Origin of the sequence: Devosia geojensis, assembly GCF_000969415.1 — a bacterium.
Lineage (GTDB): Bacteria > Pseudomonadota > Alphaproteobacteria > Rhizobiales > Devosiaceae > Devosia > Devosia geojensis.
Genome location: NZ_JZEX01000057.1, coordinates 1 through 56,406 on the forward strand (window position 1 = coordinate 1; position 56,406 = coordinate 56,406).

51 protein-coding genes (1 of these 51 only partly in view) are annotated in these 56,406 nt (G+C 66.7%); 21 read left to right on the forward strand and 30 right to left on the reverse strand.

Annotation, left to right across the window (positions count from 1 at the left end):
- Window positions 1-392 precede the first annotated feature (392 nt).
- The 9 genes from VE25_RS05050 (at window position 393) to VE25_RS05090 (ending at window position 15,792) form a co-directional block, all read left to right on the forward strand.
- Window positions 393-1,640 (forward strand): AI-2E family transporter, encoded by a 1,248-nt coding sequence (locus tag VE25_RS05050; protein ID WP_152664511.1) that lies wholly within the window; start codon window positions 393-395, stop codon window positions 1,638-1,640.
- Window positions 1,641-1,814: 174 nt separating this feature from the next.
- Complete coding sequence (locus VE25_RS05055; RefSeq protein ID WP_046107552.1) at window positions 1,815-3,605, forward strand: monovalent cation:proton antiporter-2 (CPA2) family protein; 1,791 nt, start codon at window positions 1,815-1,817, stop codon at window positions 3,603-3,605.
- Window positions 3,606-3,701: 96 nt separating this feature from the next.
- Window positions 3,702-6,179, forward strand: a complete 2,478-nt coding sequence (locus VE25_RS05060; protein ID WP_046107512.1) for a glycogen/starch/alpha-glucan phosphorylase — start codon at window positions 3,702-3,704, stop codon at window positions 6,177-6,179.
- Window positions 6,152-8,473: a 1,4-alpha-glucan branching protein GlgB gene (gene glgB / locus VE25_RS05065; RefSeq protein ID WP_083988727.1), complete on the forward strand. Its 2,322-nt coding sequence runs from the start codon at window positions 6,152-6,154 to the stop codon at window positions 8,471-8,473. The genes VE25_RS05060 and glgB overlap by 28 nt, the downstream gene beginning before the upstream one ends.
- Window positions 8,474-8,721: 248 nt before the next feature.
- Window positions 8,722-9,993: a glucose-1-phosphate adenylyltransferase gene (gene glgC, locus VE25_RS05070; RefSeq protein ID WP_046107514.1), complete on the forward strand. Its 1,272-nt coding sequence runs from the start codon at window positions 8,722-8,724 to the stop codon at window positions 9,991-9,993.
- Complete coding sequence (gene glgA / locus VE25_RS05075) at window positions 9,993-11,447, forward strand: glycogen synthase GlgA (protein ID WP_046107553.1); 1,455 nt, start codon at window positions 9,993-9,995, stop codon at window positions 11,445-11,447. The genes glgC and glgA overlap by 1 nt, the downstream gene beginning before the upstream one ends.
- A complete protein-coding gene (locus VE25_RS05080; RefSeq protein ID WP_046107515.1) occupies window positions 11,431-13,059 on the forward strand; it encodes an alpha-D-glucose phosphate-specific phosphoglucomutase in 1,629 nt (542 codons plus the stop codon). The genes glgA and VE25_RS05080 overlap by 17 nt, the downstream gene beginning before the upstream one ends.
- A complete protein-coding gene (gene glgX, locus VE25_RS05085) occupies window positions 13,037-15,076 on the forward strand; it encodes a glycogen debranching protein GlgX (protein ID WP_244466866.1) in 2,040 nt (679 codons plus the stop codon). Before VE25_RS05080 ends, glgX begins: the two co-directional genes overlap by 23 nt.
- Window positions 15,076-15,792 carry a metallophosphoesterase gene (locus tag VE25_RS05090; RefSeq protein WP_046107517.1) on the forward strand — a complete coding sequence of 239 codons (717 nt, stop codon included), beginning with the start codon at window positions 15,076-15,078 and terminating at the stop codon, window positions 15,790-15,792. The genes glgX and VE25_RS05090 overlap by 1 nt, the downstream gene beginning before the upstream one ends.
- Before the next feature lie 303 nt (window positions 15,793-16,095).
- On the opposite strand, the gene ureG is transcribed toward VE25_RS05090, so the two are convergent.
- The 10 genes from ureG to ureC form a co-directional block, all read right to left on the reverse strand.
- A complete protein-coding gene (gene ureG / locus VE25_RS05095) occupies window positions 16,096-16,728 on the reverse strand; it encodes an urease accessory protein UreG (RefSeq protein WP_046107518.1) in 633 nt (210 codons plus the stop codon).
- 212 nt (window positions 16,729-16,940) lie between these two features.
- Window positions 16,941-17,372 (reverse strand): DUF3995 domain-containing protein, encoded by a 432-nt coding sequence (locus tag VE25_RS05100; RefSeq protein ID WP_046107519.1) that lies wholly within the window; start codon window positions 17,370-17,372, stop codon window positions 16,941-16,943.
- Window positions 17,369-18,031 (reverse strand): urease accessory protein UreF, encoded by a 663-nt coding sequence (locus tag VE25_RS05105; protein WP_046107520.1) that lies wholly within the window; start codon window positions 18,029-18,031, stop codon window positions 17,369-17,371. Before VE25_RS05105 ends, VE25_RS05100 begins: the two co-directional genes overlap by 4 nt.
- Window positions 18,028-18,507: an urease accessory protein UreE gene (locus VE25_RS05110; protein WP_046107521.1), complete on the reverse strand. Its 480-nt coding sequence runs from the start codon at window positions 18,505-18,507 to the stop codon at window positions 18,028-18,030. Before VE25_RS05110 ends, VE25_RS05105 begins: the two co-directional genes overlap by 4 nt.
- Window positions 18,508-18,730: 223 nt before the next feature.
- Window positions 18,731-19,321: a hypothetical protein gene (locus VE25_RS05115; RefSeq protein ID WP_046107522.1), complete on the reverse strand. Its 591-nt coding sequence runs from the start codon at window positions 19,319-19,321 to the stop codon at window positions 18,731-18,733.
- Between the two features lie 144 nt (window positions 19,322-19,465).
- On the reverse strand, window positions 19,466-19,873 hold the full coding sequence (locus VE25_RS05120) for an MliC family protein (RefSeq protein ID WP_052731734.1): 408 nt from the start codon (window positions 19,871-19,873) through the stop codon (window positions 19,466-19,468).
- Between the two features lie 80 nt (window positions 19,874-19,953).
- Window positions 19,954-20,250 carry a putative quinol monooxygenase gene (locus tag VE25_RS05125; RefSeq protein WP_052731735.1) on the reverse strand — a complete coding sequence of 99 codons (297 nt, stop codon included), beginning with the start codon at window positions 20,248-20,250 and terminating at the stop codon, window positions 19,954-19,956.
- Window positions 20,251-20,313: 63 nt separating this feature from the next.
- A complete protein-coding gene (locus VE25_RS05130) occupies window positions 20,314-20,775 on the reverse strand; it encodes a membrane protein (protein WP_046107523.1) in 462 nt (153 codons plus the stop codon).
- A 78-nt stretch (window positions 20,776-20,853) separates the two neighbouring features.
- Window positions 20,854-22,023: an MFS transporter gene (locus VE25_RS05135; protein ID WP_046107524.1), complete on the reverse strand. Its 1,170-nt coding sequence runs from the start codon at window positions 22,021-22,023 to the stop codon at window positions 20,854-20,856.
- A gap of 343 nt (window positions 22,024-22,366) precedes the next feature.
- Entirely contained in the window at window positions 22,367-24,076 is a 1,710-nt protein-coding gene (gene ureC, locus VE25_RS05140) for an urease subunit alpha (protein WP_046107525.1), read from the reverse strand.
- Between the two features lie 136 nt (window positions 24,077-24,212).
- Between ureC and VE25_RS05145 the strand changes: the two genes are divergently transcribed.
- Window positions 24,213-24,836, forward strand: coding sequence for a hypothetical protein (locus VE25_RS05145; RefSeq protein ID WP_046107526.1), 624 nt, complete (start codon window positions 24,213-24,215; stop codon window positions 24,834-24,836).
- Window positions 24,837-24,967: 131 nt separating this feature from the next.
- Here the strand turns inward: VE25_RS05145 and VE25_RS05150 are convergent, their stop codons facing one another.
- The 5 genes from VE25_RS05150 to VE25_RS05170 are packed head-to-tail and all read right to left on the reverse strand — an operon-like array spanning window position 24,968 to window position 27,428.
- Window positions 24,968-25,363 carry a hypothetical protein gene (locus VE25_RS05150; protein WP_046107527.1) on the reverse strand — a complete coding sequence of 132 codons (396 nt, stop codon included), beginning with the start codon at window positions 25,361-25,363 and terminating at the stop codon, window positions 24,968-24,970.
- Window positions 25,363-25,668 carry an urease subunit beta gene (locus tag VE25_RS05155; protein ID WP_046107528.1) on the reverse strand — a complete coding sequence of 102 codons (306 nt, stop codon included), beginning with the start codon at window positions 25,666-25,668 and terminating at the stop codon, window positions 25,363-25,365. Before VE25_RS05155 ends, VE25_RS05150 begins: the two co-directional genes overlap by 1 nt.
- Window position 25,669: 1 nt before the next feature.
- The gene (locus VE25_RS05160; protein ID WP_046107529.1) at window positions 25,670-26,257 is read right to left on the reverse strand and encodes a HupE/UreJ family protein; all 588 of its coding nucleotides are present in this window, start codon (window positions 26,255-26,257) and stop codon (window positions 25,670-25,672) included.
- Between the two features lie 11 nt (window positions 26,258-26,268).
- Window positions 26,269-26,571, reverse strand: a complete 303-nt coding sequence (locus VE25_RS05165; RefSeq protein WP_046107530.1) for an urease subunit gamma — start codon at window positions 26,569-26,571, stop codon at window positions 26,269-26,271.
- A gap of 17 nt (window positions 26,572-26,588) precedes the next feature.
- Window positions 26,589-27,428 (reverse strand): urease accessory protein UreD, encoded by an 840-nt coding sequence (locus tag VE25_RS05170; RefSeq protein ID WP_046107531.1) that lies wholly within the window; start codon window positions 27,426-27,428, stop codon window positions 26,589-26,591.
- A gap of 128 nt (window positions 27,429-27,556) precedes the next feature.
- Between VE25_RS05170 and VE25_RS05175 the strand changes: the two genes are divergently transcribed.
- Window positions 27,557-27,895: a hypothetical protein gene (locus tag VE25_RS05175; protein ID WP_046107532.1), complete on the forward strand. Its 339-nt coding sequence runs from the start codon at window positions 27,557-27,559 to the stop codon at window positions 27,893-27,895.
- Window positions 27,896-27,952: 57 nt separating this feature from the next.
- On the opposite strand, the gene urtE is transcribed toward VE25_RS05175, so the two are convergent.
- The 5 genes from urtE to urtA form a co-directional block, all read right to left on the reverse strand.
- Window positions 27,953-28,657, reverse strand: coding sequence for an urea ABC transporter ATP-binding subunit UrtE (gene urtE, locus VE25_RS05180; protein WP_046107533.1), 705 nt, complete (start codon window positions 28,655-28,657; stop codon window positions 27,953-27,955).
- Between the two features lie 2 nt (window positions 28,658-28,659).
- The gene (gene urtD, locus VE25_RS05185; RefSeq protein ID WP_046107534.1) at window positions 28,660-29,409 is read right to left on the reverse strand and encodes an urea ABC transporter ATP-binding protein UrtD; all 750 of its coding nucleotides are present in this window, start codon (window positions 29,407-29,409) and stop codon (window positions 28,660-28,662) included.
- 3 nt (window positions 29,410-29,412) lie between these two features.
- Window positions 29,413-30,618, reverse strand: coding sequence for an urea ABC transporter permease subunit UrtC (gene urtC, locus VE25_RS05190; protein ID WP_046107535.1), 1,206 nt, complete (start codon window positions 30,616-30,618; stop codon window positions 29,413-29,415).
- A gap of 169 nt (window positions 30,619-30,787) precedes the next feature.
- Complete coding sequence (urtB, locus tag VE25_RS05195; RefSeq protein ID WP_046107536.1) at window positions 30,788-32,398, reverse strand: urea ABC transporter permease subunit UrtB; 1,611 nt, start codon at window positions 32,396-32,398, stop codon at window positions 30,788-30,790.
- A 66-nt stretch (window positions 32,399-32,464) separates the two neighbouring features.
- Window positions 32,465-33,757, reverse strand: a complete 1,293-nt coding sequence (gene urtA / locus VE25_RS05200) for an urea ABC transporter substrate-binding protein (RefSeq protein ID WP_046107556.1) — start codon at window positions 33,755-33,757, stop codon at window positions 32,465-32,467.
- Between the two features lie 351 nt (window positions 33,758-34,108).
- Between urtA and VE25_RS22635 the strand changes: the two genes are divergently transcribed.
- The 3 genes from VE25_RS22635 (at window position 34,109) to VE25_RS05210 (ending at window position 38,719) form a co-directional block, all read left to right on the forward strand.
- Window positions 34,109-34,303: a FitA-like ribbon-helix-helix domain-containing protein gene (locus VE25_RS22635; protein WP_152664514.1), complete on the forward strand. Its 195-nt coding sequence runs from the start codon at window positions 34,109-34,111 to the stop codon at window positions 34,301-34,303.
- Window positions 34,304-34,419: 116 nt separating this feature from the next.
- Window positions 34,420-37,800, forward strand: a complete 3,381-nt coding sequence (locus tag VE25_RS05205) for a hybrid sensor histidine kinase/response regulator (RefSeq protein ID WP_046107537.1) — start codon at window positions 34,420-34,422, stop codon at window positions 37,798-37,800.
- On the forward strand, window positions 37,793-38,719 hold the full coding sequence (locus VE25_RS05210) for a response regulator transcription factor (protein ID WP_046107538.1): 927 nt from the start codon (window positions 37,793-37,795) through the stop codon (window positions 38,717-38,719). The genes VE25_RS05205 and VE25_RS05210 overlap by 8 nt, the downstream gene beginning before the upstream one ends.
- 348 nt (window positions 38,720-39,067) lie before the next feature.
- On the opposite strand, the gene VE25_RS05215 is transcribed toward VE25_RS05210, so the two are convergent.
- The 3 genes from VE25_RS05215 to ald form a co-directional block, all read right to left on the reverse strand.
- The gene (locus tag VE25_RS05215; RefSeq protein WP_046107539.1) at window positions 39,068-39,871 is read right to left on the reverse strand and encodes a YbaY family lipoprotein; all 804 of its coding nucleotides are present in this window, start codon (window positions 39,869-39,871) and stop codon (window positions 39,068-39,070) included.
- 103 nt (window positions 39,872-39,974) lie between these two features.
- On the reverse strand, window positions 39,975-40,652 hold the full coding sequence (locus VE25_RS05220) for a helix-turn-helix domain-containing protein (RefSeq protein ID WP_046107540.1): 678 nt from the start codon (window positions 40,650-40,652) through the stop codon (window positions 39,975-39,977).
- A 285-nt stretch (window positions 40,653-40,937) separates the two neighbouring features.
- Window positions 40,938-42,056, reverse strand: coding sequence for an alanine dehydrogenase (gene ald / locus VE25_RS05225; protein WP_046107541.1), 1,119 nt, complete (start codon window positions 42,054-42,056; stop codon window positions 40,938-40,940).
- A 127-nt stretch (window positions 42,057-42,183) separates the two neighbouring features.
- Between ald and VE25_RS05230 the strand changes: the two genes are divergently transcribed.
- Window positions 42,184-42,642: an Lrp/AsnC family transcriptional regulator gene (locus tag VE25_RS05230; RefSeq protein ID WP_046107542.1), complete on the forward strand. Its 459-nt coding sequence runs from the start codon at window positions 42,184-42,186 to the stop codon at window positions 42,640-42,642.
- 201 nt (window positions 42,643-42,843) lie between these two features.
- On the opposite strand, the gene ettA is transcribed toward VE25_RS05230, so the two are convergent.
- Together ettA and VE25_RS23520 are read right to left on the reverse strand one after the other, a co-directional pair.
- Window positions 42,844-44,499, reverse strand: a complete 1,656-nt coding sequence (ettA, locus tag VE25_RS05235) for an energy-dependent translational throttle protein EttA (RefSeq protein WP_046107543.1) — start codon at window positions 44,497-44,499, stop codon at window positions 42,844-42,846.
- Between the two features lie 84 nt (window positions 44,500-44,583).
- The gene (locus VE25_RS23520) at window positions 44,584-44,712 is read right to left on the reverse strand and encodes a hypothetical protein (RefSeq protein WP_280136832.1); all 129 of its coding nucleotides are present in this window, start codon (window positions 44,710-44,712) and stop codon (window positions 44,584-44,586) included.
- Between the two features lie 140 nt (window positions 44,713-44,852).
- On the opposite strand from VE25_RS23520, the gene VE25_RS05240 reads away from it, so the two are divergent.
- On the forward strand, window positions 44,853-45,674 hold the full coding sequence (locus VE25_RS05240; protein WP_046107544.1) for a sugar phosphate isomerase/epimerase family protein: 822 nt from the start codon (window positions 44,853-44,855) through the stop codon (window positions 45,672-45,674).
- An 81-nt stretch (window positions 45,675-45,755) separates the two neighbouring features.
- Window positions 45,756-47,387 (forward strand): alpha-amylase family protein, encoded by a 1,632-nt coding sequence (locus tag VE25_RS05245; protein WP_046107557.1) that lies wholly within the window; start codon window positions 45,756-45,758, stop codon window positions 47,385-47,387.
- Window positions 47,388-47,582: 195 nt separating this feature from the next.
- On the opposite strand, the gene VE25_RS05250 is transcribed toward VE25_RS05245, so the two are convergent.
- Window positions 47,583-48,626 carry a methyl-accepting chemotaxis protein gene (locus VE25_RS05250; protein ID WP_280136833.1) on the reverse strand — a complete coding sequence of 348 codons (1,044 nt, stop codon included), beginning with the start codon at window positions 48,624-48,626 and terminating at the stop codon, window positions 47,583-47,585.
- 171 nt (window positions 48,627-48,797) lie between these two features.
- Complete coding sequence (locus tag VE25_RS21695) at window positions 48,798-49,481, reverse strand: DUF2461 domain-containing protein (protein ID WP_052731736.1); 684 nt, start codon at window positions 49,479-49,481, stop codon at window positions 48,798-48,800.
- Window positions 49,482-49,646: 165 nt separating this feature from the next.
- On the opposite strand from VE25_RS21695, the gene VE25_RS05260 reads away from it, so the two are divergent.
- A complete protein-coding gene (locus VE25_RS05260) occupies window positions 49,647-50,474 on the forward strand; it encodes an alpha/beta fold hydrolase (protein ID WP_046107546.1) in 828 nt (275 codons plus the stop codon).
- A 150-nt stretch (window positions 50,475-50,624) separates the two neighbouring features.
- Here the strand turns inward: VE25_RS05260 and VE25_RS05265 are convergent, their stop codons facing one another.
- Window positions 50,625-51,275, reverse strand: a complete 651-nt coding sequence (locus VE25_RS05265; RefSeq protein ID WP_046107547.1) for a cation efflux transmembrane domain-containing protein — start codon at window positions 51,273-51,275, stop codon at window positions 50,625-50,627.
- A gap of 67 nt (window positions 51,276-51,342) precedes the next feature.
- Here VE25_RS05265 and VE25_RS05270 point away from each other — a divergent pair, with 67 nt between their 5' ends.
- A complete protein-coding gene (locus VE25_RS05270; RefSeq protein WP_046107548.1) occupies window positions 51,343-51,747 on the forward strand; it encodes a MerR family transcriptional regulator in 405 nt (134 codons plus the stop codon).
- A 185-nt stretch (window positions 51,748-51,932) separates the two neighbouring features.
- Here VE25_RS05270 and VE25_RS05275 read toward each other — a convergent pair whose 3' ends face one another.
- Window positions 51,933-52,382, reverse strand: coding sequence for a host attachment protein (locus VE25_RS05275; RefSeq protein WP_046107549.1), 450 nt, complete (start codon window positions 52,380-52,382; stop codon window positions 51,933-51,935).
- Between the two features lie 276 nt (window positions 52,383-52,658).
- On the opposite strand from VE25_RS05275, the gene rarD reads away from it, so the two are divergent.
- Window positions 52,659-53,609 (forward strand): EamA family transporter RarD, encoded by a 951-nt coding sequence (gene rarD, locus VE25_RS05280; protein WP_083988732.1) that lies wholly within the window; start codon window positions 52,659-52,661, stop codon window positions 53,607-53,609.
- A gap of 162 nt (window positions 53,610-53,771) precedes the next feature.
- Here rarD and VE25_RS05285 read toward each other — a convergent pair whose 3' ends face one another.
- A complete protein-coding gene (locus VE25_RS05285; RefSeq protein ID WP_083988733.1) occupies window positions 53,772-54,668 on the reverse strand; it encodes a hydrogen peroxide-inducible genes activator in 897 nt (298 codons plus the stop codon).
- A gap of 94 nt (window positions 54,669-54,762) precedes the next feature.
- On the opposite strand from VE25_RS05285, the gene katG reads away from it, so the two are divergent.
- Window positions 54,763-56,406, forward strand: the 5' portion of a protein-coding gene (gene katG, locus VE25_RS05290; protein WP_046107550.1) for a catalase/peroxidase HPI. The gene runs 552 nt beyond the window's last position; the window shows 1,644 of its 2,196 coding nt (coding positions 1-1,644); the start codon lies at window positions 54,763-54,765; its stop codon lies beyond the right edge, outside the window.

Sequence of the window (56,406 nt, forward strand, 5' to 3'; positions counted from 1 at the left end):
CCCCTATCCCCTCCCCTCAAGGGGGAGGGGCACGCATTGTGTTTGTGGCACCTTCCTGCCAACCCACCGGCTGTCATCCCGGCGCAGGCCGGGACCCAGCCCTGAACACCACCACGAGCACGGGAAGACCGGCTGCATTCCTGCCCGGTTCACACACCTTGCGGTTGGCGAGGCATCTCAGGATGGGCCCCGGCCTGCGCCGGGGTGACGATCGCGGTGGTGGAAGTGCTGTGCACGAGCCGGCAGACGCCGGGCTGCTGGGTCGCCCGAATGAAGGACGACCCGAGGGGTTGGCGAGAGGCGCTAGCTGGGGAGGGGAGGCCGCGCGGGGCGGAACGTTCATCTTGCCTCTGCGTTGATCGGGACCTTTCCCGAAGGACGAGGCAAACACCATGGCGCGGCGCATGGGGGGCGTGGCCAAACCGATGTCGGATACACAGTTCGAGCGCGTTCTGGCCAATGCGGCCCGGCTTGCGGTCGTCGCCATAGGCCTCGTGGTCGCACTGGTCGCGCTGCAGGCGGGCCAGGTGTTCCTGGCGCCGGTGTTCCTTGCCATCGTCACCGGACTGATGTTCGGGCCGCTGGCCGACCGGCTGGAGGCGTGGGGCGTGGTGCCGGCGCTTTCGGCGGGCATCGTCGTCTTGACGCTGATCGGCCTCGGGCTGGTCGCCGGGGCGCTGTTCTCGGTTCCGCTCGCCGAATGGATCGGACGGGCTCCCGCCATCTGGGAGAAGCTGCAGCGCGAGCTTGCCAGCTGGCAGGGGGTGCTGCAGTCCTTCGGCGCCTTCCAGGAGGAGCTGAGCGGCATTTTCGGGGAAAGCACCCGCATGGAAGTGCGGGTGGAGGACGGGAACGCGGTGACGAGCGTGGCGCTGCTGGCGCCCTCGATCTTGGCGCAGTTCGCCATCTTCCTCGCCAGCCTCTACTTCTTCGTGGCCACCCGCGACCATATCCGCATCTCGATGCTTACCCTTTGCGTGAGCCGGCGCATGCGCTGGCGCACCGCCCATATGTTCCGCGACATCGAGCAGAAGGTGTCGCGCTACCTGATCTCGATCACCATCATCAATGTCGGGGTCGGCATCGTCGTCTCGATCATCATGTGGGCGATCGGCATGCCTTCGCCGCTGCTGTGGGGGGCGCTGGCGGCGGTGCTCAACTACATTCCCTATGTGGGCATGGCGGTGATGTGGGTGATCCTCCTCGCCGTCGGGCTCGGGACGCGCACGGGGATCGAGCAGATCCTGCTGCCGGTCGGGTGCTACATGGTCGTCAACTTCCTCGAAGGCCAGCTCATCACGCCGCATTTCATCGGACGGGCGATGACGCTCAACCCGTTCGTCATCTTCCTTTCCATCACCTTCTGGCTGTGGGCGTGGGGGCCGATCGGCGGCGTCATCGCGGTGCCCGCGCTGCTCATCGCCCAGTCGGTGCTGGGGCATGTGGTGCCGAGCCAGCCGGTCAGGCCCCGCCGGCCGGTGCGGCGCACGCGCGACATGAGCCGGCGCGAGGAGCTGCTCGCCAACGCCGCGCAGGCGATCCGGGAACAGAACGACGACGAAGACGAGGAGCGTAAGCGTGAGCGCATGCGGCCGCCGGGCGGCACGGCGCCCAGCGGCGTTGAGCCGGCGCATAGCTGATAGCGGACGGGCCGGCTTGACTGCGCGGGGGCGAGCCGCCAACACTTCGGCAGGAGCCGCCGACCGGCGGTTTGAAAGAGCCCCCGGAGCCTGCCAGTGGATACCGAAACCGTCTCGCACGCGGCCGATGCCGCAGCCCATGCCGCCGACGCCGCGCACGGCGCCGTAGACCTCGTGCCCATCGTCGTGCTGCTGGCGGCGGCCGTCTTTGCCGTGCCGCTCTTCAAGCGGCTGGGGCTCGGCACGGTGCTCGGGTACCTCGCGGCCGGCCTGCTGCTGGGCCCATCGGGCATCGGGCTCATCGCCGATCCGCAGAGCGTGCTGCATGCCGCCGAGCTCGGCGTCGTCATGTTCCTCTTCATCATCGGGCTGGAGATGGAGCCGGCCCGGCTCTGGTCGCTGCGCAAGCAGATCTTCGGGCTCGGCGCGGTGCAGGTGGGGGTGTGCGGCCTGCTGCTGACCGGGGTCGGTATCCTCCTCGGGTTCGCACCGGCGGTTTCGTTCGTCTTCGGCATGGGGTTCGTTTTGACCTCGACGGCCATCGTCATGCAGATCCTGGGCGAAGCCAACCAGCTCTCGACGGACGGCGGGCAGAAGATGGTCTCCATCCTGCTGCTCGAGGACCTCGCCATCGTGCCGCTACTGGCGATCGTTGCCATCCTCGCCCCGTCGACGGGCGAGGTCAGCATGGTCACGCGCCTGACCGGCATCGGCCTGGCGCTCGGGGCCGTCGTGGTGCTGATCTTCCTCGGACGGCGGATCATGAACCCGGTGTTCTCGCTGCTCGCCAACGCCAAGATCCGCGAGGTGATGACGGCGGCCGCGCTGCTGGTGGTGCTGGGCGCCGCGCTCCTCATGCAGTCGGTGGGGCTGTCGATGGCGATGGGCGCGTTCCTCGCCGGCGTCCTGCTCTCGACCTCGACGTTCCGCAACCAGCTCGAGGCCGACGTCGAGCCGTTCCGCGGCATCCTCCTCGGGCTCTTCTTCCTGGCGGTCGGGATGTCGCTCGACCTCTCGGTGGTCGCGGCCAGCTGGCAGATCATCGCGGTGGCGGTCGTCAGCTACATGATCGTCAAGGCGCTGGCCATCTATGTCATCGCCCGCCTCCTGCGCTCCAGCCACAAGGAGGCGCTGAAGCGCGCGGTGCTGATGAGCCAGGGCGGCGAGTTCGCGTTCGTGCTCTATACGACCGCCGCATCGAGCGGCCTCATCGACGGGCCGACCAACGCCATCTTCACGGCCACCGTCATCATCTCGATGGTGCTGACGCCCTTCGCCCTCGTCGGGCTGCGCTACGTGATGCCCAAGCCCGTGCAGTCGCTCGACGGCGTCGTCGTGCCGGAGGACCTCAGCGAGCGTGTCCTGCTCATCGGGTTCGGCCGCTTCGGGCAGATCGCGAGCCAGGCGCTGCTGGGGCAGGGGCACTCGATCTCGATCATCGACAACGACGTCGAGATGATCGAGGCCGCCGCGACCTTCGGGTTCAAGGTCTACTATGGCGACGGAACGCGCCTCGATATCCTGCGGGCTGCGGGCGCGCCCAATGCCGACCTGGTGCTGGTGTGCACCGACAACAAGGAGGCAACGACCCGGATCGTCGAGCTGATGCGCAGCGAATATCCGCTGGTCAAGGTCATCGCCCGCTCGTTCGACCGCCAGCACGCGATCGAATTGCGCAAGCTCGGGGTCGAATACGAGCTGCGCGAGACGTTCGAATCGGCGCTGAGCTTCGGGGCGCAGGCCATCCGCGAGCTCGGCGCGACCGAGGACGAGATCATCGAGGTGGTGGCGGGCGTGCGCACGCGCGACAAGCTGCGCTTCGAGGCGCAGCTGCTCGGCGGGATCGATGCGGGCCGGGACCTGCTGATCTCCAACGCTATCGAGCAGGCGCGCGAGGGCGGGGTGGAGCGGCCGGCCGAGCAGCCGGTGGTGCCGGAAGCGGCCGAGCCGGTGCGCCCGACGTGACCGGCCCGGCGCGCAAAGGGGCTTCCGCCTGCACAAATTAAGTGCAAGAGTGGCGCCATTAGAGGGGAACATCGTCATGATACCGGAATTGCGACAATGCCGCAAAAACCTATCGTATACGACGCTCCCACGCCCGAGCCGCGCGCCATCACGGTCGAGGCTCTGCAGGCGGAAATTCTAGAAAAGCTCACCTATTCCATCGGCAAGGACCCGATCGTCGCCCGCCGCCACGACTGGCTGGCGGCGACGATCTATGCGGTGCGCGACCGCATCATGGACCGGTGGATGGAGAGTTCGCGCGAGACCTGGCGCACCTCCAACAAGCGCGTCTACTACTTGAGCCTCGAGTTCCTCATCGGGCGCCTGATGCGCGATGCGATGAGCAATGTCGGGCTGATGGAGCCGGTGCGCGAGGCTTTGAAGAACCTCAAGGTCGACCTCGACGACCTGCTCGACCTCGAGCCCGACGCCGCGCTCGGCAATGGCGGCCTCGGGCGGCTGGCGGCGTGCTTCATGGAATCGATGTCGACGCTGCAGATCCCGGCCTATGGCTACGGCATCCGCTACGCCCACGGGCTCTTCCGGCAGGAGATGAGCGAGGGCTGGCAGGTGGAGCTGCCCGAGGAGTGGCTGGCCCACGGCAATCCCTGGGAGTTCGAGCGGCGCGAGAGCGCCTATGAGATCGGGTTCGGCGGGCATGTCGAGCCGGTGACGGACCCGGACGGCACGGCGCGCCAGGAATGGCGGCCCAACGACCACCTGATGGCGGTGGCGTTCGATACGCCGATCGTCGGCTGGCGCGGGGCGCGGGTCAATACGCTGCGGCTCTGGAGCGCGCAGCCGATCGATCCGATCCTCCTCGACAAGTTCAACTCGGGCGACCATATCGGGGCGCTCGAGGAGAGCGCCAGGGCCGAGGCGATCACGCGGGTGCTCTATCCGGCGGACTCGACGGCGGCGGGGCAGGAATTGCGGCTGCGCCAGGAGTTCTTCTTTTCCTCGGCGTCCCTCCAGGACATCGTGCGCCGGCACCTGCAGCAATATGGCGACCTCGGCTCATTGCCCGAAAAGGTCGCGGTGCAGCTCAACGACACGCATCCGGCGATCTCCATCGCCGAGCTGATGCGCATCCTCGTCGACCTCAACGGCATGCGGTGGGCGGATGCGTGGAAGATCACCAAGGGCGTCTTCAGCTACACCAACCACACGCTGCTGCCGGAGGCGCTGGAGAGCTGGCCGGTGGCGCTGCTGGAACGGCTGCTGCCGCGGCATATGCAGATCATCTACGCCATCAACGCGGACGTGCTGACGGAAGCGCGCCAGCGCGCCAAGTTCGGCGACGACCAGATCGCGCGGGTCTCGCTCATCGACGAGCACGGCGGGCGGCGGGTGCGCATGGGGCAGCTCGCGTTCGTCGGCTCCCACGCGATCAACGGCGTCTCGGCGCTGCATACGGAGCTGATGAAGCAGACGGTCTTTTCGGACCTGCACAAGCTCTATCCCGACCGCATCCAGAACAAGACCAACGGCATCACGCCGCGCCGCTGGCTGATGCAGTGCAATCCAGGCCTCACGCGCCTGATAACCGAGCGGATCGGGCCGGGCTTCCTCGACGACATCGACAAGCTCAGGGGGCTCGAGGCGCATGCGGACGATCCGGTGTTCCAGGAGCAGTTCGCCAACGTGAAGACCGCCAACAAGGCGCGGCTGGCGCGGCTCATCAAGGACCGGCTGGGTGTGACGGTCTCGCAGGACGCGCTCTTCGACGTGCAGATCAAGCGCATCCACGAGTACAAGCGGCAGCTCCTCAACATCATCCAGGCCGTCGCCGCCTACGATGAGATCCGCGCCCATCCGGAGCGGGACTGGGTGCCGCGCGTCAAGGTCTTCGCCGGCAAGGCGGCGCCCAGCTACTGGAACGCCAAGCTCATCATCAAGCTCATCAACGACGTGGCGCGGGTCATCAACAACGATCCGGCGGTGCGCGGGCTCCTGAAGGTGGTGTTCCTGCCCAACTACAACGTCTCGGCTGCCGAGATCATCGTGCCGGCCGCCGACCTTTCCGAGCAGATCTCGACGGCGGGCATGGAAGCCTCGGGCACCGGCAACATGAAGTTCATGGCCAACGGCGCCGTCACCATCGGCACGATGGACGGCGCCAATGTCGAGATGCACAAGGAAGTCGGGGGCGAGAACATCGTCATCTTCGGGCTGACGACCGAGCAGGTGGCCGAAAAGCGCGCCAAGAGCGAGGTGCCGTCGGGCGCGATCGACAAATCGCCGCGCCTCAAGGAAGCGCTCGATTCCATCTCGTCGGGCGTGTTCTCGCCCGACGACCGCAACCGCTACCGCGACCTCATCGGCGGCCTCTACGACCATGACTGGTTCATGGTGGCGCGCGACTTCGACGCCTATGCCGCCGCGCAGGCCAAGGTCGACAAGCTCTGGCTCGACAAGCCCAGGTGGAACCGGATGGCCATCCTCAATACCGCCCGGGTCGGCTTCTTCTCGTCCGACCGGACCATCCGGCAGTACGCCGAGGACATATGGGAGGTGCCCCTCGCAACGCACTAGCCGATTTCGACGTTCGGGTTCCGCCATGCGCGGAACGAGGGCACCGCCCGCTGCCCAATGAAGCGGACGAGAAGAAAGACGACCGGGGGGATGTGTACGTGAGCAATGAGAACTGGCAGGCCGATCCGCGCGAGATCGAAGCGATCGTCAACGGCCGGCATGGCAACGCCTTTGCATTCCTGGGCCTGCACCAGGTGGGCGGCACCTCGGTGCTGCGGGCGTTCGTGCCGCATGCGCAGACGCTCCATGCCCATACGCTCGAGGGAACCGAGCTCGGCCCGATGATCCAGCGCCACCCGGCCGGATTCTTCGAGGGCAAGGTGACGATCGACCGGCCTCAGCCGATCCGCTATCGCGCGGCCAATGAGGGCGGCGAGTGGGACGTCTACGATCCCTATAGCTTCGGGCCGGTGCTCGGGCCCATGGACGACTACTATATCGGCGAGGGCAGCCACCTCAGGCTTTTCGACAAGCTCGGCGCCCACGAGATGGAGTTCGAGGGCATCCACGGCACGCATTTCGCCGTCTGGGCCCCCAATGCGCAGCGCGTGTCGGTCGTCGGGCTCTTCAACGAATGGGACGGCCGGCGCCACCCCATGCGCAAGCGCATGGACACCGGCATCTGGGAGGTGTTCATCCCGATCCTCGGCACCGGCACGGTCTACAAGTACGAGATCGTTGGAGCGGACGGTAAGCTCCTGCCGCTGAAGGCCGACCCCTTCGCGCGCCAGTCGGAGCTGCGCCCGCGCAACGCCTCGATCGTGCCCGATCCCACCCCCTTCACCTGGACGGACGGCGCTTATCTCGAAGCGCGCGCCCGCAAAGACTGGCGGCGCAGCCCCATGTCGATCTACGAGGTGCACCTCGGCTCGTGGCGAAGGCGGCCGGACGGGCATTTCCTCGACTATGACCAGTTCGCCGATCAGCTCGTGCCCTATGTCGCCGACATGGGCTACACCCATATCGAGTTGCTGCCGATCTCCGAACATCCGTTCGATCCGAGCTGGGGCTACCAGCCGACCGGCCTCTATTCGCCGACCGCGCGGTTCGGCGATCCCGCCGGGTTCGCCCGCTTCGTCGATGCCGCGCATAACGCCGGGCTCGGCGTCATCCTCGACTGGGTGCCGGCGCATTTCCCGACGGACGAATGGGGTCTTTCCCACTTCGACGGCACGGCGCTCTACGAGCACGCCGACCCGCGCCAGGGCTACCATCCGGACTGGAACACGGCGGTCTACAATTTCGGGCGAAAGGAGGTCGTTTCCTACCTCGTCAACAACGCCCTCTACTGGCTCGAGACCTTCCATATCGACGGGCTGCGCGTCGATGCGGTGGCTTCGATGCTCTACCTCGACTATTCGCGCCAGCACGGGCAGTGGGTGCCCAACAAGTTCGGCGGCAACGAGAACATCGAGGCGGTGGAGTTCTTGAAGCGCGTCAACTCGGAAACCTACCGGCTGCATCCCGGCACGTTCATGATCGCCGAAGAGTCGACCGCCTGGTCCGGCGTTTCCGCGCCCGTCCACAGCGGCGGGCTCGGCTTCGGTTTCAAGTGGAACATGGGCTTCATGAACGACACGCTGCGCTACATGAGCCGCGAGCCCGTCCATCGCAAGTTCCACCACAACGACATGACCTTCGGCATGATCTATGCCTTCTCGGAGAACTTCGTGCTGCCGATCAGCCACGACGAGGTGGTGCATGGCAAGGGCTCGATGCTCTCCAAGATGCCCGGCGACGACTGGCAGCAGTTCGCCAACCTGCGCGCCTACTACGGCTATATGTGGGGGCATCCGGGCAAGAAGCTCTTGTTCATGGGCCAGGAGTTCGCCCAGCGCGAAGAATGGAACGACGGCAAGGCGCTCGACTGGTTCCTGCTGGATGCGGGCATGCACGAGGGGGTGCGCCGGCTGATCGCCGACCTCAACGCGGCCTATCGCGAGTTGCCGGCGCTCCACGCGCGCGACTGCGAGCCGGACGGCTTCGAGTGGATCATCGGCAACGACCAGCACAACTCGGTCTTCGCCTGGGTGCGGCGCGCGCCGGACGCCGATCCGGTGGTGGTCGTCTCCAACTTCACGCCGGTGCCGCGCGACAACTACGTCGTGCCGATGCCGATCGCCGGCCGGTGGATCGAGCGGATCAACACGGACGCGGGCTGGTATGGCGGCTCCAACGGCGGCAACCAGGGCGCGGTGACGGCGGCTGCGGTGACGGGGCGGCACATGCCGGCGGAAGCGAAACTCTACCTGCCGCCGCTTTCGACGCTGGTGCTGAAGTTTGAGGGCGGTTGATGGCGGCAAGGGGCGGGGGGCGTCGCGATTTTCGAGCGAGAGCGGGGTTCACCCCCCTCCCATCCTCCCCCGCAAGGGGGGAGGTGCCGCATCGTGCTTGTGGCACTATTTCGCCCCACACACAGAACCACACCTCCCCCCTTGCGGGGGAGGATGGGAGGGGGGTGTTGCAGCCCCGCGCCGAGGGCAGCGTCTTCCAATCAACGCATACGACCCGGACCAATCCGGGCTCCTGAGGAGGGTACTAAATGGCAGACTACAGAACACCGTCGCCACTGGCCCGTGAGGCGATGGCCTATGTCCTGGCGGGAGGCCGGGGCACGCGGCTGATGGAGTTGACCGACCGGCGCGCCAAGCCCGCGGTCTATTTCGGGGGCAAGTCGCGCATCATCGATTTCGCGCTCTCCAATGCCATCAATTCGGGCATCAGGCGCATATCGGTCGCGACCCAGTACCAGGCGCACAGCCTCATCCGCCACCTGCAGCGCGGCTGGAACTTCCTGCGGCCCGAGCGTAACGAGAGCTTCGACATCCTGCCGGCGAGCCAGCGGGTCAAGGAAGACATGTGGTATGCGGGCACGGCCGACGCCGTCTACCAGAATATGGACATCATCGAGGACTATGGCGCGCGCTACATCGTGATCCTGGCGGGCGACCATATCTACAAGATGGACTACGAAATCATGCTGCGCCAGCACGTCGACACGGGCGCCGACGTGACCATCGGGTGCCTGGAGGTGCCGCGCATGGAAGCGACGGGCTTCGGTGTGATGCATGTCGACGGGCGCGACCGGGTGGTCGATTTCGTCGAGAAACCCAAGGACCCGCCGGGCATTCCCGACAAGCCGGACTTCGCGCTCGCCTCCATGGGCATCTACGTCTTCGAGACGCGGTTCCTGATGGAGCAGCTGCGGCGCGACGCGGCGCTCGAGGGCTCGAGCCGCGATTTCGGCAAGGACATCATCCCCTATATCGTCAAGAACGGCACGGCCTGGGCGCACCGCTTCCCGCGCTCGTGCGTGCGCTCGTCCAACGAGGAGGTCTCCTACTGGCGCGACGTCGGCACGGTCGACGCCTACTGGAAGGCCAATATCGACCTGACCGACATCACTCCGCAGCTCGACCTCTACGACCGCGACTGGCCGATCTGGACCTATGCCGAGATCACGCCGCCGGCCAAGTTCGTCCACGACTATGACGGGCGGCGCGGCTCGGCGGTCAACTCGCTGGTCTCGGGCGACTGCATCGTCTCGGGCGGCGCGCTGCAGAAGACGCTTCTCTCGACGGGCTCGCGCGTCCACTCCTATTCCGAGCTCAACGAGGCGGTGGTGCTGCCCTATTGCGACATCGGGCGCGGGGCGCGGCTGACGCGCGTCGTCGTCGACCGCGGCGTCGGCATCCCCGAGGGGCTGGTCGTCGGCGAGGATCCAGAGTTCGACGCCAAGTGGTTCCGGCGCACCGAAACCGGCATCACCCTCGTCACCCAGCCCATGATCGACAAGTACCTGGCCAATCGATGATCGAAGTCCTCTCGGTCACCTCCGAGGTCTACCCGCTGGTCAAGACCGGGGGGCTCGCGGACGTCACCGGCGCATTGCCGGCGGCCCTCGCCGAGCGCGGCATCTCCATGCGCACGCTCGTGCCGGGCTATCCGGCGGTCAGGGCGAAGATTGCCGGGGGGCGGGTCGTCGCCGAGTTCGCCGACCTCTTCGGGGGCAGCGCCAGGCTCATCGCCGCGCGTGCCGAGGGGCTGGACCTCATCGTCATCGACGCCCCCCAACTCTACGACCGGCCGGGAAACCCTTATCTCGGGCCGGACGGGCGCGACTGGCCGGACAACTGGCGCCGGTTCGCGGCGCTCTCATGGGTCGCCCACGAGCTGGCGCAGGGACTGGTCGAGGGCTACCGGCCGCAGGTGCTGCATGCCCATGACTGGCAGGCGGGCCTGGTGCCGGCCTACGTCAAATACGGGCCGTCGGATCGCATTAGGACGGTGATGACCGTGCACAACATCGCGTTCCAGGGTCGGTTCGGGCCGGAGATCTTCGGCTACCTGGGCCTGCCGCCGCATGCCTACTCGATCACCGGCGTCGAGTACTTCGCGGGCGTCGGCTATCTCAAGGCAGGGCTCGAATGCGCCGACGTGGTGACGACGGTCAGCCCGACCTATGCGGCCGAAATCCGCACGGCGGCCTTCGGTATGGGGTTCGAGGGACTGCTCGATGCGCGCTCGGCGACCGTCTCGGGCATCCTCAACGGCATCGACACCGCAGCCTGGGATCCGGCTACCGATCCGGCGCTGGCGGCGACCTATACGGCGAGCACCATCCACAAGCGCGCGGTCAACAAGGCCGTGCTGCAGGAGGCGTTCGGGCTGGAGAAGGGCGATGGCCCGCTCTTCGGCATCGTCAGACGCCTCGCCTGGCAGAAAGGCATCGACCTCATCATTTCCTGCCTCGACATGCTGGTGGCCGAGGGCGGACAGCTGGCGGTGCTGGGCTCGGGCGATGCAGAGCTGGAGACGGCGCTGCGCGCGGCGGTGCTGCGCCATCCCGGCAAGGTCGGGTTCATCGCCGGCTATGACGAAAAGCTCAGCCACCTGGTGCAGGGCGGGGCCGACGTGATGATGGTGCCCTCGCGGTTCGAGCCGTGCGGGCTGACGCAACTCTACGCGCTACGCTACGGGTGCATCCCGCTCGTTGCTCGCGTCGGGGGCTTGAACGACACGGTGATCGACGCGAACGTCGCCGCGCTCAACGCGGGGGTGGCGACGGGCGTGCAGTTCGCCCCGCCCGATGCGCATGCGCTGGCCGACGCCATACGGCGCACGCTCGACCTCTACCGGCAGCCCGAGACGTGGAAGAAGATGCAGCGCCGGGGCATGAAATCGGAGGTCTCGTGGGAGGCGAGCGCCGGCCGGTACGCCGAAATCTATGCCAACCTGTTGGGACTGAAGCATGATCAAGACGATTGAGACGACGCCATACGCCGACCAGAAGCCCGGCACGTCGGGGCTGAGGAAGCGCGTGACGGTCTACCAGCAGCCCAACTACGTCGAGAACTACATCCAGGCGATCTTCGACAGCCTCGAGGGCTTTGAAGGGCAGACTCTGGTGATCGGCGGGGACGGGCGGTACTACAACGACGTCGCCATCCAGAAGGCCATAAAAATCGCGGCAGCCAACGGGTTCGGGCGGGTGCTGGTGGGGCAGGGAGGGCTGCTCTCGACGCCGGCGGCGAGCCATGTGATCCGGCATCACAAGGCCTTCGGCGGGCTGGTGCTCTCTGCCAGCCACAACCCCGGCGGGCCGGACGGCGACTTCGGCATCAAGTACAACGTCTCGAACGGCGGGCCGGCGCCGGAGAAGATCACCGACGCGGTTTATGAGCGCACGAAAGTCATCACCAGCTACAAGATCGTCGAGGCGGGCGATGTCGACCTGTCGAGGCTCGGCACCCAGCAGGTCGGGGGGATGACGGTCGAGGTCATCGATCCGGTGGCCGACTACGCGGGGCTGATGGAGACGCTCTTCGATTTCGAGGCGATCCGCGCGCTCTTTGCTTCGGGCTTCCGCATGAAGTTCGATGCGCTGCATGCGATCACCGGGCCGTACGCCACGGAGATCCTTGAGGGCAGGCTCGGGGCACCGAAGGGGACGGTGGTCAACGGCGTGCCCTCGCCCGATTTCGGCGGAGGCCATCCGGACCCCAATCTCGTCTACTGCAAGGACCTCTACGACGAACTGATGAGCGCCGACGGGCCGGATTTCGGCGCGGCGTCCGACGGGGACGGGGACCGCAACCTGATCATCGGGAAGGGCCGGTTCGTGACGCCCTCGGACTCGCTGGCGCTGCTGGCCGCCAACGCGCACCTGGCGCCGGGCTACAAGGCGGGAATAATGGGCATCGCCCGCTCGATGCCGACGAGCGCGGCGGCGGATCGCGTCGCCGAGAAGCTCGGCATCGAGATGCACGAGACGCCGACGGGCTGGAAGTTCTTCGGCAACCTGCTCGACGCCGGCCGCGTTACCATCTGCGGCGAAGAGAGCGCGGGAACGGGATCCAACCACGTGCGCGAGAAGGATGGGCTCTGGGCGGTGCTGCTCTGGCTCAACATCCTTGCGGTGAGGAAGCAGAGCATCAACGATATCGTCACTGAGCACTGGGCGACCTATGGGCGCAACTACTATACGCGCCATGACTATGAGGAGGTCGACGCGGGAATCGCCGGCCAGCTCATGGAGGACCTCCGCGCGAGCCTGCCCTCCCTGCCGGGAAAAAGCTTCGACGAGGTCAGGATCGTCTACGCCGACGATTTCACCTACACCGATCCGGTCGACGGGTCGGTCAGCGGCAAGCAGGGCGTGCGCATCGGCTTCGAGGATGGCTCGCGCATAGTCGTGCGGCTTTCGGGCACGGGCACGGTGGGCGCGACGCTGCGGCTCTATCTCGAAAGCTACGAGGCGGTTGGGGGCCGCCATGACCTCGAAACCCAAACGGCGCTCGGCTCTCTCATCGAGACCGCCGAGACGCTGACGCACATCAAGAAGAGAACCGGACGCAGTGAGCCAAGCGTTATCACCTGATACCCCCGCCACCTCGAAACCCCAGATCGTGCCGGGCGGCGGCGATACCGCCGTGCTCGGCGCCAGCGTGGTGGAAGACGGGATCAACTTCGCTGTCTATTCGGAGACCGCCTCGGCGCTCTGGGTGTCGATCTACGACGAGCTCGACCGGGAAACCGACCGGTTCGAGATGGACGTGCACGAGGACAACATCCATGCCGTGCGCATCGCCGGGCTCGGGCCCGGCACGCGCTACGGCTTTCGCGCGGACGGCGAGTACAATCCGGCGCAGGGCTATTTCTTCGATCCCAACAAGCTCTTAGTCGACCCTTACGCGCGCCGGCTGGACCGGGTGTTCGTGCGCTCGCCGCGCCTGCGGCTGCCGCGCGAGGACGGGGTCGATACCGCGCCGCTGATCCCCAAGGCCATCGTGGTGGGCGAGCGCAATCCGCCAGCGAGTGCGCGCCGCAAGGCACCGAACCTTTTCTATGAGCTCAACGTGCGCGGCTTCACCATGCAGCACCCGAGCGTGCAGGGACCGTTGCGCGGCACGATCGCGGGGCTGACGACACGGCGGGTGATCGAGCACTTCAAGTACCTGGGCGTCGACGTCGTCGAGCTGATGCCGACGGCAGCCTGGATCGACGACGGGCACCTGCCCTCGCTCGGGCTGACCAACGCCTGGGGCTACAACCCGGTCAGCTATTTCGCCATCGACCCGCGCCTGGCGCCGCGTGGACCGCAGGAATTGCGGGTGATGACGGACCTTTATCGCAAGAACGGCATCTCGGTGATCCTCGACGTGGTCTACAACCACACCGGCGAGGGGGATGCCGAAGGGCCGATCCTCAGCCTCAAGGGGCTGGATGCGCGCACCTATTACCGGCACGTCGAGGTCGACGGGGAGCAGCGACTCGTCAACGATTCCGGCACGGGCAACACGTTGCGGGGCGACCATCCGGCGGTGCAGCGGCTCGTCATCGAGAGTCTGCGGTACTGGGTCGAGGAGATGGGCGTCTCGGGCTTCCGCTTCGACCTCGCCACCATCCTCGCGCGCGAGCCGGGGTTCAACCCGCATGCGGCGATGCTCGAAAAGATCAAGGCCGATCCGGTTCTCTCCAAGTCCATCCTCGTCGCCGAGCCGTGGGACCCGGGCCCGGGCGGGTACCAGCTCGGGCAGTTCGGACCGGAGTTCCGCGAGTGGAACGACACCTACCGCGACGAGGTCAGAAGCTTCTGGCGCGGGGACGACGGCAAGATCGGGGCGCTCGCGGGCAAGGTCGCCGGCTCCTCGGAGATCTTCGACTTCAACGGGCGCAAGCCCAGCCACGGCGTCAACCTGCTGGCCGTCCACGACGGGTTTACGCTGCGCGATCTCGTCAGCTACCACGACAAGCACAACGAGGCGAACGGCGAGGACAACCGCGACGGGCACAACCACAATTCCTCGTGGAACTGCGGGTTCGAGGGGGAAACGGACGACGAGGCGATCATAGCGGCCCGCAAGCGCGACGTGCGTGCGCTGCTTGCGACGCTCTTCTTCTCGCGCGGCACGCCGCTGATCCAGCAGGGCGACGAGATGTGGCGCACCCAGCGCGGCAACAACAACGCCTACGCGCAGGACAACGACATCACCTGGGTCGATTGGGAAGCGGCGGACGGCACCCTGGTCGACTACGTTGCGGCGCTCCACGCCTTCCGCAAGGCGCATCCGGCGCTGACCAACGACCAGTTCCTCACGGGCCAGGCCCGACAGGGCGTTCGCGACGTCGTATGGCTGCATCCGGACGGACGCGAGATGACCGAGGGCGACTGGTCCGAGCACGGCGCTTCGGTGCTCGGCATGCATCTCAGCGTCAAGAAGGACGTGGTGCTGGTCTGGTTCAACCGACGCTCGGAGGCGGTCGTGGCGCGGCTGCCGGAGGGCAACTGGTCGGTCGGGTTCCAGTCGGACGCGGCCGAGGTGACGTTCGCCGGCGGCGCGGCGACACTGCCGCCGCGCTCGGTGGTGGTGCTGGTTGCGGGGGGACAAGACTAATGATCATCGCCCAGCTGAGCGACATCCATATCGACGAGGACGCCTCGTGGGCGCGTCTGGAGCGGGTGCTGGCGTGGCTCGGCACCATCAGCCCGGATGCGATCGCCGTCAGCGGGGACCTTGCCAACCATTCGCACCGGACCGCGTACGAGGCGCTGAAGGAGCGGCTCTCCGCCTTCGGCGTACCGCTGCTGGTGGTGCCGGGCAATGTCGACAACCGCAATGCGATGCGGGCGGTGTTCGGTGGACCGGCGGAGGGGCCGCTCAACAATGTGGTGCCGGTCGGCGATACGCTGCGGCTCATCGGGCTCGACGTGACGGTCGATGGAGCGGTGCACGGCGATGCGGCCCCGGTGCTCGATTGGCTCGAGGCCGAGCTCGGTACGGGCGGGCCGCCGGCGCTGATCTTCCTCCACCAGCATCCGTTCAACTGCGGCATGGACGAATACGAGACCATCGATTGCCGCAATCAGGAAGCGCTGTCGCTGGTCGTCGGAAAAGCGCGCGACACGGTGCTCGGCATCTCCTGCGGACACCTCCACCGGCCGATGTTCACGCGCTTTGCGGGCGTGCCGGCGTCCCTTGCACCAGCGGTCGGCAAGCCGGGCACGCTGGTGGTCGACGGCAAGAAGGCGTCCTCGGGGGACCCGCCGGGGTTACTCGTTCATCACGTGAAGGATGGCATCCTCGTCAGCCATGTGGTGAGCCTGGGGTAAGGGCAGCTGCGGCGGTCGAGCGGCGTTCCTTTCGATTCAGCATAGCTGGCCAGCACCATCGCGCCCACCCACCGGCTGTCATCCCGGCGAAAGCCGGGACCCAGCCCTGACGTTATCCACTGGCACGGTGGGAGCGCTCGTCACCTTCTGTCGTTTCCACACACCTTGCGGCTGGTGAGGCATCTCAGGATGGGCCCCGACTTTCGTCGGGGTGACATCGGGGATGGGGATGAAGTGGTGCTCACCCACAGTAGCGCCGCGGGTAAGGATGTGGCGATGCGTGAGCCGCTGCCGGACTTGTGGCTACTCCGCCGCGTTAGCCGTGCGCAGGCCGCCGGCCTTCTCGATATAGGCGATGATCTCGTCGAGGCCCTCGCGCCGCAGCAGGTCGGTGAAGACATAGGGGCGGCCTTCGCGGACCTTTTGCGTGTCGGATTCCATTACTTCGAGGCTGGCGCCGACATAGGGGGCGAGGTCGGTGTGGGTGACGATCAGCAGGTCCGAGCGGGAGATGGCAGGGCCGCCCTTGCGCGGCACCTTTTCGCCCTGCGCGACGGAGATGACGTAGAGGGTCATGTCGGCGAGATCGGGCGAGAAGGTCGCGGCGAGGTTGTCGCCGCCGGATTCGATGAGAACGATATCGAGGTCCGGAAACTTGCGGTTCAACTCGTCGATGGCGGCGAGGTTGAGGGAGGCGTCCTCGCGGATTGCCGTGTGCGGGCAGCCGCCCGTTTCGACGCCGACGATCCGGTCCTCGGAGATCGCCTGGGCGCGGGCGAGGATCAGGGCGTCTTCCTGCGTATAGATGTCGTTGGTGACGACGGCCATGGAATAGCGCTCGCGCAGCGCTTTCAGGAGCATCTCGCAGAGCGTCGTCTTGCCGGAGCCGACGGGGCCGCCGATGCCGATGCGCAGGGGGCCGTTGAGGGATTTCATCTGTTCTTTCCTTCGAGGTGTTTGCACCTAGTCCGTTGGAATTGAGGCGGGTCCGAAAGTATCCGCCTCCACCGGGTCATTCCCGCGAAAGCGGGAACCTCAGTTTACCAGTTGATGGAAGGAAACGGAGGTCCCTGCTTTCGCGGGGATGACCCCGGTGAATGGGATCGATCTCGTGCCAAACTGAGCATCTGAGCAGGATCCCCCGATATTCATACTAGCCGCAGGCCGACGAGTGTCAGAAAACCGAGGCCCAGGGCGATGCAGAGCGGGGAATAGACGCGCGCGTCGTTGAGGCGGAAGTTGGGCTCGGGTGTCAGGGCAGCCCACCAGGGCGTGTAGCCGACGATGCCGCGTGCGAGGAAGACGGCCGCGGGGACGAGACCGAGCAGCGTCAGGCCGAGGCCGCCGGCGTCATGGTCGGCGAGGGCCAGCGCGAGGATGCCGGCGGCGAGGATCGCGACGGCGAGCGCGAACGAGGCGAGGCGCGGAGGCATGCGCTCGACGTCCTTGAAGCCGACCACGGTTTGGGCCAGCAGCTTCTCGTCGCGGATGGGCCATGTGCGGCCGAGCGACCAGAGGAAGTGCGCGACGCTGACCGCCAGGAGCGCGATGAACAGGAGCGAGGAAACGAGCATGCTCATGACCGGAAGATCCTCGTAGGCAGCGTTTCGTGGCGCATCTGCGCGACATCACTGGCGTAGGCGATCCCCCCGATATCCGCAAGTGCGGCATGTTGCGCGGCCTCGGCTTCCGCCGCGATCACCGGCTCGAGGGCAGCCTGGATGGCGAGGCCCTCGCTCTGGCCGATGGGCACGAGCCGCACGGCGACGGAGACCTGCGCCTGGACGGCAGCGGTGAGGAAGGCGAGGAGGGTGTCCTGCGCTTCGATGCCGTGGGCGGCGGCGACGGCGGCGACGGCGACGGGGTAGGGGCAGGGCGAGGGCAGGGCCGCGTAATGCGGCGAGGGCCAGGCGCGGGCGGCCGCGACGAACGCCTCGCCCATGGCGAGCACTTCCTGGCGCCGCTCCCGAGCAGGTGTCAGGGCGAGGCAGAGATCGGCGAGGTCGCGCAGGGTTTGCGGCTCGACGAGGCCGCGATGGGCGTGGGCGAGAAGGATGGCGTCGGTGTGGATGGAGCCGTGACGCAGGTTCCCCTCGATCCATGCGCGGGTTGCCGCGGCGTCCCTGACCGGGCCTTCGACGATGGCTGTCTCCAACCCGGCCGACCAGGCGAATCCTCCGACCGGAAAGGCGGGGGAGAGCCAGGTCAGCAGCCGCTGCAGCGCGGCGGGGTCGGTCATTTGCGGTAGAGGAGGGCGTGGCCGGCGTCGGCGTGGCCGTGGCTGTGCGAATGATAGGCGCCGTGCTCGGGAGAGAACGGCTCGGTCACGTCGCTTACGGCTGCGCCGAGGCCTTCGAGCATGTTCTTCAGCACATGGTCGCGCTGGATGAGGATACGGCCGCTCTCGAGCTGGGCCGGTGTGTGGCGGTTGCCGATGTGCCAGGCGAGGCGCATCAGGTGCTCGTGGTCGCGCCCGCGCACCTCGTGCAGTCGTTCCTCGGCGGCGACGACCTCGACGAGGCGGCCGTCTTCGAGCACGAGCGCGCCGCGATGGTCGAGAGTGACGGTCTCGCGGAAATCGACCAGCACCTCGTCGCCTTGGGCGAGCGTGAGGAGCTTGCGGCGCAGGCGCCGCTCGTCATGGGCGAGGACGACGAGATCGAAGGGGGTGCCGCGGCCGTGGCCGGCGGGCAGGTGGGCGGTGGCACGGAGCATAGCTTTCCTTATTCCGATTGGGTGGGGTTCTACCGGCACTACTGTCATCCCGGCGAAAGCCGGGATCCAGTACTCACCGGTCCCTTCGGCTCGTGCATCGATGATGCTACCGACGACACGCGGCAAGAACCGCTCCCGCGCCGTTTACTGGGTCCCGGCTTTCGCCGGGATGACAGCGGGTGAGCGGGATGGTTTCTGCTAACTCATGCAAGACCATAGCGGTTCAGTTGAAGGTGTAGAAGAGCCTCAGGATCCACGACGCCTGGTAGACGAGGTGGACGATGACGAGCGCGAGGTGGAAGCGCGGGCTGCCGTTCCACATGGCAAAGAGGCTGAGCGCGACGCAGATGGGCGTCTGCACGTAGTATTCGTAGCCGAAGCGGGCGAAGTGCGCCTCGCCCTTGACCATGGAATCGATGAGATCGAAGACGAAGGTGAGACCGAAAAGGGCGAAGAACCATTTGCGGCGCTTCAGGAAGAAATCCTCGTAACCCTTGTATTCGGCAAGGCTATCCGGAAAGAGGAGCGCGGCCATGAGGAAGAGCACGACGGCATAGCCGACGACGAAGAGAAAAAGGGCGAAATTCCACTCGTGAACGGCAAAGAGCGCGAATTGCCACCACCAGTAGAAGACGAGCTCGATGAGGATCGAGACCGCCCAGAGGATATGGATGAGCGATACCTTCGCCCGGTTGGGGTGCTGAACGAGGCCGGCGATGCCCATCAGAATGCGCGTGATGCCGAGGCCGATCACCATCCCCATGACGATGCGGATATGAGGAAAGAGCTGGTCGGTGAGCGGCAGGGACTCCATAGGTGCGTCGACCTTCAGGTGATGCCGGGCTGCAAATGACCGTTCGCTGCGGTTCCGGTGCTCACATACTCAACGTACGCCGCGCTCCGGTTCTCGAAAACAGTCATTTTCGCCTCAGCCTGACCTGAATCCCGACACACCAATTCAAGGCGTCTCGGTGAACTCGAGGCAGGTGGCGACGGGCTCGGCGTCGGGACCCTGGGTCAGGTCGCGCAGGCTCGCTTCGGGGCCCGAGGTCCACCACTCCCAGCTGCCCGAGGCATAGCGGGCGCCCGAGGCGGAGAGCACTGCGGAGAAGATCAGCGTCTCGCCCTCGACCGGAACCAGCGCCAGGAAATTGGGCCGGGCGTTGATGTATTCGACCGCGAACGGCTCCAGCCCCTCGCACTCGTAGCGGATGACGCGCTTTTCGGCGTCGCCGTCGGTGCCGAGGGTGAGGACGACCGTCGACTGCACGGCGATGGCCGGCTGGGCGTGGGCCGAAGCGCCGAGCAGCACGACGGCGGCGAGGGCGGGCAGGGCGGACTTGGCGGAACGGGGGATCGTCGGCATGGCGTATCCTTTGCAATCAATGGCGGGCGCGATTCGAAGGCTCGTCAAGAACTGTGACGCGCGTGTGTTGCCCACACAGCCTAGAGGACCTCGACACGATCCGGATGGACGATTTCGACCGTGGCGTCGGTGACCAGCGGCTTGATCGCCTCGCGGAATGCGGCGGTGTGCGGAGCATCGAAATGGGCGTAGAACGCCTCGCGGGTCTCCCACTGCTGGATGAAGATCAGCACCTGCGGGTCGGTGAGGCTGGCGCCGAGGTCGAAGCGGATGCAGCCGGGTTCGCCGCGCGCGGCGGCGACCGCCGGGTGGGCGATGCCGGCATAGGCTTCAAGCGCGTCCGGGCGGATGCGGACGGTGGCTATGACGTAGATCAAGCTTTTGTTCTCCTTGCGCCGAACCTAGCGCAGGGTTGCCGCCCAGACCAGCGGGATCGATGCTCAGACGACCCACATGACGATGAGGATGGCCGCGACGATGGCGACGACATCCTCGATGAGGGCGGCCGGCAGGTCGCGCCCGAAGGCGGCCGCGAGGCGGGAGCGCACCGCAGCGCCGCCCAGCGTGCCGATCACCGCGCCCACGGCGCCGGCTACGAGCCCGCCGATCCATTCACCGCCGACAAGCCCGAGCACCGCGCCGCTGAAGGCGCCCATGAGGATGCGGGCGCCGAACTGCATCGGCACCTTGCGGCTCGGAGTATTGGGCAGCTTGTCGCCGACGAGTTCGGCGAGGGCGGCGAGGGTCAGGATCCAGGGCGTAATGGTGGCGCCCATGAAGGCGGCCCACGTGCCCGAAAGGTCGATCCAGCCGATGGCGGCGGCCCAGCTTACCGCCGCAGGCGCCGTGAAGGCGCGAAGACCGGCAACGACGCCGATGAGAAGCGCGAACAGGTAGATCATTTCCGATTGCCCCAAGACGGCGGGATCGCCGCAATAACAGCAGCTTAGATCAGGAAATCACGCCGCGCCATGGGCTCCTCACGCCGGCCGGCGGCGCAGGGACAGGCAGGCGAGGGCGCCGAAACCGACGAGCGACATGGCGAAGGCGATCGTGAGAGCGGCCTCGGCGCCGAGGCTCGCGAGGATGGCGGCGAAGGCCGGAGGCGCGGCGGCGAAGGCGAGGTTCAGGGGGCCGGCCAGCTGGGCGGAGGCGCGGGCATAGGCGCCCGGCGGAAAGAAGTGCAGCGGAATGGTCGCGCGGGCGACGGCCAGCATGCCGCCGGCGAGCCCGTAGACCACGACGAAAGCGAGCGCCGCCGGCAGGCCTTGGCCGAAGATGAGGATGCAGAAGCTCAGCGGCAGGGCGGCCGAGGCGGCAAGGCCGATCTGCAGGCTGCTCCAGCGCCGGCCGCCGGCGAAATCGATGAACCGGGCGATGATCTGCATGAGGCCGATGATCGCGGCGGTCGATACGGCAACGTCGATTGCAAGGCCGCGGCCGGTCAGGAGGATGATGATGGTCAGCGAGAAGCCCCAGGTGACGAAGCCGTTGGCGGCGATGGCGACGGCCATCAGCGCGAAGTCGGTCCTGTCGACGGCGGGGACCGGCTTGCCGTCGCCCGCGGTTCCGGCCGCGGCCGGTGCCGGACGGCGCAGCACGCGCCAGTGGAGGGGGACGCACACGAGGAGAAGGGCGAGCGCGAAGACGAGGCATACGCCGCGCCAGCCGATGGCGCCGGAAAGCGCGTTGGCGACGGGCCAGGAAACGGTGGTGGCGAGGCCGCCGAACAGCATCAGGCCGCCGATCGCCTGGCGCGCCTTGTCGCCGGCAAGCTGGGCGAGCGCGATCTGCGCGGCCGTCGTCAGCATGGCGGTGCCGGCAAAGCCGAGGATCAGCCAGGCCGCATAGTAGACGAAGACGTTGGGCGAAACGGCGAGGAGAGCAAGACCGGCGGCGCCGATGGCGGAGCCGGCCGCCATCACCGCGTGCGGACCGTGGCGCTCGTTGAGCGGGGCGAGCGCCCAGGACGTCGCGGCCATGGTGACGAGCATGACGGTCGGCCCGGCCATGATCGCGGGCAGCGACACGGCAAGATCGGTCGCCATCGCCGGACCCAGCACCGCAGGCAGGTTGAAGGTCGTGCCCCAGCCGATGATCTGGGTGAGCCCGAGGGCCACAACGGCCAGGACGATCCGCCGGTCCTGCATGACGACTGCTTTCGTGAGGTGGCTGTGACGTATCGGGTTAGTGTGCGGGCCGGCTTGTGCCTGCGGGGATGGGTATTGGTGCTTGTGGCAGCATGGTGCCCCACCCACCGGCTGTCATTCCGGCGCAAGCCGGGATCCAGTACCTGTTGGCGTCAGGATTTTGTGCGCGAGAGGTGCGCTCATGCTGCTTCACGGCAAGAGCATCAGCGGCGTCGTTTACTGGGTCCCGGCTTGCGCCGGGATGACAGTTTGTGTGAGTGGCGGCGGCGCCTGACCCCATTCTCACCCTCCGTTCACACGCCTTGCGGCTGGCGCTGCATCTCAGGATGGACATCGGTGTGGGTTAGAACAGGAAATAGCGCTGCGCCATGGGGAGGACCGTGGCGGGTTCGCAGGTGAGGAGCACGCCGTCGGCGCGCACTTCGTAGGTTTCGGGGTCGACCTCGATGTGGGGGGTCGCCGAATTGTGGATCATGGCCGCTTTGCCGATGCCGCCGCGGGTGTTTTCCACAGGCAGCAGCTGCTTTTCGACGCCGAGGCGGTTACGCAGGCCCGCTTCGTGGGCGGCCCTGGAGACGAAGGTGACCGAGGAGCTGGTGCGCAGCTTTCCGTGGGCGGCGAACATCGGGCGGTAATGCATGGGCTGGGGCGTCGGGATCGATGCGTTGGGGTCGCCCATGGGCGCTGCGGCGATGGAGCCGCCCAGCAGCACCATTTCCGGCTTCACGCCGAAGAAGGCGGGGTTCCAGAGGACGAGGTCGGCGCGCTTGCCGACTTCGATGGAGCCGATGTGCTGGCTGACGCCGTGGGCGATGGCCGGGTTGATCGTGTACTTGGCGATGTAGCGCTTGACGCGGAAGTTGTCGTTGTCGCCGGTCTCCTCGGGCAGGCTCCCGCGCTGCTTCTTCATCTTGTCGGCCGTCTGCCAGGTGCGGATCAGCACCTCGCCGACCCGGCCCATGGCCTGGCTGTCGGACGAGATGATGGAGAAGGCGCCGATGTCGTGGAGGATGTCCTCGGCGGCGATGGTTTCCTTCCTGATGCGGCTTTCGGCGAAGGCGACGTCCTCGGGGATCGAGGGCGAGAGGTGGTGGCAGACCATGAGCATATCGAGGTGCTCGGCGATGGTGTTGCCGGTATAGGGGCGCGTCGGGTTGGTCGAGGACGGGATGACGTTGGGCAGGCCCGCGACCTTGATGATGTCTGGCGCATGGCCGCCGCCGGCCCCTTCCGTGTGGAAGGCGTGGATAGTGCGGCCCTTGAAGGCGGCGACGGTGTCCTCGACGAACCCGCTCTCGTTCAAGGTGTCGGTGTGGATCATCACCTGCACGTCGAAGGCGTCGGCGACGGAAAGGCAGTTGTCGATGGCGGCGGGGGTCGTGCCCCAGTCCTCGTGAAGCTTCAGGGCGCAGGCGCCGGCAAGGATCATTTCCTCGATCGGGGCGGGCACGGAGGCATTGCCCTTGCCGGCGAGCGCCAGGTTCATCGGGAAGGCATCGAAGCTCTCGATCATGCGCTCGATGTGCCAGGCGCCGGTGCAGGTGGTGGCGAGGGTGCCATGGGCCGGGCCTGAGCCGCCGCCGAGCATGGTGGTGACCCCGCTCATCAGCGCTTCCTCGATCTGCTGCGGGCAGATGTAGTGGATGTGGGCGTCCATGCCGCCCGCTGTCAGGATCCTGCCCTCGCCGGCAATGGCTTCGGTCGAGGGGCCGATGATGATGTCGACGCCGGGCTGGGTGTCCGGGTTGCCGGCCTTGCCGATGCCGGCGATGCGGCCTTCCTTCAGGCCGATATCGGCCTTGTAGATGCCGGTATGGTCGACCACGAGGGCGTTGGTGATGACGGTATCGACCGCGCCCTCGGCTCGGGTGCGCTGGGACTGGCCCATGCCGTCGCGGATCACCTTGCCGCCGCCGAACTTCACCTCCTCGCCATAGGTGGTGAAATCCTTCTCGACCTCGATGATGAGGTCGGTATCGGCCAGCCGCAGCCGGTCGCCGGTGGTGGGGCCGTACATGTCGGCGTAGGTCGCGCGGGAGATGCGGGCGGGCATGGCGGGCTCCGGTTCAGGTGAGGCGGGTGGGCGACAGACGGTCGCGGGTCGAGGGGCTTAATGCGAGGCAACCATGCGGCGGCGCGTGCATTGGATGGGGCAGGCGGGGGGCACCCGGACTACGAAAGGACAGACCATGCGTAGCAAGACGATTGCCCTCTCCCTTGCCTCCATTCTGCTGGCATCGACCGCGATCGCGCCGATGGCGCAAGACGCGGGTGTCGGTGTCGATGCCGGTGTCGGCGTCGAGGCAGGCGCCGGGGAATCCGGCGCCGATGCCCATGCGGGAATGGGCGAGCACAAGACGATCGACGATCTTTCCGCCGCGCTCAACGCCACCGTTTCCGGCGAGACGGACCTGAGCCCGGTGACCGATGAATCCAAGGTGACGATCGTGAAGCTGTCCGAGCTCATGGCCAGCGGCGGCGTTGGCGGTGCCGCCACGACGGATACGACGACCACGACCGAGACCGAAACCAGCACCGATACGACCACCGAGACCGATGCGCAGGCGAGCGGTGCGGCCGGCGCGACGATGGAAAGCGGCTCGGCCGCCGCGGTGGATGTCGACGCCGACGCCGAGATCGATGCGCTGCTCGCGGCCAACGAGGCGGGAGCCCCCGACCTGCAGTCGCAGGTCGAGGCCAACACGACCCTTACCGCCAAGCTCGAGGCCGAGGGGTTCTCGGCGGTCGACGTAGTGGCGATCCAGATCGAGACGGACGGCTCGGCGACCCTCTACGTCGACGATCGCGCCTGATCCGGACGCGAACGAAAACGTGGGGCGGGGCGCTGCGGCGCTCCGTCCCTTTTCCTGCGGCCCGACGGTCCAACAATCCGCACCGATCGTCGAGAGCCTCATCATTCGCGCGGCACCGGCTCCGTTCGGGTTCAGGCGCTCTTTTTCCGGGTACGCCGGTAGAGCGCGAGGGCTCTGTCGATGACCTCGTCGAGCAGCTGCTCGCCCTGCCTCACCTCCGGCGACGACCGCGTGGCGGCGACCAGCGACGTCCCCAGCGCCTGCACGGCATAGGCCTGCACGAGACGGCCCTCGCGGTGGTGCCTGGTGCCGGCCTCGGCGAATTCGCGCCGCAGGAGGTCATGGTCGGCGGGGGTCATGCGCCGCTTGGCCTCGCTCCAGCTGCGCGCCTTGATCTGCCCGCAAAGGTTGGAGGCGATGCCTCCAACGTGGAGCATGGCCTCGGCATCCTTGGTGCCGGCCTTGTGGAGGTCGTCGATCAAGGTGGCCAGAACCACCTTGAAGTCTTCTTCTTGCCTGGTCGTCATCAAAGCCGTCCCATGATCTTCTGCTGGAAACCGTAGACGATGCGCGCGCCCGAGAGGGGAACGAGCGTCACTTCGCGCGTCTGTCCGGGTTCGAAGCGCACCGCGGTGCCGGCGGCGATGTCGAGGCGCATGCCGCGCGCCTTCTCCCGGTCGAAGGCGAGGCCCGCATTGGTCTCGTAGAAATGGTAGTGCGAGCCGACCTGGATCGGCCGGTCGCCGGTGTTGGCGACCTCGAGCGTCACCGTCGGCGCGCCGGCGTTGAGCTCGATGTCGCCGGCCCTGGGCAGGACTTCTCCGGGGATCATCTCAGCCTCCGAACGCGAGCCAGACGCCGGCAAGGCCGGTCGCCGCGCCGAGCGCGCGCACGATGCCGCCCGAGAGACGTCCGCGCAGGCGGCCGATCAGCAGCCCGAGGCCGATGCCGGCGACGTGGAGCAGCGCGGTCGCCGCGGCAAAGCCGGCGCCGTATTCGAAGGCCGTTGCCGCACCCATCTCGCCGCCATGGGCATAGCCGTGGAAGAGGCCGAAAGCCGCGACGATCGCCATGCCGGCGGGCAGGGGCAGCCGGACCGCCAGGGCGACGAGGAAACCGAGGGCGACGACGGAGGCGAGGATCGCCGGTTCGACGAAGGGCAGCTCGGCGCCGTTGAGCGCGAGCACGAAGCCCAAGACCATGCTGGCGACGAATGCGGCCGGCACGCCGATCATGGCGCGCCCACCCACGGTCGCCGCCCAGAGACCCACCGCGACCATGGCCAGCACATGGTCGAGCCCGAAGATCGGATGGGTGAAGCCGGCCGCGAACGAGCCGTGCTCGCCTGGATCGAGATGGGCGAAGGCCGGCAGGGTGGCGGCCAGGGTGATGGCGGTGGCGAGAAGGCTGCGTTTGAGCATGGCGGTTTCCTCTAGCGGATCGGCTGGTGGACGGTGACGAGCTTGGTGCCGTCGGGAAAGGTGGCTTCCACCTGCACGTCGTGGATCATCTCGGGGATGCCTTCCATCACCTGGTCGCGGGTGATGACATGGGCGCCCGCCTCCATCAACTCGGCGACGGGGCGGCCGTCGCGGGCGCCTTCGACGACGAAATCGGTGATGAGGGCGATGGCTTCCGGGTGGTTGAGCCGGACGCCGCGCTCGAGGCGCCGGCGCGCCACGTTGGCGGCCATGGCGATGAGAAGCTTGTCTTTTTCCCGAGGCGTGAGGTTCATGGGTGCTTTCTCTAGGGTCAGCTGTGCCAGAGGCGCGGGAGGCTCCCGGCGCCGGAAAGGTCGGCAACAATTGGAACGATCATCCGGCGCAAGGCAAGCCCGCTTTGCGCCATGGCACGTATGACGAGACGTTCGCCCTCGGCGCTGGCGGCGATGCGCGGATCGCCGGCAAGGCGGGCGCGGATGGCCGGCAGGCGGCGCTCGGCATCCGGGGCGATGTGGACGAGGCTGGCGAAGGCCCGCATGCCGGCAAGGAGCGATGGCGCGTCGCGCTCGAATGCGGGATGCCCAGCAAGGCGGGTCGCTTCGGCGTGAACGAGGCGGCCTTTGCGACGGATGCGCCAGCTGTCGGAGAGCCGCGCATGGCACGCCTCCTCGCCCATAGCGTCGCGCCCGAGCAGGATCGCCTCGATGGCGGTGAGGCTCGCCCGTTCGTCGAGGTCGATCTCGATGCGGCGGTCGAGCGCGGAGTTCTCGAAGAGGATGGTCTCCTGCGGCAGCCAGTCGACATGGGCGCCGGCGCCGACGGACAGGCGCGTCTCGACGCGGGCGGTGGGACCGGTGGTGCGATAGACGCGCTCGCAGGCCTGCGTCGTCAGCGCCAGGCGCGCGCCGGGGGCGGCCTCGACGGTCCAGGAAAGATCGTCGCCGCCGGTGAGGCCGCCGGCGGTGTTGATGAGCACGGCCTCGAGCGCGGGTGAATGGGTGTTGGGCAGACGGATCTTGGCGCATCCCTCCTGGTAGAGGGTCGAGAGCACGGTGCGGCCGTCACGGGTGCCGACGGCGATGCGGCCGGCCCCGCTTGCGCGTTGCAGGCGCGGAGACGGCTCAGGCGGCTGGCTGAGGGCGGCGTGCATCGTGTTCCAGGAAAAGGTCAAAATAATCGTGATCGTCCGCCGCCCGCGGCACGCAACAATTGCCGGGGACGGGCGTTGAACGGGTGGGCAGGCACCCGCGAAGAACTATAAATGGAGAGGAAGTAAAGATGCAATTCAAGGTATTGGCGTCCACAGCCGCTCTAGCCGCCGCAATGATGTTTGCAGGGCCCGCCGCTGCACAGACTTCGATCAACGGCACGGTCATACCGGAAGCCGAGCTTCCGCTTGTCCAGGAGCACTGCAACGACCTGCAGGCTGCCGGAGAGTCGGTGTCTGAGTCCGCTAACGAATCGCCCGGCGATGGCGTCGTGGAGAACCCCGGCGACAATGAGGCCAGCGACGACGCCGCCCCGGCCGACGGCATGGCCCAGGCTGAAACGCCCACGATCGATCTCACCACGATCGACCTGCAGGCCTGCGTCGATGCGGGTCTGGTGACCGAATAAGAATAGCGTCCTCCCCTGGATGCTGACGCCCGACCTCCCCGAGGCCGGGCGTTTTTTTCAGACCATCAGATGCCGGCGCACGTCGGGCTGGTCGAGATCGCTTGCAGGCCCCGAGTGGCGGATCTCGCCGCGGTCCATGACGTAGATGTCGTCGGCGATCTGCCGGCAGAAATCGAGATATTGCTCGACGAGGAGGATGGTCATCCCCTTCTCGTCGCGCAGGAACTGCAGGGCGCGCCCGATATCCTTGATGATCGAGGGTTGGATGCCTTCGGTGGGCTCGTCGAGCACCAGCACCTTGGGTCGGGTGACCAGCGCGCGCCCGATGGCAAGCTGCTGCTGCTGGCCGCCCGAGAGGTCGCCGCCGCGGCGCGACAGCATGGTTTTCAGCACGGGGAAGAGTTCGAAGATGTAATCGGGGATGTTCCGCTCGGCGCGGGGCAGGCCGGCATAGCCGGTCTCGAGGTTCTCCCTGACCGTCAGCAGCGGGAAGATCTCACGGCCCTGCGGCACGTAGCCGAGGCCCATACGGGCCCGCCTGTAGGGCGGGAGCTTCTTGAGCGTCGCCTCGCCGAAGACGATGGCGCCGGCCGAGATCTGGTTGATGCCGGTGATGGCGCGCAGCGTCGAGGACTTGCCGACGCCATTACGGCCGAGGACCGCGGTGATGCGGCCGGGAGGGCACTCGATGGTGACGCCCTTCAGCGCCTGGGCGGCGCCGTAGTGGAGGTCGATGGCGTCGATGGAAAGGGCTGTGGTCATGATCAGCGTCCCAGGTATCGCTCGATGACGATGGGGTTGGCGCTCACCTGATCGAGGGTGCCTTCGGCCAGCACCGAGCCTTCGGCGAGGCAGACGACGCGGGTGGCGAGGTCGCGCACGAAGCTCATGTCGTGCTCGACCACGACGACGGAGCGGGTCTCGGCGATTTCCTTCAGGAGCCGGGCGGTCTCGACGGTTTCGGCGTCGGTCATGCCGGCGACGGGCTCGTCGACGAGGAGGAGCTTGGGGTCCTGTGCCAGCAGCATGCCGATCTCGAGCCACTGCTTCTGGCCGTGGGAGAGGTCGGCGGCGAGATCGTCCCTGCGGTCGGCGAGGCGGACGGTATCGAGGATGTCCTCGATGCGGGCGATGTCCTCGCCGCTGGCGGAGTAGAACAGGGTTCTGAAGATGCCGCGCGGCTTCTTCAGCGCCATCTCGAGGTTGTCCCACACGGTTTGGCTCTCGAAGACGGTGGGCTTCTGGAACTTGCGGCCGATGCCGAGATTGGCGATTGCCGCCTCGTCGAGGCGGGTGAGGTCGGTGCGGCCGTCGAAATAGACGTCGCCGGCGTCGGGCCGGGTCTTGCCGGTGATGATGTCCATCATCGTCGTCTTGCCGGCCCCGTTCGGACCGATGATGGCTAGCATCTCGGCGGGGCGCACGATGATCGAAAGGTTGTTCAACGCCTTGAACCCGTCGAAGGCGACCGAGACGCCGTCGAGGTAGAGCATGGTGTCCTGGGCCTTGTTCATCACCTACTCCGCCGGCTTGGGCTGGACGTCGCCGAGGGTCGCCGGATCCTCGCCGCGCTCGGCGGCGACGGCGGCTTGCGCGGGCGGCGGAGGGGCGGCGGGAGCCTGCTCGCGCCGGGCGGTCATGTCGCGCCACTGGCCGAGGAGGCCGACGATGCCCTTGGGAAGGAAGAGCGTCACGAAGATGAAGAGAGCGCCCAGCGCGAAGAGCCAGAGCTCGGGCAGGGCGCCGGTGAAGTACGACTTGCCCATGTTGACGAGCACCGCCCCGATGATCGGCCCGACGATGGTGCCGCGACCGCCGACGGCGGTCCAGATGACGACTTCGATCGAGTTGGCCGGCTCGAACTCGCCCGGATTGATGATGCCGACCTGCGGCACGTAGAGGGCGCCGGCGATGCCGGCCATGATCGCCGAGACAGTGAAGGCGAAGAGCTTCACGTATTCGACGCGGTAGCCGAGGAAGCGTGTGCGGCTCTCGGCATCGCGCACGGCGACCATCACCTTGCCGAGCTTGCTGTTGACGATCATCGAGCAGACGAGGACGGAGAGGGCGAGGGCGATGGCCGAGGCGGCAAAGAGCGCGCCGCGGGTGGTCGCTGCCTGCACCGGCTGGCCGAGGATGTCCTTGAAGTCGGTGAGGCCGTTGTTGCCGCCAAAGCCCATGTCGTTGCGGAAGAAGGCGAGCAAGAGGGCAAAGGTCATGGCCTGGGTGATGATCGAGAGATAGACGCCGGTCACGCGGCTCCGGAAGGCGAAGAAGCCGAAGACGAAGGCGAGGAGGCCGGGCACGAGCACGATCATCAGGCAGGCGAACCAGAACTGGTCGAAGCCCTGCCAGTACCAGGGCAGCTCGCGCCAGTTGAGGAAGACCATGAAGTCGGGGAGCGTCGGGTGCGCATAGACGCCGCGCGTGCCGATCTGGCGCATGAGATACATGCCCATGGCATAGCCGCCCAGCGCAAAGAACGCGCCGTGGCCGAGCGAGAGGATGCCGCAATAGCCCCAGACAAGATCGAGGGCGAGCGCGAGCATCGCATAGGTCAGGTACTTGCCGAAGAGCGTGACGATATAGGTCGGCACGTGGCCGGGCTGGCCGGCCGGGATGAGGAGATTGGCGGCCGGCACGGCGACGGCGAGCGCAAGGAGGATGGCGACGAGCCAGATGGCCTTCTTGTCGAGGGCGCGGAGGAGGGCTTGGGTGATCATGCTTGCGCGCCTCCGGCTCTGGCTGCGTCAAGGAAAGAACCCCTCACCCTAACCCTCTCCCCGGAGGGGCGAGGGGATTGGTTCCGAGCGTGGACGAGCACAATGCTCACCTCGCCCCTCTGGGGAGAGGTCGGCGCGAAGCGCCGGGTGAGGGGTCTTTCCGCTGGACTCATGATTCCACCGCCCGGCCCTTCAGCGCGAAGAGGCCGCGCGGGCGGCGCTGGATGAAGAGGATGATGAGGACGAGGATGAGGATCTTGCCGAGGACGGCGCCGGCATAGGGTTCGAGGAACTTGTTGGCGACGCCCAGCGTCAGGGCGCCGACGAGGGTACCCCAGAGATTGCCGACGCCGCCGAAGACCACGACCATGAACGAGTCGATGATGTAGCCCTGGCCGAGATTGGGCGAGACGTTGTCGATCTGGCTGAGGGCGACGCCCGCCAGCCCGGCGATGCCGGAGCCGAGGCCGAAGGTCATGGCGTCGACGAAGGGCGTGCGGATGCCCATGGCCGAGGCCATGCGACGGTTCTGCGTCACGGCGCGCATCTGCAGGCCCAGCGATGTGCGGTTGAGCACCACCAGCAAAGCGGCGAAGACCGCGATGGCGAAGATGACGATCCAGAACCGGTTCCAGGTGATGGCGAGGCCGTAGAACTCGAAGGAACCCGACATCCAGCTCGGGTTGCCGACCTGGCGGTTGGTGGGGCCGAAGATCGAGCGCACGGTCTGCTGCAGGATCAGCGACAGGCCCCAGGTGGCGAGCAGCGTTTCGAGGGCGCGCCCGTAAAGCCAGCGGATGACGCCGCGCTCGATGGCGATGCCGATGAGGGCGGTGATGAGGAAGGCGAGCGGCAGGGCGATGGCCAGCGAATAATCGAAGAGCTCCGGCGCGTTGCGGCGGATGACGTCCTGCACCACGAAGGTGGTGTAGGCGCCCAGCATCACCATCTCGCCATGGGCCATGTTGATGACGCCCATGACGCCGAAGGTGATGGCAAGGCCGATGGCGGCGAGCAGGAGCACGGAGCCGAGCGAGACGCCGAACCAGACGTTCTGCAGCGCCGCCCATATGGCGCGCTCCTGCTCGAGGCCGGCGATGGCCGAGCGGATGTCGGCGGCGAGCGCATCAGGGGCGGAGCCGAGGGCGGAGTTGAGGATGGTGATCGCCTCGCGCCCGGCATTCTGGGCCACGACAGGGACGGCCGCGCGCTTGTCCTCGATGCTGGTATCAGCGAGCGAGAGGACGGTGACGGCATGGGCGGTCTCCATGGCGCCGCGCACGGTCGCGTCCGTCTCGGCAGCCAGCGCCTCATCGAGGAGCGCCAGGTTCTCCTCGGAAGGGTTGGCGCGCATGGAGCGGGCGGCGGAAAGACGCACGGACGGGTTGTCGCTCATCAGCGTCAGCCCGCCGATCGCGGCGGCGACGTCACGGCGCAGGCTGTTGTTGATGCGGATGCGCGAGAGGTCGGCATCGGCGGCGGGGCCGATCTCTTCCTGCGTCACCGGATCGTACATGCGGTTGCGGGTGACGATGACGACGCGGCCGTCCGCCTCGTTCACGTAGAGGTCGCCCTCGGCGAGCGCCTCGAGGGCCGGGGCGACGGCGCTGTCGCCCGTCGCGGCAAGCTCCTCGACGATGCCGCCGAGCTCGCGCAGGCTCGCCTCGCCCATGGACTGGATGAGGCCCGGGATATCCTGCGCGCGGGCCGGTCCGGCGAGCAGCGCCAGCGCGAGGCCGAGGCAGGCGAATATGAGGCGAAGCGAACGGGTCGGGCGCATCGGTTCTACTTGTGGGAGGAGAAGGGCCGGGGCGGCGAACCGCCCCGGCGCTGCTGTCGGGCGGTTTTAGTTGGCCGAGGCCACTTCGGAGCCGCCGCAGGTCTGGGTCTGCGTGTTGTAGTTGCCGCAGTTGATCGGGGCGGTCCAATCGGCTTCGAGCATGGCGGATTCCGGCAGGAAATCGGACCAGGCGTCGCCCGGCACGAGGTCCTCGGTCTCCCAGACCACGAAGAACTGGCCATCGTCCTGGATCTCGCCGATGAGGACGGGCTTGGTGACGTGGTGGTTGGGGAGCATGGTGGCGATGCCGCCGGTCAGGTTCGGCGTCTCGAGGCCGACGATCGAGTCGATCACGGCGTCCGGATCGGTGGAGCCGGCCGCTTCCACGGCCTTCACCCAGAGGTTGAAGCCGATGTAGTGGGCTTCCATCGGGTCGTTGGTCACGCGGTCCTCGCTGCCGATGAACTCGTGCCAGGCGGTGATGAACTCCTCGTTCTCGGGGGTTTCGACCGACATGAAGTAGTTCCAGGCGGCCAGGTGCCCGACGAGCGGGGTGGTATCGAAGCCGGAGAGCTCCTCCTCGCCGACCGAGAAGGCGACGACCGGGATGTCCTCGGCCGCGATCCCCTGGTTGGCGAGCTCGCGGTAGAAGGGCACGTTGGCGTCGCCGTTGATGGTCGAGACGACGGCGGTCTTCTTGCCTTCCGAGCCGAAGGCCTTGATCTCGGAGACGATGGTCTGCCAGTCGGAGTGCCCGAAGGGCGTGTAGTTGATCATGATGTCTTCGGGTGCGACGCCGGCATCGAGCAGGTATTGCTCGAGGATCTTATTGGTCGTCTGCGGATAGACGTAGTCGGTGCCGGCGAGCACCCAGCGCTCCACGCCTTCCTCGTCACGCAGGTAATCGACGGCGGGGATCGCCTGCTGGTTCGGCGAGGCGCCGGTATAGAAGACGTTGCGCTGGCTCTCCTCGCCCTCGTACTGGACGGGATAGAAGAGGAGGCCGTTGAGTTCTTCGAATACGGGCAGCACGGACTTGCGGCAGACCGACGTCCAGCAGCCGAAGACCGCGTCGACCTCATTGACGGTCAAAAGCTCACGGGCCTTCTCGGCGGCAAGCGGCCAGTCGGAGGCGATGTCGACGACGACGGGCTCGAGCTGGCGCCCGAGCAGCCCGCCCTTGGCGTTCTGCTGCTCGATGAGGAACAGCATGGTGTCCTTCAGCGTCGTTTCGGAAATGGCCATCGTACCCGAGAGCGAGTGCAGGATGCCGACCTTGATCGGCTCGTCCTGTGCGTAGGCCGGCGTCATCGACAGGGCGAGCGTGCCCGCCAACGCCGCGCCGAGCGCGAATTTCATGTTCATCACTTTGTCCCTCAACTTGGTTCCCTGCGCCGGCAAAGGGGAGGAGCCGGCCATGGGCGGGACTTTGTGACGGTTGTTAACAAACCCCTATACGTCGATTGACGTAACTGGGCGGGAAGGGGCCGTGCCGGGCGAAGATGGCACCCACACTCCCGGGTCATCCCCGCGCAAGCGGGGGACCCCTGTTCGCTGTGCTGCCGGCCATAAACAGAGGTTCCCGCTTACGCGGGAATGACCCGGTGGGTAATCGTTGCAGCGGCGCTGCCGCTGGTTACTAAGCAGGCAGCAATATGCTATTTGGCCGGCGGGCGTTGCTGGCAGGCATAAGCGTGCACCATGGGCAGGATGAGCATTCGCAATATACCCGATGCAGATATGAAGGCGCTTCGGCGGCTTGCGTCGGAAAACAAGCGCAGTATCGCTGCTGAAGTCCGCGAGGCTATCGCAAAGCATGTGCACACGAAGGGGTTCGGCACCTACCTGCACGAGCGCTACGGCGGTCTGCTACCGGATGATTTTCCGCTCGAGCGCGAGGCCTGACCACACAGCAAGAATCCTCGTGAACCTCCGATAGAGTGTGCTACAAACTTGTCGGCACCTTTTTTGGGCAGCTGGGCAGCGTGGCGAAGAATTAGGCGGACATCTCAACGAGGGCGATGGCGCGGCAACGGATCATACCCATCAGGCGTGAATACAACCGGTGGGTCGCCAACCAGACCCTGGAGGACTACGCGCTGCGCTTCACGGCCAAGTCGGCGCGGCGCTTTTCCAGCAACCGCATCTCGCAGACGGCGATCGGGGCGATCTCGTTCCTGGCGCTGGAGGCGATCGGCGGGGCGATCACGCTCTCCTACGGCACGACCAACGCCATCATCGCCATCGTCATCGCCTCGATCGCGATCCTTGCGGTCGGGCTGCCGATCTCGCGCTATGCGACGCGGCACGGGGTCGACATCGACCTCCTCACCCGCGGGGCGAGCTTCGGCTATATCGGCTCGACCATCACCTCGCTCATCTATGCGAGCTTCACCTTCATCCTCTTTGCGATCGAAGCCTCGATCATGTCGAGCGCGTTGCAGCTCGCCTTCGGAATACCGCTCTGGATGGGCTACATCATCTCGGCGGTGGCGGTCATTCCGCTGGTGACGCACGGGGTGCGGCTGATCAGCCGCTTCCAGCTGATGACGCAGCCGGTGTGGATCGTCCTCAACATCGCGCCGTTCTTCTTCATCGCCTTCATGGATTGGGGGCAGTTCGACGTGTGGCGGGCGTTCGCCGGACTCGGACAGCCTTCAGCGCCGCTCGGGGGCATGTCGCCGTTCGACGTGGCGAGCTTCGGGGCGGCCTCGGCGGTGATCCTGGCGCTGATGACGCAGATCGGCGAGCAGGTGGACTTTCTGCGCTTCCTGCCGGCCGAGGAGCAGGCCAAGCGGAAGAGGCACAAGCTTGGCGTGTTTCTCGCTGGGGCCGGCTGGGTGGTGATGGGGGCGCCGAAGCTTCTCGCCGGATCGTTCCTCGCGGTGCTGGCGCTGTCGGCGGGCGTTTCGCCCGAGCATGCGTCGGAGCCGGCGCAGATGTACGCGGTCGCTTTCGGCTACATGATCCCCAACGAGACGCTGGCGCTGATCCTCATGGCGGTGTTCGTCGTCGTCAGCCAGTTGAAGATCAACGTGATGAACGCCTATGCGGGCTCGCTCGCCTGGTCGAACTTCTTCTCGCGGCTGACGCACAGCCATCCGGGGCGGGTCGTGTGGCTGGTCTTCAACGTTTCCATCGCGCTCCTGCTGATGGAGCTCGGCATCTATCAACTGCTGGAGGAGACGCTCGGCATCTTCTCGATCGTCGCCATGGCGTGGCTCTGCTCGATCTCGGCGGATCTCTTCGTCAACAAGCCGCTGGGGCTGGCCCCGCCCGGCATCGAGTTCAAGCGGGCGCACCTCTATGACATCAATCCGGTCGGGCTCGGGTCGATGCTCATTTCGGCGACGGTGGCGCTGGCGGCGCATTTCGGGGCGTTCGGGGGGATGGCGGCGGCGCTGGCGCCCTATATCGCGCTGGTCGTCGCGTTCATTGCCTCGCCGACGATCGCCTGGGCGACCAAGGGCAAGTATTACCTGGCGAGAAAACCGCGCAAGGAATGGCAGAACAGGCAGACGGTGACCTGCTCGATCTGCGAGCATCCGTTCGAGCCCGAGGACATGGCCTGGTGCCCCGCCTATGCGGCGCCGATCTGCTCGCTCTGCTGCTCGCTCGACGCGCGCTGCCACGACATGTGCAAGCCCAATGCGCATTTCCGCGCGCAGACGCGGGCTGTGGCGGCGAGCATCCTGCCGGATTGGGCGCTGGCAAAACTCCAGACCCGGCTCGGGCGCTACGGCATCGCCTCGGGGCTGGCGGTGGCGATGATCGGGGCCATCCTCGGGCTCATCTACTATTTCGCCAGCCGGGCGGCGCCGGAGACGGCGGAGGTGGTGGGCGGCACCATCGCCGTCGTCTTCTTCGTCTTTGCGGTGGTGGCGGGGATCGTCACCTGGTTCCTCGTGCTGGCGCGGGACAGCCGGCTGGTCGCCGAGGAGGAGAGCACGCGGCAGAACACGCTGCTGCTGAAGGAAATCGCCGCCCATGGCCGCACCGATGCGGCCTTGCAGAAGGCCAAGGAAACAGCGGAGGCCGCCAACCAGGCCAAGAGCCGGTATGTGGTGGGGCTGAGCCACGAGCTGCGCACGCCCCTCAATGCGGTGCTCGGCTACGCGCAGATCCTCGAGCGCGACGAGAGCGTGCCGGCCGGCCGGCGCTCGACGATCCAGGTCATCAGGCGGAGCGCCGAGCATCTTTCGGGCTTGATCGATGGGCTGCTCGACATCTCGCGGATCGAGGCGGGGCGGCTGCAGGTCTATTCCAACGAGATCAACATCCACGACTTCCTCGACCAGATCGTCGACATGTTCCGTCTGCAGGCAGAGGCCAAGGGGCTGGAGTTCCGCCACACGCGGGCGGCGAACCTGCCGCAACATGTGCGCACCGACGAGAAGCGGCTGCGCCAGATCCTCGTCAACCTGCTCTCCAACGCCATCAAGTTCACCGACAGCGGGTTCGTCGGGTTCGACATCACGTATCGTTCGCAGGTCGCGACGTTCAGGATCACCGACAGCGGGCACGGCATCGCGCCCAGCGACATCGGGCGCATCTTCGAGCCGTTCGTGCGCGGGGAGGCCGAGCACAACCGGCTGAAGCCGGGCATCGGGCTCGGGCTCACCATCACCAAGCTGCTGACGGAAACGCTGGGCGGTTCCATCATGGTCGAGAGCGAGCCGGGGCAGGGGGCGACGTTCCAGGTGCGCCTGATGCTGTTCAAGGTCGACCGGCCGGCGGCGCGGACGTTGGAGGACCGGCGCATCCGCACCTACAGGGGACCGCGCCGCACGATCATGGTGGTCGACGACAATGCCGACCACCGCGAGATGATGCGCGAGATGCTGCAGCCTCTCGACTTCACCGTGCTCACCGCCATCGACGGGCCGAACTGCCTGACTCTCACGGAAGGAGTGAAGCCGGACCTCTTCTTCATCGACATCCTGATGCCCGGCATGACGGGCTGGGAGCTGGTCAGGCGCCTGCGCGAGGGCGGGCAGACGGCGCCGATCGTCATGCTCTCGGCCAATATCGGGGACGGAGCCAACAAGCCCGAGGGCGATCCGGGGCATAACGACGCCATCGCCAAGCCCTTCAGCCTGCGCCAGCTCATCGAGAAGATCGAGAGCCACCTCGATCTCGAATGGGTGGAGGAGGAGCCGGCGCAGAAGACGGGGCCGACCCAAAAGGCGGGTTCAAAACTGCGTTCGCCCGGCCCCGAGCACTTGCGCGAGCTCATCAGCCTCGGGCAGATCGGGCATGTGCGCGGGATCGATGCCAAGCTGACGGAACTGGCGCGCGAACCAGAGAACGGTCCGCTCGTCGATACCCTGCGCGAGCGCATGGAGGCCTATGACTTCACCGGCTATACGCAGATCCTGGAGGGTGTGAGCGAGAATGAGTGAGCTCATGCGCGGTCAGGACGTGGTCCTCGTCGTCGACGATTCACCGGAGGCGCTGGGGTTCCTCACCAGCGCCATGGAGGAATCCGGCGTGACGGTGCTGGTCGCCAAAAGCGGCGAGGCGGCGCTCGGCATCGCCGGGCGGGTGACGCCCGACATCATCCTGATGGATGCGGTGATGCCCGGCCTCGACGGGTTCGAGACCTGCCGGCGCCTGAAGGCCGATCCGGCGGTGGCGCATGTGCCGGTGATCTTCATGACGGGCCTCACCGACACCGAGCATGTGGTGCACGCGCTCGAGAGCGGCGGCGTCGACTACCTCACCAAGCCGATCAACATCGACGAGCTGAGGGCCCGCATCCGCGTGCACCTGGCCAATGCGCGCACCGCCCAGAGCGCGCGGGTCGCGCTCGACGCGGCCGGGCGGCACCTGATGGCGGTTTCCGCCGGCGGCGAGGTGCAGTGGGCGACACCGCAGGCGAACCGGCTGCTCGCCTCGGCGGGGATCGACGGCGCGGCGAAGGTCGGCGCGCGGGTGCGGGATTGGCTGGCGAGCCGGGGAGATGTCGCGGCGAAGGCCGGCGAGACCTTCGCCTTCGATCCTGCCAACGCCGGCAGCCTGCAACTGGTCTGCCTCGGCAGCATCGGGGCCGACGAGCACCTTTTCCGGCTGCTGGCTCCGACGGGCGACAATCCGGACGAAATCCTCAGGCAGAATTTCGGGCTCACCCAGCGCGAGAGCGAGGTGCTGGCGTGGATCGCGCGGGGCAAGTCCAATCGCGACATAGGGGAAATCCTCGGCTTGAGCCCGAGGACGGTCAACAAGCACCTGGAACAGGTCTACGCCAAGCTCGGGGTGGAGAACCGCGCCTCGGCGGCGATCAAGGCGACGCACGTGCTGCAGTCGCCCTTCGAGGGCTGAAACCGGTCGCCGGAGACCGCCGAACGGCCGGTCCCCGGCAGAGGTGTTTGCACCGATCGGCGCGTTGCAAGGCATGTGCCAGCCGCGGCGCCGAAAGCCAAGATACTGAGGCGGCGGGGAAACAGCGCGCCGGCCCTTCCGCCCGCGGGTCGAGCCCTCGCAGACGCCTGCCTAAAGGTTCATCGGTATGCGTAAAAATTACAATGCGGCGATGCAAAACGGATGACCACACGTCACGGATACGTTATATTTCCGTCACCGTAGGTTCATCCTTCGGCAGAGGTTGTTTGCACCGACACCCTCGGCCCCGTGCCATCGCACCAATGGCGCGGGGCTTCATATAAGGGCTTACTGTTCCAGCCGCGCCAGCACCGTTCCGTCGGCTCCCTTCAACTGCAGGGCGCCGTCGACGATCTCGTAGCTTTGCGCGTTCTCGAGAGCGGCGAAGAACGCCTGCTCCTGGGCCAGGGACTCCTCGCACGCCATCATCGTCGAGAAGACGTTGGTGATATCGATCTTCGAGCCGGTGACTTCGAGGCTGCCGCCATAGGTGTTGCAGCCGCCATTGCCGCCGATCTGGCCGGGCGAGACGATGAGGGTGGTCTCGAATCCTTCGGCTGCCGGTTCGCCGTCGAGCTCGACCAGTCGCCAGTTGCCGTCGAGAGCGGCGTCGGCGGGCTCGTCGCCTTCCGGCTCACCCTCGGCGGGGGCCTCGTCCGCGGGTTCTCCCGCCGCCGGATCGCCCGACGAGGCGCGGACCAGCATCAGGTCGACCGGCAGCTCGACCGAGAGCGGATCGAGCGCGTTGCGCGTATCGGTGATGAACCAGAGATCGTCGCCCACTTCGATGCGGGCGGAGACGGCGTAGGTCGCACGGTCCTCGATGCTTGCCGGATCGAAGGTGAGGGTGAAGGGGATCGGTACCTGCCCGGCCGGATCGACACGGGTCGAGGCGATGATCCTGGCCGGTGCGTCGGCGAGGGAGACGTCGGCAAGCTGAACCTCAAGGACCGCATCGGGCGGCAAAGCGATGCGCTCGCGGTAGCTGGCGGTACCGGAGATCGATGCGCCGTCGGCGAAGGCAGTGCCGGCGAGGAGGGCGGCAACGAAGAGAGCGGCCGGAGGGGCGAAACGGGCGAAAGCGGTCTTCATGGAAAATCCCTTCGTCATCATTGTCGGTGTGGTGCGATCTAGACGCGACTTTGCGTAAAACGGCATAGCACCGTGCGCACAACTTGCATCAAACGCATGTAAATCAGGCCGAAGATTGCCGGATATCCACCAATTTGCTTGGCTGCGGCGCTGAAGGCGTCCCGGGCGCCAGCAACAGCTGGAGCGCGGCGGACGCTTGCGCCGGTTCGAGCCGGGTTTCGTTCAGCAGCGGCGTCGGATCCGCGCTCCCGGCCGGCGTGAAGGTGAGCTCGGCAAGGCATATGGCGGCTTCGGAAACGGTGCAGACGAGGGCCTGCATGTGGGCGGCCCAGCGTGCGTTGCCGTCGACGAAGGGCAGGGCGAGGACAACGCCCGTCGCACCCCGCGGGTTTTCCATCAGGTCGCGGTAGCGCGCATGGAAGGGGACCGCCGAGGGGTTGGCCTGCGGATCGAGCACCCAGCCGAAGCGTTGCAGCGGGTCGGGCCGTTCCATGAACGGGCGGGCGCGGGCGAGCACATGGAAGCCCCGATCGAGCAGCAGGAGGTTGCGCGTGGAGCCCGAGACGCGGCGGCGCAGCGCCGCCAGCGGCTCATCGTCCGGCCCCCACAGCAACCGCTCGAGGGCGGCGGCATGATGCGGACGCGGTGTGTCGCGGCCGTTCTCCCAACGGCTGACCTGGCTCTGCGCCACGCCGAGGGCGATGGCGACCGTGCGCTGGCGCAGGCGCGCCCGCACCCGATAGGCGCGCAGCGCTGCGCAGATGTCCTGCGGCATCGGCATTTTCGGACCTCGATGACGTTTTTCGGTCCGATCATGGCCTTCGGGAGAGGCGATGACAGTTAATCGCCCGCAGAACCTGCATTCACCATGAATCCATACCATTCCCCATCCGCATAACCACGCATGGGGCGGCGCGCCGGCGGGGAACCCTTGCCGGGCCCACCCGTTTCTCCTGCGAGCGGCATTTCCGGCACGCGCACGGTTTCGGGTGAGCCGCCGCAAGGGCTGACGCTCCCTTGCGACATCCCCGAGGGGGCGCGGGACTTCGGTCCCGCGTCCTTGCCTTCATGCGGCCAGCGCCGCGTCCGGCGACATGAATTCGTAGTTCTGCACCTGCGCCACCGGCGCGCAGGTGACGTGCCCGCGCCAGACGTTGAGGCCGGCCCGCAGGTGCTGGTCGGCCAGCAGCGCGTCCCGCCAGCCGAGGTTAGCAAGCTTGACCACATGCGGGAGCGTGGCGTTGTTGAGCGCGTAGGTCGAGGTGCGCGCCACCGCGCCCGGCATGTTGGCGACGCAGTAATGCACGATGCCGTCGACCACATAGGTCGGCTCGGCATGGGTGGTGGGGCGCGAGGTCTCGAAGCACCCGCCCTGGTCGATGGCCACGTCCACCAGCACCGCGCCCTGCTTCATGGTGCCCAGCATCTCGCGGGTGACGAGCTTTGGCGCCGAGGCGCCGGGGATCAGCACGGCGCCGATGACGAGATCGGCTGTGGCGACGGCTTCGGCGATCGAGGCCTTGTTGGAATAGATGACACGGGCGCGCGCGCCGAAGTGGTTGGAGAGCCGCTCGAGCGCGGCGGGGCTCTTGTCGAGGATGGTCACGTCCGCCGACAGCCCGACGGCGTTCTCGGCGGCATGGAAGCCGACGACGCCGCCCCCCAGCACCGCGACCCTGGCCGGCTGCACGCCGGGCACCCCGCCCAGCAGCACGCCGCGCCCGCCATGGGCCTTTTCGAGCGCCGTGGCGCCGGCCTGGATGGACATGCGCCCGGCGACCTGGCTCATCGGCTTCAACAGCGGCAGTCCGCCGGCGGCGTCGGTCACCGTCTCGTAGGCGATGGCGATGGCGCCGGAGTTGACGAGGTCGCGGGTCTGGTCCGGATCGGGGGCGAGGTGGAGATAGGTGAAGAGGATCTGGCCCGGGCGGAGCATGGCACGCTCGGCCGCCTGCGGCTCCTTGACCTTGACGATCATGTCCGCCGCCTCGAAGACGGCGGCGGCATTGGGCAGGATGGTGGCGCCGGCGGCGCGGTAGTCGGGGTCGTCGTCGCCGATGCCGGCGCCGGCATCCTTTTCGACCAGCACCTCATGGCCCTGATGGGTCAGCTCTGCAACGCTTTCGGGCGTGAGGCCGACCCGGTACTCATGGTTTTTGATTTCTCGCGGAACACCGATGCGCATGGCGTCTCCCTCCCTTGCGGAATGGTTCAATCAAGCAGGAAACGCCCGGAAAGTCCTTGCAAACTCATGCGAGGGCGGCGAGTGTTTCGGAAATTCTCCGAATGATCTGGCATATGGCGGGAAACAATTGCAGGTCGACGATCTAGACCGAAAGATTCTGCGCGCATTGCAGGCCGATAGCCGCAGGAGCGTGCAGGAGCTGGGCGAGGCGGTGGGGCTCTCGCCGTCGGCCTGCCACCGGCGCGTGCGCGCGCTCGAGGAGCGGGGGCTGATCGACGGCTACCGGGCCGCGCTCAACGCGGAGCGGCTCGGTTTTTCCATGCAGTTCTTCATCGAGGTGGGCCTAACCAGCCAGAGCGAGGCGGCGCTCGATGCGTTCGAGGCGGCGGTCAGGGACATTCCCGAGGTGCTGGAGTGCCACCTGATGGCCGGGCAATCCGACTATATCCTGCGGGTCATCTGCCGCGACCACGAGGATTTCGAGCGCCTGCACCGGCGGCTCTCGGCGCGCCTGCCGGGCGTGGCGCGCATCCACTCCAACATGAGCATCCGCACGGTCAAGGCGCGAACGGGACTACCGCTATAGTGCCAGTTGCCTGTTTCATGTGCAGTTGAAGTTTTTGCGCGAATTTTCGCCGTTTACGCTTGCATTGCGACGCAAACCACGCTTGAGTGCCCGTCACTCCTGCAAGGAGCCGCATGCTGATTGAGGGAACGCCAGCGTGCAGGCCCGGGCGCCAAGCGCCCGGGCCTTATTATTTCAGAGTGTCGTGAAGTCAGTGGCGGGCTACCGCGTCAGCGGCTTGTACGTCGCCCGCTTCGGGTTTACCGCATCCGGCCCCAGCCGGCGCACCTTGTCCGCCTCGTAGTCGGCGAAGTTCCCTTCGAACCATTCGACGTGGCTGTCGCCCTCGAACGCCAGCATGTGCGTGGCGAGACGGTCGAGGAACATGCGGTCGTGGCTGATGATCACGGCGCAGCCGGCGAATTCCTCCAGCGCCTCTTCGAGCGCGGCGAGGGTTTCGGTGTCGAGGTCGTTGGTCGGCTCGTCGAGGAGGAGGACGTTGGCGCCGGACTTCAGCATCTTGGCGAGGTGCACGCGGTTGCGTTGGCCGCCCGAAAGGTTGCCGACCTTCTGCTGCTGGTCGCCGCCCTTGAAGTTGAAGGCCGAGGTATAGGCGCGGCTGTTCACCTCGCGTTTGCCGAGCGTGATGATCTCGTTGCCGCCCGAGATTTCCTCCCACACGGTCTTGTTGGGGTCGAGCGTGTCGCGGCTCTGGTCGACATAGCCGAGCTTGACGCTTTCCCCGACCACGATCTCGCCGCTGTCGGGCTTTTCCTGGCCGGTGAGCATGCGGAAGAGCGTCGACTTGCCGGCCCCGTTCGGGCCGATGATGCCGACGATACCGCCCGGCGGCAGCTTGAAGCTGAGATCGTCGATGAGGAGGCGGTCGCCGAAGCCCTTGGAGAGACCCTCGACGTTGATGACGTTCTGGCCCAGCCGCTCGCCCGGCGGAATGACAATCTGCGCCGTCGAGGACTGCGTGCGCGCCTCGTTGATCTTGACCAGCTCGTCGTAGGATTTGATGCGCGCCTTGGACTTGGACTGGCGCGCCTGCGGGGACTGGCCCATCCACTCCTTCTCGCGCTGCAGCACCTTGAGGCGCGCCGCGTCCTCGCGCTGCTCCTGCGCGTAGCGCTTGGACTTGGCGTCGAGATAGGCGGTGTAGTTGCCCTCGTAGGGGATGCCGCGGCCGCGGTCGAGCTCGAGGATCCAGCCGGTGACGTTGTCGAGGAAGTAGCGGTCGTGGGTGATGATCAGCACCGCGCCCTCGAACTCGCGCAGGTGCCGTTCGAGCCAGGCCGTCGTCTCGGCGTCGAGATGGTTGGTCGGCTCGTCGAGCAGCAGCAGGTCGGGCTTGGAAAGCAGCAGCGCGCAGAGGGCCACGCGGCGCTTCTCGCCGCCCGAGAGCGTGGTCACGTCCGCATCGCCCGGCGGGCAGCCGAGCGCTTCCATGGCCACCTCGACCTGCGATTCGAGGTCCCAGAGGTCCTGGCTGTCGATGATGTCCTGGAGCTTGGTCGCCTCGTCGGCGGTCTCGTCGGAATAGTTCATCATCAACTCGTTGTAGCGGTCGACGATGCCCTTCTTTTCCTTGACGCCCGTCATCACGTTGCCGAGGACGTTGAGCGCCGGATCGAGCTGCGGCTCCTGCGCGAGGTAGCCGACCTTGGCGCCGTCGGCGACCCAGGCCTCGCCGGTGAATTCGGTATCGATCCCCGCCATGATCTTCAAAAGCGTCGACTTGCCCGAGCCGTTCGGGCCGAGCACGCCGATCTTGGCGTCGGGATAGAAGGAGAGATGGATGTTGTCCAACACCTTCTTGCCGCCCGAATAGGCCTTGGACATTCCGTGCATGTGATAGATGAACTGGCGGGCCATGGGGGCTCGAACTTCCTGCTGACCTGGGAGTGGACTCGGCCCCGTATGTAGGCGAACTGGCGCCGTGGGGCAATCGGCAGAGGCTCAGCTCGCGAACCGCCGGGCAAACCCGTCCATGGTCTCGACGATCGCCGCGCCCATCGCCGCCTCACCATAGCTGTGCCCGGCATCCCCCTCCGCGTGCGGCACACCTTCGGCATAGAGCGTTGTCATGAAATCCGCCTCCAGCGGTCAGGGAGCGCCGTGTTACAGGCAGGGAGCATTCCTGTCGAGGCGCGGCGCACCTTGTCGTTTGTCTGTCACGGCGTCATCGTATGAGGCCGGATCGACGGGAACCTGCGGGGGATTCGGCCATGCTCAACGACCTGCCCACAATCGGCGCGGCGCTCACGGTGCCGGACCTCGAAACGCTCGCGCCCTGGATCATCGAGGGGCAGAGGGACGTGGAGCTGCAGGATTTCATCGCCATCGAAATGCTCGACGGCGACTGGAACCCGGTGGTGCGCCGCGCGCTCGACCTTCTCGACGGGCACGAGGGGCGGCTCGGCATCCATGGGCCGTTCTGGGGCTTTTCCATCGATTGCCCGGACCCGGAGATCCGCGCCGTCATCCAGCGCCGGCTCGACCAGGGGCTCGACATCTGCGCCGCGCTCGGCGCCACCCACATGGTCGTCCACAGCCCCTTCTCCACCTGGGACTACAACAATCTCGACAAGGACGAGACCGCGCGCGAGCGGCAGATGGTCAACATCCATCTGACGCTCAATGCCGCCGTGCGCCGCGCCGAAAGCCTCGGCGTCGTCCTCGCCATCGAGAACATCGAGGACAAGAACCCGCTCGACCGCGTGGCGCTGGCCCGCTCGTTCAACTCGAAGGCGGTCGCCGTTTCCATCGATACCGGTCATGCCCACTACGCCCACGGCACCACGGGCGCCCCGCCCGTCGACTACTTTGTGCGGGCTGCCGGCGACTTGCTCGCCCATGTGCATATCCAGGATGCCGACGGCTATGCCGACCGGCACTGGCCGCCGGGCGAAGGCACCATCAACTGGAAGAGCGTCTTCCGGGCGCTGCGCGAGAGCCCGTCCAACCCGCGCCTCGTGCTTGAGCTCGCCGACAATTCGCGTCTGCGCGAGGCCGGCGACTGGCTGATCGAGCAGGGCCTGGCGCGCTAGCGGACGGCCTGTCGCGGTTTTGGAACAGGAGCAACGGCTTGGCCGTTGCTTGCAAGGGGTGCCGAAGCCCATGCGACCGATATGCCCAATCTCTGGTACAAGAACGCCGTCATCTACTGCCTCGACGTCGAGACGTTCATGGATTCCAACGGCGACGGCGTCGGCGATTTCGCCGGCCTCGCCCACCGGCTCGATCACCTGGAACGGCTCGGCGTCACCTGCATCTGGCTGACCCCGTTCTACCCCTCGCCCAACCGCGACAACGGCTACGACGTCACCGACTACTACAATGTCGATCCGCGCTACGGCACGCTCGGCGATTTCGTCGAATTCATGCATGCCGCCGACGATCGCGGCATGCGGGTGATCATCGACCTCGTTGTCAACCACACATCGATCGACCACCCCTGGTTCCAGTCGGCCCGTTCGAGCCCGGATTCGCCCTATCGCGACTGGTACGTGTGGAGCAAGACCAAGCCCGCCAACATCACCGACGGCGTGGTGTTCCCGGGCGTGCAGAAGTCCATCTGGTCGCGCGACCGCAAGGCGAAGGCCTGGTACCTCCACCGCTTCTACAGCCACCAGGCCGACCTCAATGTGCGCACCCCCGCAGTGCGCGAGGAGATCCTCAGGATCATGGGGTTTTGGCTGGCGCTGGGCGTCTCAGGCTTCCGCATCGATGCCGTGCCCTTCCTCGTCGAGCCCAAGGGACCGGCCAGCGAAGGCAACCCGGACCCTTACGCCATCCTCAGCGAAATGCACGACTTCATGTCCTGGCGAAAAGCGGGCGCCGCCATGCTCGCCGAGGCCAACATCACCTACGATGTCGCCAACGCGTATTTCGGCGCGGGCGAGCGCATGAGCATGATCTTCGATTTCCTGCTCAACCAGTACCTCTTCCTCTCGCTCGCCCGCCGCTCGGCGGCCCCGCTCCGCCGCGCCCTCAAGGACCGGCCGATGCCCGGCGGCATGGGCCAGTGGGCAACGTTCCTGCGCAATCACGACGAGATCGACCTGGCGCGCCTCTCGCGCCAGGAGCGCGAGGAATGCTACGCCGCCTTCGGCCCCAAGCCCGACATGCAGCTCTATGGCCGCGGGCTCCGGCGACGGCTCGCCGGCATGCTCGACGGCGACGAGGCCCGCCTGAAGCTCGCCTTCTCCCTGCTCTTTGCCATGCCGGGCACCCCCGTCCTCTGGTTCGGCGACGAGATCGGCATGGGGGAGAACCTGTCGCTGCCCGAGCGCAACGCCGTGCGCACCCCCATGCAGTGGAGCGACGAGCGCAACGGCGGCTTCTCCTCGGCGTCCGCCGATGAGCTTATCCATCCCATGCAGGCGAACGGCCGCTTCGGCTACAAGCAGGTCAACGTCTCCGAGCAGGTGCGCCGTCCGGGCTCGCTCATGCATGTCGTTGCCGCCATGATCGGCACGCGCCGCTCGACGCCCGAGATCGGCTGGGGCGAGCCGCAGCTCATCGATGTCGGCAACGACGATATCCTGGTCGTCAGCTACCTCTGGCGCGAGAACCGCGTCATCACCGTTCACAACTTCACGCAGGACAAGGTGCGCGTGCCGCTCAAGGTCGAGGGCGTCACCCGCTACATGCCGCTGCTGATGAGCTCGGCGCCGCTCGCCCCCTTTGCGGCGAACGAACCCACCGAACTGCCGCCCTTCGGCTATTGCTGGCTGCGCTGCGAGGGGGAGCGGCGGTGACAGGCACCCCTTCCCCTCTCCCCTTGTGGGAGAGGGACAGATTTTCCGCGTCCAGCGGAAAATCAGGGTGAGGGGTCTGCGATGCAGCAACACACGCCGGCGATTGTCGCGACATTGCAAACCCCTCATCCGGCCCTTCGGGCCACCTTCTCCCACAAGGGGAGAAGGGTAGAACGAAGGCGCTCGGCAAACCAGTCAAAGCCCCAGCACCGACCGCAGCGTCTCGTCCTTCTCGGTCTTCTGCATGACGACGCCGGTCCAGCCGAGCCCGTCATATTCCTGGTAACCAAGGGTTCTGGCGAAAGCGACGATGTGCCCGGCCCCGTCCTGGTAGCTGCCGCGCTGCCGGCCTTCGTGCCTGAGGGCAAAGCGCTGCCAGAGGAGGCCGGGATCGGTGGTGGCGATCACCCGCTCCTCTCCGTCCAGCAGCAGCACGGTGGTGCGGTCCTTGACCTGCGGCGGCAATGAAGCCTCGGTCTCGACGATGGCACGGCCCTGCGACTGCCAGTCGAAATAGACGCCGAGCGTGCCGATGGCCGGCCCGTCGGTGCGCCCGCCCTGCCGCACCGCGGTCGAATAGACAAGTGCCTCGCGCTTGCCGTGATGGGCGCTGAGCTCCACCTCGCCCACCGCATAGTCGTCGCCGCAGGCGAGGCCCCGCGCCGCACGCACCCAGCTCTCGCCGGAAAGGTCGATGCCGCGCAGCGCCCTGGCATGGGCCGGGCTGGCGCTCGCCACCACCCGGCCTTTGCCGTCGGTGAGGACGAGGTCGAGATAGACGCTGTAGAACCGGTTGATGGTCGCGAGCCGATCGGCCGCGAAGGCGATCGCTTGCTCGCTCGGCTCCTCGAGCGCGCGCCAGAACGCGGTGTCGGTCGCCCACCAGCGCACGTCCGCCGTGCGCTCGTAGAGGTTGCGCACGATGAGCTGCACCAGCGTCTGGGCGAGGTCCGTCAGCCGCACGCCCTCCAGTTCGTCGACCAGCGTCTCCGACATCGATCGGCTGATGGCGATGCGCCCCAGCACCACCTCCTGGAAGCGCCCGGCAATGTCCGCCGCCCGGTCGGCCAGCCGCTGCACCTCGTCGGCGACGACCGCGAAGCCCTTGCCCGCCTCTCCCGCCCGCGCCGCCTCGATGATGGCGTTGATGGCCAGGAGCTTCGTCTGCTTGACGATCTGCAGGTTCGAGCTCGAATAGCTCTCCAGCTCGCCGCTGATGCCGTCCATGACGACCCGCATCGCGCGCGGCGAGGCTGAAACGCCGGCCGGAAGTTTGGTATCCAAGTTCATATCGCCGCCCCCAAGGCGAGAAAACGAACGGGTGCCGTCGGGAGGACGGCAAAACTTCCGCAGTTATAGTAAGTCATGCTTACTCAAGCCTTAAGCGGCAGATTTCGGCGTGCCCAAAACTTAGGCAATTTCTTCGAGCAACCACTTGCCGACTGGCCAGGTCGCCGCGAAATGCTTGAAGCAGACATCGAGGAAGCCGGCCTCGCGCGCCGCCGACGCCGGCATCTGCGTCCCGGCGGTCAGTCCCTCGTAGAGCAGGAATTCGGCCCTGTCCGGATCGGCCTCGAAGCCGCGAGGCGGAAGCTTGCGGGTCTTCTCGCCGATCTCGTAGGGGCCGGCGGCCTTCACCGCCTCGACCGCCGAAACCAGTGCCTTACCTGAGCGCGGCAAAACCACCGCATGACGAAAGGACTCCAGCCGCTCCTTTTCGAACCCGTGCATGCCGGTGCCGAGATAAACGGCCTCGGCCGTCAGCCGGAACCAGAAACCCGGGCAATCCCATCCGCGCCGGTCGCCGTGCCAGAACCAGAGATCGAGATGATCCTTGTACGGCCGCTTGTCCTTGGAGAAACGGATGTCGCGATTGATGCGCGAGATGGAGCCATTGACCTTCGGCTCGAACCGCACCGTCGGCGAAAGCCCCGCCAGCCTCGGCCCCATCGCCGAAACGAACGCTCTGCCGGGCTCGACATAACCGGCCTCGTAAAGGCTCCGATTGTCCTCGAACCAACCCTTGTCATTATTGGCCGCGATGCCGGACAGGAACGCAAAGGTCTCGGCGGGAAACCCCGTAAACTCGCTCATGGCGCACTCCCTGGCACGCACGATAGCAGCCAGGCATCCGCTGCTCTAGCTGTTCGCGAATACTGTGAGTGAATCAGGAACGAGACTTCTGGAACCTTGGGTTCGGCAGGGGAGGGTTAGCTCGCGCAAGAAAAAATGGTAGCTAGCTCCATGCTGGAGATTTGCATGCCCATCAACGCCTTCATCATCGATCTTGCCTCCGCCCGCCTTGCCGGCCAAGAGTCCGGCACGGGCCTGCCCGTCGTCTTTCTCCACGCCGGGGTTGCCGACAGCCGCATGTGGGCTTCGCAGATCGAGGCCGTTGCCGAGGCGGGGTTCCGTGCGGTCGCCTATGATCGCCGGGGGTTCGGCGAGAGCGAGAGCGCGGATGAGGCGTTCAGCCATCTTGGCGATCTTGAGGCGGTGCTGGAGCAGCTTGGCATCCATGCGGCGGTGTTCGTCGGGGCGTCGATGGGTGGGGCGTTGGCGATCGATTTTGCGCTGGAGTATCCGGAGCGCGTCGTGGGGCTGGTGCTGGTGGGGACGGCGCTCAGCGGGGCGGCGGAGCCGGAGCTGCCGGACGAGGTGATGCCGCTGATCGAGGCGATGGAGATCGCCGAGGAGCGGGGTGACATCGAGATGCTCAACCGCGCCGAGGCGCACGCCTGGCTCGATGGGCCGATGAGCCAGAACGGACGGGTTTCGGGGCCGGTGCGCGAGCTCTTCCTTGCAATGAACGGGGCGGCGCTCGCCAAGCCCCGGCTGACGCAGGAGGAGCCGCCGGTTGCGGCGCTCGATTACCTGGCGGGCATCGAGGCGCCGGTGCTCTTGGCGGTCGGCAGCCTCGATTTCCCGCATATCATCGCGCGGCACGACGAGCTTTCCGAGGAGTTCGACAATGCCTTCGCGATCATGATCGAGAACACGGCGCACCTGTCGCCGCTGGAGCGGCCGGACCTCTTCAATCCACTGCTGCTGGAGTTCCTGGCGGCGATCACCGGCGGAGAGGACTAGGACTTCGGCCGGCCCGTTCACGCGGCGGGTCACGGCTTTCACAGGACGATTCAACGACTTCGGACGACGATTCAGGTCGTTGGGACATCGAGTCCGCAAATGAGTGCAAGCCGTTGAAATCAGAGTCATAAGGCCGATCCGGGGCGCGACCTAATCGGCGGCGAGCGAAGCCGGGTGCGGGGCTTGCCGCAGTTCGGCCAAGGCGTGGCGGGCGACCGTGACCGCGCCATGCACGGCGAGGCTCCCCATCACGCCGGCGACGACGATGTCAGGCCAGGCGGTGCCGGTGCCGAAGACGCCGAGGGCGGCGAGCAGCACGGCGCAGTTGCCGAGCACGTCGTTGCGCGTGCAGATCCAAGCCGAGCGCATGTTGCTGTCGCCGTAGCGGAAGCGCCAGAGGAGGCCGAAGGCGGCGAAGTTGGCAAGGAGCCCGGCGGCGCCGACGGCACCCATGGTGTAGGCGTGCGGCGTGGCGCCGGCATGGACGTTCCAGGCCGCCATGCCGATGACCCAGACGCCGAAGGCGCCCATGGTCAGCGCCTTGACGAGCGAGGCGCGGGCACGCGCCGCCAGTCCCATGCCGAGGACGAAGAGGGTGATGGCGTAATTGCCTGCGTCGCCGAGAAAGTCGACCGCATCGGCAAGGAGCGAAACCGAACCGGAGGCGATGCCCGCGCCGACCTCGAGGACGAACATGCCGCCATTGATCGCCAGCACCGCCCAGAGCATGCGCCGATAGGCCTGGTCCCGCGGCGACTTCTGCGGAGTTTCGTGGCAGTGGTTGCAGCAGGACGCACTCATGGCCTTGCCTTTGAATCAATCGATGCCTGCATGCTACGATCTCTAGTCACTAGAGGAGCAAGCGGGAATGAGCGAACGGCTGACTATCGGCGAGATGGCGGTGCGCAGCGGCGTCAAGGTGCCGACCATCCGCTATTACGAACAGATCGGATTGCTGCCGGAGCCGCCGCGTAGCGCCGGCAACCGGCGGCTCTACGGCGAGGGCGAGCTGCGCCGCCTCGACTTCATCCACAACGCGCGCGAGCTCGGCTTTTCGATCGAGGACATCCGCGAGTTGCTGGCGATGAGCGCCGAGCCGCAGGCTTCGTGCCACGAAGTGGACAGCATCGCCAACAGGCACCTCGGCGAGATCGAACGCCGCATCACGCGCCTCGAGGCTTTGCGCTCGGAGCTCGAACGGATGATTTCCGAATGCAGTCATGGACGCATCTGCGACTGCCGGATCCTGGAAGCCATCGCCGGCGCGGCATAGGTCCGTTGCTTGCAAGCTGCTAGTATGGTGGGACGCACAAATGATCCCTATCCACAGGGTCATTCCCGCGAAAGCGGGAACCTCCGTTTTCCAATTCAAGCGAGAACAGAGGTCCCCGCTTTCGCGGGGATGACCCTGTTTGACGGGAAATGGTGCCCGACAGGATGCAGTAAGTTCAACCCACCCTAAACCGCGATGATCCCGTCGAGGTGCTTGTCGAGGGCAGCGGTCGGGATGTTGGTCAGGTCCTTGTCGAGCTCGGCCATCACCGATTTCTTGAGCTGCGGCGACAGGGCCTTGCGGATGTTGCCCAGGGTGATCGGGGCGGCGGCGATGACGAGGCGGTCGAAGGCGCCTTTCTGCAGGCTCTTGTCGAGCATCTCGGCCATCGACTTGCAGAACTCGGCCTCGCGGTGCTCGACCGGATCGGTCTTGGGCTCCATGGCGCTGCGGCCGGTGCCGACGGAGGAGAAGGCGCGGCCGGGCCTGTCGGCCATGATGTCCTTGGCCTGCATGGCGGGAATGGAGAAGTCGAGCCCGCGCACCTGCTTCAGCCCCTTGCCCGGGCCGGTGTTCTCGAGGACGCGCGCCTGGCTGCCGTCGGCGATCAGAATCCAGGTGATGGTCTTCTTCATTGTCATACTCCTCGATCAGCGTCCAAAGCAGGCGGGGCCTTGCCCCGGTGGTCAACGTGCCGGGTCCGGAAAAGGTTGGACGACAAATGGATAAGATGTATGGCAGCCCCCGCAATCGCAACGCGCCATTGTCGCGCTCCTCGCCGTGCATGTGAAGAGGGGAAGGCGGGACCCATCACCCGCACGCGCGGGCGCAATCACAAACTCTGATTGGCAATGGCGAGACCGGACTGGTAGGGAGGGCGGGCGTTCCGCCACCGGACGCGGAGACGGTTCATGTCCTTGCCCGAAACGGCGCCCGAGATCGGCGCCGCGCCCGCCAAGCCGCCGAAACCAGCTGGAACGGACTTCGGCCCGGGCGTCTGGGCGGCGCTCGGCTCCTATGCGATGTGGGGGTTCCTGCCCATCCACTTCCGGCTGCTGGCCGGCGTGCCGGCGGCGTTGATCGTTGCCGAACGCACGGTCTGGTCGCTGGTGCTGCTGGCGATCATCCTGTTCATCTCGCGCCGCATGGACGAGGTGCGCGCGATCTTTGCCGATGGCGTCAGGGTACGGCGGCTGGCGCTCTGCGCCGTGATCCTCGGGGTCAACTGGCTGCTCTATGTATGGGCGGTCGAGACCGAGCAGGTGCTGGAAGCAAGCTTTGGCTATTTCATCAATCCGCTGGTGAGCGTGGCCATCGGCATGGTGTTCCAGGGCGAGCGGCAGAACTCCTGGCAGGTGGTCGCCATCGCCATCGCGTGCGTCGCGATTGCCGTGCAGGCCATCGGGCTCGGCAGCTTCCCCGTCATCGCGGTGGGGCTGGCGCTGACCTTCGGGTTCTACGGGTTCTTCAGGAAGACCGCCAAGGTCGGCTCGACCTCGGGGCTCTTCGTCGAGACGCTGCTGCTCGCGCCGATAGGCCTCGGCTATATCGCCTATGTCACGGCGACGACCGGGCCGGGTCCGCATGCGGACCCGTGGATGCTGTTCCTCCTGGTGATGACGGGGCCGGTGACGGCGGTGCCGCTGATGCTCTTTGCCTATGGCGTGCAGCGGCTGCGGCTGACGACCATCGGCATGCTGCAATACCTGGCGCCGACCCTGCAGTTCCTCGTCGCGATCCTGCTCTTTAATGAGCCGCTCAATCCCGTCCGACTCGTCAGCTTCGCGCTGATCTGGATTTCCATCGCCATCTTCACCGCCGACGGGGTGCGCCAGCGGCGGAATGCCCGGGCTGCGGCTTAGTCAGTCTCCACGCGCGATGCGAGACCCCCCTCCCAACCTCCCCCCGCAAGGGGGGAGGTGCCACATCGTGCTTGTGGCACCATTTCGCCCAATTCACAGGACCAGCACCTCCCCCCTTGCGGGGGGAGGCTGGGAGGGGGGCCTCCGCTTGGGGTGATCCGCTCACTCCGCTCGCCGCGTCTGCCTGATCACCTCGGCTATTCTTTCGAACGTCGGGGCAAAGGGCGTGCCCTCACGCCAGACGAGCGAGAGCTCGCGGCCGGCGCCCGGGGAGGCGAGGGGGTGGATGGCGATGCGGCGGTCGTCGGCTTCCTTGCGGAGCGCGATCTGCGGCAGGAGGGTCACGCCCTGGCCGTTGGCGACGAACTCGACGATGGTCGAGAGCGAGGTGGCCGCGAAGGTGCGCGCCCCCGTGTCGCTCTCCAGCCGGCAGGCGGCGATGGCCTGGTCGCGCAGGCAGTGGCCTTCGTCGAGCAGCAGGATGCGCTCGGGCGCGAGGGAGGCGAGGGAGACGGGTTCGCTCGCGGTCTCGTGCCGGCTGGTCGCCAGCACGAAATCGTCCTTGAAGAGGGGCGCAACGGCGAGCTTGATCCCGTTCCGCGGCGGCTGCGTGCCGATGAGGGCGATGTCGATGCCGCCGTCCGCAACGCCTTCCAGCAGGGCGTCGGTCTTGTTCTCGCTGACGGTGAAGTCGAGTGCCGGCAGCTTCTCGCGCAGCGTCGGGAAGATCTCCGGCAGGAGGTACGGCGCGACGGTCGGGATGAGGCCGAAGCGGATGGGCCGGTCGGGCGCACCGGCGTGGCCTTCGGCAAAGCTTTCGAGCGCTTCGGCGGCCTCGACCACGCGCCGCGCGCGCTCGACGAATTCGCGCCCGAACGGCGTTACGCGCACGGAGCGCTTCAGCCGGTCGAAGAGCGGCGTGCCGCAGGCCTCCTCGATGAGCTGGATCTGCTGGGAGAGCGCCGGCTGGCTGACGTGGCACTGCTCGGCGGCGCGTCCGAAATGGCGGGTCTCGGCGACAGCCACCGCATAGCGCATCTGCTTGAGGGTGATCGACACAATAAGTTCTTCCTATCGATTTAGGAAGAATAATCGATTGGCCTAATGGTTGTCACCTTCCTATAAGGCCTCCAGCAGCAAACGGAGCCCTCAGATGAACGAACTGTCTCCTTCCAGCCCCAACGGCGAAACGCCGGCCGGCAAGTGCCCGGTGGACCATGGCCGCAGCGGCCGCAGCAACCGCGACTGGTGGCCCAAGCAGCTTGACCTTTCCATGCTGCACCGCAATTCGGCGCTGTCGGACCCGATGGGGCCGGATTTCGACTATGCCGAGGAGTTCAAGAAGCTCGACCTCGCTGCCGTGAAGGCGGACCTCCTCAAGGTCATGACCGATTCGCAGGATTGGTGGCCGGCCGATTTCGGCCACTATGGCGGCCTCTTCATCCGCATGGCCTGGCACAGCGCGGGCACCTACCGCATCACCGACGGCCGCGGTGGTGGGGGCCAAGGCCAGCAGCGGTTCGCCCCGCTCAACTCCTGGCCGGACAACGCCAACCTCGACAAGGCCCGCCGCCTCATCTGGCCGATCAAGCAGAAGTACGGCAACGCGATCTCGTGGGCGGACCTGCTGATCCTCACCGGCAACGTCGCGCTCGAATCGATGGGCTTCAAGACCTTCGGCTTCGCCGGCGGGCGGGCGGACGTCTGGGAGCCGGAAGAGCTGTTCTGGGGGCCGGAAGGCACGTGGCTGGGCGACGAGCGTTATTCGGGCGAGCGGCAGCTCAGCGAGCCGCTGGGCGCCGTGCAGATGGGCCTCATCTACGTCAACCCGGAGGGTCCGAACGGCAATCCCGATCCGGTTGCCGCCGCCCGCGACATCCGCGAAACCTTCCGCCGCATGGCGATGAACGACGAAGAGACCGTGGCGCTGATCGCCGGCGGCCACACCTTCGGCAAGACCCATGGTGCGGGCGACCCGTCGCTGATCGCCGCCGAGCCGGAAGGGGCCGATCTCGAGGACCAGGGCCTCGGCTGGAAGAGCAAGCATGCGACCGGCCATGGCGCCGACGCCATCACGTCGGGTCTCGAGGTCACCTGGACGCAGACGCCGACGCGCTGGAGCAACCACTTCTTCGAGAACCTCTTCAAGTACGAGTGGGAGCTGACCACGAGCCCGGCCGGCGCCAAGCAGTGGGTCGCCAAGACCGACGATGCGGTGATCCCCGATGCGTTCGATGCGAACCGCAAGCATCGGCCGACCATGCTGACCACCGACCTCTCGCTGCGCTTCGATCCGGAATACGGGAAGATTTCCCGCCGCTTCCTCGAACATCCGGATGAGTTCGCCGACGCGTTCGCGCGCGCCTGGTTCAAGCTCACGCACCGCGACATGGGCCCCAAGGTCCGGTACCTGGGTCCGGAAGTTCCGTCCGAGGACCTGATCTGGCAGGACGTCATCCCGCCCGTGGACCATGAGCTGGTCAACGAGGCGGAAGTTGCCGCCCTCAAGGCGAAGATCCTCGCCTCGGGGCTTTCGGTGTCGGAGCTCGTCGGCACCGCCTGGGCGTCGGCCTCGACCTTCCGCGGCTCGGACAAGCGCGGCGGCGCCAATGGCGCGCGCATCCGCCTCGCGCCGCAGAAGGACTGGGAAGTCAACGAGCCCGAGCAGCTTGCCCGTGTGCTCGGCGTGCTCGAAGGCATCCAGCGTGACTTCAACGGCGCTGAGGCCGGAGGCAAGAAGGTGTCGCTGGCCGACCTCATCGTGCTGGCCGGCAGTGCCGGGATCGAGAAGGCGGCG

What these genes read in the sequence shown, in the direction of transcription:
- VE25_RS05050 (WP_152664511.1), top strand. Translation starts at nt 393, where the DNA reads ATGGCGCGGCGCATGGGGGGCGTGGCCAAACCGATGTCGGATACACAG.
- VE25_RS05060 (WP_046107512.1), top strand. Translation starts at nt 3,702, where the DNA reads ATGCCGCAAAAACCTATCGTATACGACGCTCCCACGCCCGAGCCGCGC.
- glgB (WP_083988727.1), top strand. Translation starts at nt 6,152, where the DNA reads ATGGGAGGTGCCCCTCGCAACGCACTAGCCGATTTCGACGTTCGGGTT.
- glgC (WP_046107514.1), top strand. Translation starts at nt 8,722, where the DNA reads ATGGCAGACTACAGAACACCGTCGCCACTGGCCCGTGAGGCGATGGCC.
- VE25_RS05080 (WP_046107515.1), top strand. Translation starts at nt 11,431, where the DNA reads ATGATCAAGACGATTGAGACGACGCCATACGCCGACCAGAAGCCCGGC.
- VE25_RS05090 (WP_046107517.1), top strand. Translation starts at nt 15,076, where the DNA reads ATGATCATCGCCCAGCTGAGCGACATCCATATCGACGAGGACGCCTCG.
- ureG (WP_046107518.1), bottom strand. Translation starts at nt 16,728, where the DNA reads ATGAAATCCCTCAACGGCCCCCTGCGCATCGGCATCGGCGGCCCCGTC.
- VE25_RS05100 (WP_046107519.1), bottom strand. Translation starts at nt 17,372, where the DNA reads ATGAGCATGCTCGTTTCCTCGCTCCTGTTCATCGCGCTCCTGGCGGTC.
- VE25_RS05105 (WP_046107520.1), bottom strand. Translation starts at nt 18,031, where the DNA reads ATGACCGACCCCGCCGCGCTGCAGCGGCTGCTGACCTGGCTCTCCCCC.
- VE25_RS05110 (WP_046107521.1), bottom strand. Translation starts at nt 18,507, where the DNA reads ATGCTCCGTGCCACCGCCCACCTGCCCGCCGGCCACGGCCGCGGCACC.
- VE25_RS05115 (WP_046107522.1), bottom strand. Translation starts at nt 19,321, where the DNA reads ATGGAGTCCCTGCCGCTCACCGACCAGCTCTTTCCTCATATCCGCATC.
- VE25_RS05120 (WP_052731734.1), bottom strand. Translation starts at nt 19,873, where the DNA reads ATGCCGACGATCCCCCGTTCCGCCAAGTCCGCCCTGCCCGCCCTCGCC.
- VE25_RS05130 (WP_046107523.1), bottom strand. Translation starts at nt 20,775, where the DNA reads ATGATCTACCTGTTCGCGCTTCTCATCGGCGTCGTTGCCGGTCTTCGC.
- VE25_RS05135 (WP_046107524.1), bottom strand. Translation starts at nt 22,023, where the DNA reads ATGCAGGACCGGCGGATCGTCCTGGCCGTTGTGGCCCTCGGGCTCACC.
- ureC (WP_046107525.1), bottom strand. Translation starts at nt 24,076, where the DNA reads ATGCCCGCCCGCATCTCCCGCGCGACCTACGCCGACATGTACGGCCCC.
- VE25_RS05145 (WP_046107526.1), top strand. Translation starts at nt 24,213, where the DNA reads ATGCGTAGCAAGACGATTGCCCTCTCCCTTGCCTCCATTCTGCTGGCA.
- VE25_RS05150 (WP_046107527.1), bottom strand. Translation starts at nt 25,363, where the DNA reads ATGACGACCAGGCAAGAAGAAGACTTCAAGGTGGTTCTGGCCACCTTG.
- VE25_RS05155 (WP_046107528.1), bottom strand. Translation starts at nt 25,668, where the DNA reads ATGATCCCCGGAGAAGTCCTGCCCAGGGCCGGCGACATCGAGCTCAAC.
- VE25_RS05160 (WP_046107529.1), bottom strand. Translation starts at nt 26,257, where the DNA reads ATGCTCAAACGCAGCCTTCTCGCCACCGCCATCACCCTGGCCGCCACC.
- VE25_RS05165 (WP_046107530.1), bottom strand. Translation starts at nt 26,571, where the DNA reads ATGAACCTCACGCCTCGGGAAAAAGACAAGCTTCTCATCGCCATGGCC.
- VE25_RS05170 (WP_046107531.1), bottom strand. Translation starts at nt 27,428, where the DNA reads ATGCACGCCGCCCTCAGCCAGCCGCCTGAGCCGTCTCCGCGCCTGCAA.
- VE25_RS05175 (WP_046107532.1), top strand. Translation starts at nt 27,557, where the DNA reads ATGCAATTCAAGGTATTGGCGTCCACAGCCGCTCTAGCCGCCGCAATG.
- urtE (WP_046107533.1), bottom strand. Translation starts at nt 28,657, where the DNA reads ATGACCACAGCCCTTTCCATCGACGCCATCGACCTCCACTACGGCGCC.
- urtD (WP_046107534.1), bottom strand. Translation starts at nt 29,409, where the DNA reads ATGAACAAGGCCCAGGACACCATGCTCTACCTCGACGGCGTCTCGGTC.
- urtC (WP_046107535.1), bottom strand. Translation starts at nt 30,618, where the DNA reads ATGATCACCCAAGCCCTCCTCCGCGCCCTCGACAAGAAGGCCATCTGG.
- urtB (WP_046107536.1), bottom strand. Translation starts at nt 32,398, where the DNA reads ATGCGCCCGACCCGTTCGCTTCGCCTCATATTCGCCTGCCTCGGCCTC.
- urtA (WP_046107556.1), bottom strand. Translation starts at nt 33,757, where the DNA reads ATGAAATTCGCGCTCGGCGCGGCGTTGGCGGGCACGCTCGCCCTGTCG.
- VE25_RS22635 (WP_152664514.1), top strand. Translation starts at nt 34,109, where the DNA reads ATGAGCATTCGCAATATACCCGATGCAGATATGAAGGCGCTTCGGCGG.
- VE25_RS05205 (WP_046107537.1), top strand. Translation starts at nt 34,420, where the DNA reads ATGGCGCGGCAACGGATCATACCCATCAGGCGTGAATACAACCGGTGG.
- VE25_RS05210 (WP_046107538.1), top strand. Translation starts at nt 37,793, where the DNA reads ATGAGTGAGCTCATGCGCGGTCAGGACGTGGTCCTCGTCGTCGACGAT.
- VE25_RS05215 (WP_046107539.1), bottom strand. Translation starts at nt 39,871, where the DNA reads ATGAAGACCGCTTTCGCCCGTTTCGCCCCTCCGGCCGCTCTCTTCGTT.
- VE25_RS05220 (WP_046107540.1), bottom strand. Translation starts at nt 40,652, where the DNA reads ATGCCGATGCCGCAGGACATCTGCGCAGCGCTGCGCGCCTATCGGGTG.
- ald (WP_046107541.1), bottom strand. Translation starts at nt 42,056, where the DNA reads ATGCGCATCGGTGTTCCGCGAGAAATCAAAAACCATGAGTACCGGGTC.
- ettA (WP_046107543.1), bottom strand. Translation starts at nt 44,499, where the DNA reads ATGGCCCGCCAGTTCATCTATCACATGCACGGAATGTCCAAGGCCTAT.
- VE25_RS23520 (WP_280136832.1), bottom strand. Translation starts at nt 44,712, where the DNA reads ATGACAACGCTCTATGCCGAAGGTGTGCCGCACGCGGAGGGGGATGCC.
- VE25_RS05240 (WP_046107544.1), top strand. Translation starts at nt 44,853, where the DNA reads ATGCTCAACGACCTGCCCACAATCGGCGCGGCGCTCACGGTGCCGGAC.
- VE25_RS05245 (WP_046107557.1), top strand. Translation starts at nt 45,756, where the DNA reads ATGCCCAATCTCTGGTACAAGAACGCCGTCATCTACTGCCTCGACGTC.
- VE25_RS05250 (WP_280136833.1), bottom strand. Translation starts at nt 48,626, where the DNA reads ATGCGGGTCGTCATGGACGGCATCAGCGGCGAGCTGGAGAGCTATTCG.
- VE25_RS21695 (WP_052731736.1), bottom strand. Translation starts at nt 49,481, where the DNA reads ATGAGCGAGTTTACGGGGTTTCCCGCCGAGACCTTTGCGTTCCTGTCC.
- VE25_RS05260 (WP_046107546.1), top strand. Translation starts at nt 49,647, where the DNA reads ATGCCCATCAACGCCTTCATCATCGATCTTGCCTCCGCCCGCCTTGCC.
- VE25_RS05265 (WP_046107547.1), bottom strand. Translation starts at nt 51,275, where the DNA reads ATGAGTGCGTCCTGCTGCAACCACTGCCACGAAACTCCGCAGAAGTCG.
- VE25_RS05270 (WP_046107548.1), top strand. Translation starts at nt 51,343, where the DNA reads ATGAGCGAACGGCTGACTATCGGCGAGATGGCGGTGCGCAGCGGCGTC.
- VE25_RS05275 (WP_046107549.1), bottom strand. Translation starts at nt 52,382, where the DNA reads ATGAAGAAGACCATCACCTGGATTCTGATCGCCGACGGCAGCCAGGCG.
- rarD (WP_083988732.1), top strand. Translation starts at nt 52,659, where the DNA reads ATGTCCTTGCCCGAAACGGCGCCCGAGATCGGCGCCGCGCCCGCCAAG.